This window comes from Mesorhizobium sp. BR1-1-15, assembly GCF_020165475.1.
Classification (GTDB): domain Bacteria; phylum Pseudomonadota; class Alphaproteobacteria; order Rhizobiales; family Rhizobiaceae; genus Mesorhizobium.
In genome coordinates this window covers 1-57,671 of sequence record NZ_JAIUIF010000016.1, presented here as the reverse complement: position 1 = coordinate 57,671, position 57,671 = coordinate 1, and the positions used below count along the sequence as shown (strand labels likewise).

Below are 57,671 nucleotides of genomic sequence, written 5' to 3'. Positions count from 1 at the left end.
GTCGGGAACCTTCGTCGCGCCGATACCGATCTCGCTCATTCCCGAAGCCGTCGTCATCCGTAAGGCGCTGGAAGGCGCCACGGTCGAAAAGGCCGCGCAATGCGCAAACGGCAACGATGTGGGAAAGCTCGACGACATATTGGCGCGGCAGCGGTTCCTTGCCGAACGACAGGACATGAACGGCTTTCACGAGGCCGACGAGGCCTTTCACGAGGCGATTGCCCGAATAGCCAGCTATTCCGGCATCTGGAACTATCTGAAGCCGGTCAAGGTGCAGATCGACCGGGCGCGACGCATGACGCTGCCCGCGCTCGGCCGCATGGACCATGTGATTGGCGAGCATACGGTCATCCGCAACGCTATAGGGGCGCATGACGTGAAGGCTGCCTGCGAGGCCATGCGAATCCACCTGGGCGCTGTCATTCCCGATGTCGAGCAACTGCGCGACGCCTACCCCGACTGGTTTATTTGAGCCGACCAGCCCTGAAATAGTTGGAGAAATGACGAATGCGCGAGGCATGGAGATGGTTTGGGCCGGATGCGGGGGTTCCGCTCGATGCCGTGCGTCAGGCCGGCGCCACCGATATCGTATCGGCGTTGCACGAAGTCCCGATCGGGCGTGCCTGGACGAAGGCGGAGGTGGCGACGCGCAAGGCGATGATCGAGGATACGCCGTCCGACCGCTCGCCGCTTGTCTGGTCGGTCGTTGAAAGCATACCGGTCCCCGACGCTGTCAAGCGTCACGGCGGCGAGGCGAAAGCCGAGATCGAGGCCTGGATCGCCAGCATGGAAGCGGTTGCGGCCAGCGGCATCCATATCATCTGTTTCAATTTCATGCCCCTGGTGGACTGGACCCGCACCGATCTCGATTACGAACTGCCAAGCGGCGCGACCGCGATGCGTTTCGACCAGGACCGGTTTGCAGCCTTCGACCTCCACATCCTGCAGCGCAGGGGAGCCGAAGCCGATTATTCGAACGAGGACCGCGAGCGGGCGAAAGCTGCCTTCGAGGCGATGAGCGAAGAGGAGGCCGCGACCCTCGTCGCCAACATCGCCAGTGCGCTGCCGGGCTCGACCACGGAGCCGTTGACGGTCCCGCAGTTTCGCGACCGGCTGGCGCGTTATGCGGGCATCGATGCCGCCCGGCTGCGCCACCATCTCACCGAATTCCTGGCGGCGATCGCGCCCGCCGCAGAGAGCAGCGGCGTCCGGCTTGCGCTGCATCCGGACGATCCGCCCCGCTCGCTCTTTGGTCTGCCGCGGGTGGCCTCGACCGCCGCCGACTACAACGCGCTCTTCGAGGCAGTTCCGTCGCCGGCCGTCGGCATGTGCTTTTGCACCGGAAGCCTTGGCGTGCGCGCCGACAACGATCTTCCGGCGATGGCGAAGCACTTCGCGTCGCGCATCCCCTTCGCGCATTTGCGGGCGACCAAGCGCGAAGGCGATGGCCGCACCTTCCATGAAGCGGCGCATCTGGACGGCGACGTGGACATGGTTGCGGTACTGCGCGAATTGTTGGCCGAAGACGGCAAACGGGAACCGCACGACACCATCGTCTTCCGCTCCGACCACGGCCACCGCATGCTGGATGATCTCACAAAAACGGTGAATCCGGGCTATCCGGCGATAGGCCGCCTGCGCGGTCTGGCGGAACTGCGCGGCGTGATCCACGCGCTCCAGTCGAAGGGTTGACAGCGCGGCAATGCCTACCGTGATCGGCGCGGCTTCGGTCGGCCTGCGCCGATTCTGCCCTATCCCTGACGTCGATCGGCATTAGGTCGGTTTCCGCCTGTGGAGGACTGCCTCGGGGGACAGTCCGATTATCCGACCTGTTCTAGGCCAATCAATCCTTGACACGACTTCGTGCAAGCGCTTTCATGCAAGCGCTTGCATTAGGGGCGCGCATGCCTGACCGAAGGCGGAACAATTCATCTTCAGCACCGACGCTGAGCGAGGTGGCGGACGCAGCCAACGTCTCTTCGGCTACGGTTTCGCGTGCTTTCAGCCGGCCGGAGCTTCTCAGTCGCGAGACGGTCGCGCGGGTTCACTCGGTCGCCGCAAGACTCGGCTATGTCCCCAACCATGCCGCGCGCGCACTAAGCACCGGCCGGATGGGCAATATCGCGCTGATCGTGCCCGACATCACCAACCCGTTCTTCGCGGCGTTGATGCGTGGGGGGCAGGCGACGGCCCGCGACTGTGGCTATGCGACGTTTATCGGCGATTCTGACGAGACGCCGGAAGTGGAAGACATTCTCCTGACCAAGCTGTCGGCGCAGGTAGAAGGTTTCATCATCGCCTCTTCGCGCCTGCACACGAAACAGATCCTTGAACATGCGCGGAGGCGGCCTTGCGTCCTCGTCAACCGCGACATTCCCGGCATGGTACGGCTTCTGGTCGATAGCGGGCCAAGCTATGGGCAGGCGCTGGAGCATCTGGTTTCGCTGGGCCATAGATCGATCGCCTATGTTTCCGGGCCGGCATTCTCCTGGTCGAACAGCCAGCGCTACGGCACCGTGACCAGGAGGGCCGCCGAGCTTGGGGTTGAGATTGTACGGGTTCCGACCTCGCGGCCAAGCTTCGAGGCCGGCCAGGCCTGCGTCGATGAACTCGTCCTGACGGCCGCGACCGCCGTACTCGCATTCGACGATGTCATGGCGCAAGGCATCATGGCCGGGCTTGCCGCGCGCGGCCTGTCGGTGCCGGGCGACTACAGCGTGATCGGCTGCGACGGCATACTGGCGCCGACCCTTTTCCCGCCCCTGACGTCCATCGCAACCCATTGCGCGGAGGCCGGCAGGCAGGCGGTCGAGCTTCTCGTCGCTATGCTGCAAGGCAAGCCGCTCGCTCACAAGCGCATCAATCTCGTCACCGAATTCGTCATCAGGGCGACAACCCAGGCCCCGTGCTCGCAGCGAGAAACGGCGGGGCTCGATCGACTTACAACCACGGAGTGATCATGCGAATTTACGTGAAACCGGACAAAAAGCTGCTGGGCGCCGCTGCCGCTGAACTGGGGGCGCAGTCGATCCGCGCCGCGATCGAGGCGCGCGGGGCGGCCAATATCGTCGTCGCCACCGGCGCCAGCCAGTTCGAGGTGCTTGCCGCGCTGGTGAAGCGGGATGACATCGACTGGTCGCGCGTCACCGGCTTTCACCTCGATGAATATGTCGCCATGCCGGATACGCATCCGGCCAGTTTTCGGCGCTATCTCAAGGAGCGCTTCACCGCGCTGCTGCCGTCGCTCGGGGCCTTTCATTTCATCGACGGGGACGTGCCGGATCCAGGTGCCGAGGTGGCGCGCATCAGCGCGTTGATTGCCCGGCACCCTATCGATGTGACCTTCGCGGGCATTGGCGAGAACGGCCACCTCGCCTTCAACGATCCGCCCGCGGACTTCGAGACGACCGCACCGTTCCACCTGGTAACGCTGGACGACCGCTGCCGCCGCCAGCAGTTCGGCGAAGGCTGGTTTCCGACGCTGGAAGACGTTCCGCACAGGGCGATCTCCATGACCGTCAACCAGATCATGAAAAGCGGTCTGATCGTGCTGGCGGTGCCGGACCGCCGCAAGGCCGAGGCGGTGCGCGATACGGTCGAAGCGCCGATCTCGCCGATGGTGCCGGCCGGTATCTTGCGCAGGCATGCCGACTGCCACCTGTTTCTCGATCCGCAATCGGCTGCTCTGCTTCGCGAAGTGCCGGACACCGTGGGCGAATAACCGTCCACGCAACCTAGAAAGGGAGGAGACACCAATGACAACCCGACGCAATGCACTTCTAACGATCCTGGGTGCTGGCGTTGCCGCGGCGGCAAGGCCGGTTTTCGTGCTTGCCAAGGAGTTCCCGAAGCCGAAGGAACCGCTGGTCATCAATGTGGTCGACGTTGCCGGCGACCTGCAACTCAGCCAGCGGGCGCTTGAAAAGTTCGCCGAGACCCATCCGGAACTGATCTCGAAGTTCGTTTACACGCAGGCGCCCGCGCCCGAACTTGCCGCCAAGCTCAAGGCCCAGCAGGCGGCAGGCCGGTTGGACATCGATTTCGTGCTCACCGGTAACGACGCCCTTGCCGCGGGCATCGACCAGGGATTGTGGACCCAGATCCTGCCTGACTATGCCGATATGTTTCCCAAGCTCGACGAGCGCTACCTACCGGGCGCCTATGCCATGCAGCAGATGGCGAAGGGCCAAGCCTTCGTCGATAGCTGGTATCCGTCAGGCCCGCTCCTGGAATATGCGCCGGATCGGGTCAAGGACCTTCCTGGGACCGCTGAAGAGTTGCTTGCCTGGTGCAAGGCGCATCCGGGAAAGTTCATGTATGCGCGCCCGGCGAATTCCGGCCCCGGCCGAACCTTCGTCATGGGCCTTCCCTACCTGCTCGGCGACAAGGATCCGCTGGATCCTATCGACGGCTGGGAGAAGACCTGGGCCTATCTCAAGGAACTGAACGACTGCATCGACTATTATCCCTCCGGCACGACCGTCACCATGAAGGAACTGGGTGACGGCACGCGCGACATCATCGCCACGACCACCGGATGGGACATCAATCCGCGCTATCTCGGCATCGTTCCCGAAGACTACAAGATTGCGACCCTGAAGGGCTTCCACTGGGTCAGCGACGCCAACTATGTGGCTATCCCAAAGGGCGTTTCCGACGAAAAGCTCGGCGTTCTCCTGCAACTGATCGCCTTCATCCTTGAGCCCGAGCAGCAGGCATTCATGTACGATCACGGCTACATGTACCCCGGCCCGTCGATCAGGGACGTGCCGATAGAGATGGCGCCGCAGGACAGCCAGGACACGATCAAGCGTTTCGGCCGGCCCGAATATGCCGCGATGATCGCCGACAACCCGATCGAACCGCCGCTCGACGCCAAACCGCTGGTTGCCATGTTCGAGAAGTGGGACAAGGAGATCGGCGGGGCCAAAAACGGCAAATAGGGTATCTCCGCGCACCGCCATTCGACAGCGGTTTGTCCCCGCCGCCATGATGGCTAGGCCGCCTTAAACAATACCCCTGGTGGTCCGGGGAAGCCGCCGGTCCACCCGAGATCGCGGTCGACTGGCCAGGCCTTGGCCGGTCAAGGAATGGATGACTCGTCTGGCTATATGGCGGCCGCGATGCCATCCATCCTGATGCGAATGCGGCATCCGTTGCGGTACGGTGCCACATTCGACGCTCGCCCGCCTGCGCCGCCGACAGCGAGGATGCCTCCAATTGCGCTTGGTGCCGCCATTGGCCGGCACCTTGGAAATCTCGAGGACGAGGGAAGCTTTCATCTGTCCCGAACGTTTATGAGAGTGTTTACCACCTCTCAGGGGCTGGTCCCGACCCGGTCGGGTTCGTAGTCACCGCCCGCGGTACACCAGCCTAAAGCTGTAGGCCGAGGAAAAGATGCCCGCTCAAGCTTTCATCAACCGGATTGCGGCAGCCGTTCCGGAGAATGGCGTTCACCGCTTCTTTCTTCAATTTGCCGGTTCCCAGCTGACGGCAGATCCCCGTCGCCGGGCGATCTTTGATCGCATGGCGGACAGATGCGGAATAGAGCATCGTTATTCGTGCTTTGCGCCCGCCGATGATCCTGAAGGCCCAAGTGTCGATTTGGAGGGTGTTTTCAAACGCGGCGCGTTTCCAGGCACGGCAAAGCGCATGGAGATGTTCGCGGCCACAGCGCCCGCTCTGGCTGAACAGGCCGTGGAGAAGCTCCTTCATGGTCAGGACAGGACCCGTATCACACATTTGATCGTCACCACCTGCACGGGGTTTTCCGCCCCCGGCCTGGATCTGGAAATAATTGCCCGGTGCAACCTGCCGACCTCCATCGAGCGCACAATCCTCGGCTTCATGGGTTGCTATGCAGCGATCAACGCACTCAAGCAGGCACGACACATCATCCGGTCGGAACCCGAGGCCCGGGTTCTGGTGGTCAGCATCGAACTCTGTACGCTTCACCTCAAGGAGACCTCCGACCTTGAAAAGCTGCTCTCGTTCTGCCTGTGGGGCGATGGCTGCTCGGCTGCGTCGGTAAGCGCCAGTCCTTTTGGCATAGGACTGGATAGTTTTCACGCGCTCGTCGATGGCGGCAGCCGCGACCTCATGACCTGGAACATACACGACGACGGTTTCGACATGGTGTTGTCGGGAGAGGTTCCCGCCGCAATCCACCATGCACTCGGCACAGACATAGGCAGCATTCTGGGAAACAGGAGCGTTTCAGACGTCGACCTTTGGGCCGTCCACCCGGGCGGCCGCTCCGTTCTCGACGCAGTGGAGCGCGCGCTGAATCTCCGTTCCGATGCGTTGTCGACCTCCCGCGAGGTCCTTCGTGAAAACGGAAACATGTCCTCTGCTACCGTCATGTTCGTACTCGAGCGAATGCTGCGCGAGGCCACAAAGGAAGACCGTGTGGGTTGTGCCATGGCATTCGGACCTGGCCTGACGACCGAGACGATGATGTTCCACACAGCCGGCGATACCTGAATGGCCAATGATCTCGACCATCGTCGGATCGAGCGGGAACTGCTCGACAATTTGCCTCCCGACGATCCAAGGGCCGTCGGTTCGCGGCGTGATCTCGCCTGGATAAACGCACTGATGTTTCAGAGCGCGATCATGGCCAGCCTGTTGAAGGCAAGCGTGCGCAAAAGCCCGACCAGATTTTTGGAAATTGGTTCCGGCGATGGAGCATTCATGCTTTCCGTCGCAAAGCGCCTCGCCCGGCGCTGGACAGATGTCGACCTGGTCATGCTTGACCAGTTCAACCTCATTTCAGACAGGCGGTTCGCTGATTTCTACGCACTTGGTTGGCGGGTCGAAACCATCATCGATGATGTCTTCGAATGGATCCAAAACCCCCGAGCCGGCGCCTTCGATGTGGTATCGGCCAACTTGTTTCTGCACCATTTTCCGGACGCAGCCCTGAAACGCCTGTTTTTGGCGATTCGCCCTCTGGCGCCAGTGTTTCTCGCCACCGAGCCGAGCCGAAACGCCATTGCCTTAAGAGCCTGCTCGCTTCTGCATGTCATTGGCGCGAACGAGGTGACTTTGCACGATGCGCCGGCAAGCGTCCGCGCCGGTTTTGCGGGTGATGAGCTTTCCAGCCTATGGCCCCCGGATTTCAGGCGCCAGTGTGCAGAACGCAGAATTGGACCGTTTACCCATGCCTTCCTTGCCGTCGACCGCGCTTCGGAAGGTTTGCCATGATGTACGACGCCATCGTCATAGGCGCCGGGCCAAGTGGTTCTTCGGTGGCCTTGGCTTTGAGCGGCCAGGGGCGCGCCGTTGCCATCGTCGAGCGAAGTGAATTCCCGCGCCGCAAAGTTTGCGGGGAATTCATGTCTGCGGTCAATCTGGATCTGTTGGATAGATTGGGAGGAGGCGCCGCGGTTCGCGCCAAAGCCGGTCCGGAGGTCAAGCGGGTTGCACTTTTTGCATCGGGTCCCGGCACGGATGCGGGCATGCCGCGGGCCGCGGGAGATGCATTTGGACGCGCGCTCGGGCGCGACGTTCTGGATGGCATGCTTTTGGATGCGGCTCGCGATGCCGGAGCCGACGTGTTCCAGCCTTGGCGGGCGGCGGAGATCACCACCGATGGTGACAACGCTATGGTTCGGATCGAAAGCAAGCACGATCAGGGAGTTCTCGTTGCGCCGGTCGTTATTGCCGCGCATGGCTCGTGGGAACAAGGAAGGCTTCCGACGAACCTGCCGAAAACCAACGCGCCGCACGATCTTTTCGGATTCAAGGCTCATTTCACCGGCGCTGAGCTCGACCGCGACCTCATGCCCCTGCTGGCATTTCCGGGCGGCTATGGCGGCATGGTCTGGGCCGACCGGAACAGGATGTCGCTGTCGTGCTGCATGCGCCGCGACGTCTTGATCAGGCTACGCGAAAAAGGCAACGTCTCGTCGGCAGCCCAAGCTGTTCATGCCCATATCCTTGCTTCGTGTCCCCGTGTCGCCTCCACGATCGCGAATGCCACGCTCGATGGCGAATGGCTCGCCACAGGTCCCATACGGCCTGGCATTCGTCCACGTTTTGCCGACGACATATTTCGGGTGGGCAACCTCGCCGGTGAGTCCCATCCCATCATCGCTGAAGGCATTTCGATGGCCCTGCAGTCAGGCTGGTTGCTAGCCAACGAACTGGCCAGGTTCGGCCGTTGGGACCGGGCGGCGAGGATTGCTGTTGGCCGCCGCTATTCGAAGGTCTGGAACAGCCAATTTGCCACCCGCATTCGCGTGGCTGCCTTGTTGGCACGCCTTGCCTCCCATCCCATGTCCGCTGCCGCGATGGACACGTTCGTGAGCGGCTTCCCGAACAGCCTGACGCTGGGAGCCAGATTGGCCGGCAAAACGAAACCGCTGCCGATCGGGTGCGACTGAGAGGCTCAAGACTTTGTGCTCCAAGACGCTATAGCGGTCATGCACTCCGTCTTTCGATAGCCCCAGCCTTGCGATTCGACATGATGTCTCAGGCCCGGTCATCGCCGGGCCTGAGCTGAATTCTGCTGGCGGAACTATTTGTTGCAATTTTGGGACGGCGAGGTGGCAGTGCCGCTGGCGGTATTGGTGTCAACGTCATTGCCCGCAGTGTCCTTGCAACGGTCGTTCATGCCGTTTGGTGTTGTCGTGGTCGAGTTCGTCGCATTCGGATCAGTTGTGACGGTCCCCGTGGTGCTGCCGGAGCCGTTGACGCTCGTGCCGCTGTTGTTCATGCCGCCGCCTGCGGTACCGCCGGCATTGCCCGAGCCGCTCGTTTGGGCCAGGGCGGATGTGGCGAGCGCTAAGGACAGGGCGGATGCGACCAAGATCGTTTTCATCATAAGTGCCTCCATTGGTTAAATCGCTTGTTGCGATCACTTTCCCAACGGAGCGCCGTCCTTGTTGTTCCTGTAACGGAAAATCGTGATCGATCTTCATTCTTGTCCGGCTTTGATGCAGAGCGAAGCACATCCAGAACTGTATAAATGACGACTGCCGGTCCGTGGCGCCGGTCCACGCTCAGCCTGATCGACGGTTATGCTTGCTGAGCAGGATCGGCAGGGAAACCGGCCGGAAATTCCACACGTCAACGCCGACATCACGCTGGCGAGTGAGCGGCTTCAGCTTGCCATGCGAATGGCCGTGCAAATTCACCGATCCCTTGCCCATCTGATTCCAGGTCCGAAACGGATAATGGCACAGGACGAGGAGGGTACCGTCCACCACCAGTTCCGCATAGTGCTGGATGCTGGCCCAGCCAGATGCGAGCGTTGCATCGCTTCCGTCATTGTTGCCGATGATCAGGTGCTTGCGCCCGTTGAGCTGCGACAGGATGTTTTCGATGCCGGCCTTCGGGCGGGCAAAATCACCCAGATGCCAGATCTCGTCGTCCGAGCCGACGGTCTCGTTCCAGAGGCTCATCAGCGCCGCGTCATGCGTTGCCAGCGAGCCGAACGGCCGCCGATCAATTCGCAGGATGCGTGGGTCGTTGAAATGAGTATCGCTCGTGAAGAAGATCATCCTGTGCGCGACTTCCCTCGCTGATCGACCCAGCCCGATACGCCGGACTAACGATCCGGTATTCGGCTGTACGCGCTCGTCAGCTTCCTTCCTTACGGCCGTCACCGGCGGCAGACGCTGAGTGTTCAGGCTCCGCAGCCTCAAGACCTTGGATAATCGGCGTAAGCGAGCCATCTTCCTCCGGAACTGGTTGCCGGCCGTTGGCTGCGTTCGCCTTGTCGAGGGCCTGCTGGATGGCGTCCTCTATGTTGCCGATATCTTCTTCGCGAACCTCGCGCCCGTATCCTGCGGCGTCCGCATCCTGCTCGAATTGCTGGGCCAACACCGCGACGCTGACTTGCGTGTCGGTCGCCAGGTTTCCGACATTCTCCTGCAGCCAGGTTCGAAAGAACTCGATCGTCGCGCTCATATTGCCTCCTGAACCGGACAACTGCTGCTGAGAGCGGTTGTTCCATGTTCCTGGCTACACTTTGCGGACTCTTGTGACGTTGACCTTGGGTACCGGGGATCCGATGAACGCGCCGGTTGAGCATGGCCATTGCCGCTGCCATCGGTGCCGCGGCCCTTGCCGTCGGCAACACACGGTATCCGAACGGAGTAGCCCCAAACTGTCAGCTTACAATTTGCAGTCATAGGTTACAGACTTCCCGTGTTCTATAAAGGGAGGTGGGAAGTACCTGGGCCTAACAATACTTTAGTGCGCGGTTGACGGTTCGCCTTCGAATCGCGAAATGCCCAGGTGGTTCACAACTCCCAAAACAATGGGAGGTGTCAGCCAAACAGGATGAAAATCGGGTTTCGGACCCTAGTCCCCTCGGTCCGATCCACCGGTTCAAGGGCAACGTTAACACAGCTCAAAGCCGACAGGAAAAATGCAGTCCCGCAAGTCTCGGCCTCACATCGGGAAACCAGAGCCAGGCACCGACTTCCGCGCAGCACGACGTGTCCTCTCCGGCGATTGAGGAAAAATTGCGAGGTGATTGTCGCGTCTGTCGCCTGTCTTGACGCAGTCCCCCCGTTCATGGACAGAAGCGCTCCCGCAACTGCACCGAGCACAGTCGGCAGTGCCTGGCACAACGCCGACCACCTCTCCCTAGCTGGCCAGGGCGCGATATCGTGCGGCTCGGCCAGCTAGCTTCCCGCAAACCTTCTTTCAAAATAGATGGATCATTCCGGATCAAGGTCCGGAGATTGAATCGCAAAGCCCGGGAGGATCCAACTCTGGCTCTCTACCCACGCGCAGTGATTCATGTTAGATATCCACATATGCTCATATGATCGCCGAAATTGCAGCAACGCTTCCAGTTCCGGCTTTCCGCGCTCATAGGCGGATTGCGGATCGCCGAGCGTGAGCTTGCTGGCCGCTCGCGAGCACAGCTTCGCATGCTGCAATCCCAGCTCAAGAAACTTCACCCGCATCGAGGCTTCCGGATCTTGGATTGCGGAGGCTGCCGCCCTGTCAAGCAAGGCTTCCGCCGGCGCGAAACTCTCCTCTGGATAGACAGCGTGCGCCGCCTTCGCCCAGCTTCGCCAACGAGATGCTCCAAGAGCCTCGAACCCCTCCCGCAGCTGGGCGCGAGCGTTCGAAGTATACGCCTGCCAATAATCAAAATAGCTTTTGACGTCGTCGGCCGCAGGTCCGAAGGCTGAATAATATTCCGACAACAATGACTCCACGGCAGTCTCAGGATGTGTCTGCAGGCGCATCAACAAATAGAGATTTGGACCTTGCGTCGCCCAATGGCCTGTCAGCGAGTCAAAATCGGTTCCGACCATCCCGTTTCGCGCCGCGTTCTGAAACTCGTCGGCGAACTGGCCGGCGAATATGTGCGGCATGCAGTAGCCATCCAGGAAATAGTTGGTGCGCATGAACACCTGGGCAGTCGTTGCCGCCCATCCGCGCCACTGGTCTTTTATCCAGTCCTGCTCTTCGCCGCTGCGTGGATAGTACCAGGCCGATGGGCAAAACCCGATCAGGATATTCGGGTTCAACTTGATTCCCGATGTCGGTGCCGCGAAGTAATTCATATAGGCGTATCCCACCACGACCGCGTTAGGGTCGTCTTTCGCGGCTATCCGCTGAATGGCTTGCCAGGAACGCGCATAGCGGTCCGATACGAAAGGCTTGCTGGCGATCTTCGACTTCGACGGAATGAACTTTCGATAGTCAGGCGGCTCTGGGCCATCCAGCGCTTTGCATATTTCGCACTCGCACTGCCCCGGGATGTCGTTCTCGACCGCATTGACGAAAGTTGGCTGTCCCGCAGAGGCGCTCCGATGCTCACGCCATTGCGAGACGATCTCTTCTCGCAAGCCCGGATTGGAAATGCACATCGAGAAGCGAGCGCCCAGCCTCACCGGGCCCCGTTTGCCTCTGACCAATTGAAACCATTCGGGATGCTCGGTGCCATACCGCTGCCACCAGTCGACGAAAGCGTGACCGTAGTTCGTGGGTACTCTGCGGCCCATTCGGTGGCGACGCAGGAACGTGGCCTGGGCTTTCATATATTCTTTCGCCGCTGCTGCGGTGAAACCCATTTCGGGATGTTCTTCGCTCGTGAAGCCAGCTCCAGCGCGCACGCGACGCTGCATGAACCGGGGCGTAACGACGTAATCAAGCGCGGGGATCACCAAGGACTGTGCCTTTGGGACAAACGTTCCCAGTTCACCTGGCCATAGCCATCGGACACCGAAATAGCGATCAAGGAGCTCGTACACGCCGAAGAGGGTGCCCGCGGATGTGTTTTGGTCGAGTGCACTGCCGGGATGATCGAGGCCGGCGATGCACAGATGGTTGCCGACGGTTCGGATGATACAGGTTTCACGCGCCAATGCGCCGAATGTGATTCCGGCTGCCCGGGCGAACCGGGTGTCGCCCAGAAAAATATGGGCGGCGTTACGCAGGCCAGCCGGCGAGACATGGTTTTCAGTTGTGATGGCAGGTTGGATGCCGGTCGCTTTTTTTATGTGCCAGCCGAGTTCCGTGGCGGCGTAGTGAACAGAGCCACTCGGCTGATCCGAAGTAACGAGCGTTGCCGCAGGTCTGCCGCGGGCGATAAGCGTTACGCCAGCTGAAGATTGAGTGGCCGCTTTGCCAGGGTTGGTAAAGCCAAGCCAGTGTAACAGGCCCAGAACCGTTCCCTGTGCAAACGTCCTTCGCGATAACGGCCCCATGCCAAAGACCTCACTTATGCGCGCGCATCCAAGAATGTAGACCCTTTTTACGAGGACGGGCGTTCACAACAATTTGTATCAAGTAAGCTTTGCATGCTTCAGCCGTCACGTTTCCCTTGCCCGCATGCCGATCCATTGCTCGCCAGTCTGCAGTTCGGGGCCAAGGCGAAGATCAGTGTGTAAGGGTTCTCTTTGTATAGTAGGTACGTGCACACAGAGTCCTATCTCATTTAAAGGGTTCAAAGAATTAATCGAGATATCCGCGATTTTTCTCGAAAAACTATCCATCTCCACGGGACAAGCAATGCCCTCTTTTGGAGGCTTATCATGATCGAACACATTCTTTTGACAGTCTCACTGAGTGCTTCAGTGGCTTCTTCATCTCGTCGTTTTGCCGATTCCGGACAAAGGTCGGGTCGTCCGAGGCCGGCCCGATCGGGTGGCACCTGCGGATCTGGTGAAAAACCGCTGGCAGTCTGGTGGGTGCGGAGAGGACGGCAAAGGCGGCCAAATAGCTCCAGCCTGGGGATATCGCCCAATTCAATACTCCGCTGGCGAAGCCAGCGGAGGCAGTTTTCACCGCTGTGCGACCCATTTGCGCAAACCAATGGTGAAGTCCTCACGATCTGGGAACTCTCATCCGCCATGTTCGTTACTGCTCCACATTATGGAGAGATGGGGGTCGGATGGATTTTTCGAGACGCAGGGACTGGGAAGCTCTAGCCAGTGCCCTCGACATCAACATCTATCAGCGTTCAAAGACAGTGTGGATTGCGGCTGGAAAGTACCGCGGCAAAGACATTGAAGTGAAAGGCCGCTCGCCAAGCATCGCACTCGCATTGTGGAAGGAAGCTGCGGGCTATACCGGCTCGGAGTGGTAGAAAGAGCGGTTCGTCAAGCCGCGCCGCTCAGGTCCAAGCGCCCATGCACAGTACAAGGCGCAAGCATTGTTCAAGGCTTACGGGCCTGGACATGTCTTGCGCCGGCCGTGTGGACAATCGTGACTTCAAGCGCGCCATGAAGCTCCAGACACGACAGCCTTGAACAAGTCGAGCCGTCGCGAATAAGTCGAGCCGTCGCAGCGAGGCGGCGCTGGATATCGATTTGACGGTCGATACCGGTACGCGACATGTGCGCACCGGCATCGGATCAGTGAGGTCTTGCCGGCTTAGCTGTGCCGCCGGTGTTGCCGGTTTCGCCGCTGCCATCACGGGATCGGGATTGGCAAGCGGTACCACTTTTGGATGGATCGGCTGCCGCCAAGGGACAATTGACACAAACGGCACCTGGGGATGGCATTGGGCCATGCAAGGAGCGGGGCATCAGGAGCATTCTCCTGTGACGGTGGGCAATCCTTCAATGAGCGATGCAGAACGTGCTCCGCGCCTCGGCCACGGAAGATAGCCTTCTTCAGGCAATGAGCGGACTCATGGACTCTGACCCCGCCGACCACATTGAGCTAACCGCTGATATTGTTTCGGCCTATGTCAGGAAAAACCGGACGTCGCCTTCCGATCTGGTTGACCTGATCCAGAATGTCGGCCGTGCCTTGCAAAAGCTTGCCGTGGGCGATCACCAGCCCGAACCGAAACCTGTTCCAGCCGTGCCGATCCGCAAGTCGGTGACCCCTGACTTCATCGTCAACCTGGAGGACGGGCGCCGCATGAAATCCTTGAAGCGGTATCTGACATCCATCGGCATGACGCCAGCGCAATATCGCCAGAAATGGGGCTTGCCGCCGGATTATCCGATTGTGGCGCCAAATTTAACTGCGTTGCGCTCGGAGGCAGCCAAGAGGATCAGGCTTGGACAACGGAATGCCAGTGGCCGAACTTCCAGAGGCTAACCGAATGGAGCACAGGGCGAGGCTCCGGCAGTCCTCGCGCCGTTGCTCGTATCGTGACATTTGTTTTCTTCGGATCACAAATTTGACGTGCCCGCCCGATGCCAGCGGGACCAACAGTCAAATGGGGCTGGGGGCAAGGCGCAAATGGCCACGCTCTCACAGGCGTGCAATTGCTGGTCCCGATCGACACCATGCCCGATCGACGCCATGATTGAAGATTGCAACGCGTTTCCGCAAGGCATGCGCCTGGAGGCGGATGTGTGCATCGTGGGAGCGGGTGCCGCCGGCCTGGCGATAGCATCACAACTAGAAGGCACGCGGCATCGCATATGCGTCATCGAAAGCGGTGGCATGACGTACGAGCACTGGCGCCAACGGCTGTCGCGCGGGCTGTCCGTGGGTCAACCTTACGAAGCTCTTGATCTTTGCCGCCTTCGTCAGTTCGGCGGGAGCACAGGCAAGGCTGGTTGGGGCGGATGGTGCAAGATGTTGGACCATGGCGATTTCGAGCACCGGCCCTGGATACCCCTGAGTGGTTGGCCCGTCGCCCATAAATCATTACTACCCCATTATGAGACCGCAGCCCGCCTGCTCGGAATCGACGACCTGCTGACCGATTGGCCGACTTCCGCGGTCATGCCTGAAAACGGGCCGCTCTTTTCGGAACGCTGCTTTCTCAGTCCCACTCCGGATCTCGGAGCAACGCTTCGCAAGAAGCTTCAGGACGCAAAAAACGTCCAGGTCGTGCTGCATGCCACGGCGCTGCGGCTCGACACCGACGACTGCGGAAGGCGGGTTCGCTCCATCGAGGTAGCGAGAACGCCGAACAAACGGTTCCAGATTGCTGCGCGATTTTTCGTGCTGGCCTGCGGCGGTATCGAAAACGCGCGCCTGCTCCTTGTTTCAAACCGACAGGCGCCGAATGGCATAGGAAACCAGTATGACCTGGTTGGCCGCTATTTCATGGAGCATCCCCGGGTAAAATGGGGAAGCTTGCAAGTCAGCCAGCCCGACAACATGATAGACCTCCACGTGCCTTGGACCCGCACGACCGGATTGTCGCCTGAAAACCGCGGCACCAATGATGCATTCGGACTGGCGCTGCGGCCCGAAATACGTGCAAGCGAGCGCCTCCTCGATTCCCGCACATGGATCAAGCCTGGGCCTTGCGTCAATCATATGGATGGTTCCGAAGCTTTGCAGTATCTTACCTTCTGGCTGCGGAGAGGCCGGCTGCATCGCGACCTTATCAAATGCGGCCGAACTATCCTGATGCATCCGGCGGGAGCAATATCGGCAGGTTTCGAACGGATCTGGCACTCACGTCGGCGTGCAAGGCATTTTCATTTTGACACGATACTGGAACAAGAACCGGATCCGGCAAGCCGCGTCACGCTCGATACAAGGCTCGACGAGTTCAGTCTGCCCCGTGTGAAGCTGCAATGGAACGTGGGGCCTCTCGTCCGACGGACGCTTGAGCGTGTCCAGGCGATCATCACTGAAGAGATGAAGCGGCTGGGGCATAGAAGCGCCATTCATCCAGGCCAGGACAAAAACCCGGCGGGGGAGCGAGACATTCCATATCACTGGGTTCGACACCACATGGGCACGACGAGGATGAGCGACGACCCGCGAACCGGCGTGGTCGATAGTTCGTGCCAGGTGCACGGCCTCGCAAATCTGTTCGTCGCCGGCAGCTCGGTCTTCCCGACCGGAGGCAACGACATGCCCACCCTCACCATTGTCGCGCTCGCTATCAGACTGGGCCAGCACTTGCGGCAAAGCCTCGAATAAGCTCGCCTCCACCTTCGCCAAAGCGGTCAATCGACGAGGAAAGGGAGCAGGCTGCGACGTCTCATGCCGCAGGTCCGCCATATGGAATATGCCGGCTCCTGAATGTAATTTTACGCTTTGCCGAGAAAGTGTGCGCGTTTTGAGCGAAGGTCTGACCAACGGCTCACATAGCCACCCCTGTTCAGCTCTTTGTCGTAACGATTCTGGATGACCGCTACTTCCGTAGCTACCCCCTATTGGTAAGCGCATGGACTTCGAAGCCAACTATAATACTGCAATCACGACTTTTTCACTTTGATTGCTTGAGGAAACCGAAATTTTGGCCGCGCTGTGCGTTTTGTCACACCACCACCTCCGGTCCACAAGCTATTACTAAAGTGTTAAGGTATGGGTTTAAAAGCGAAATCTCCGTTGGGGCGAGATTTGCGCGGGGGTGAGTCATGACAAGTTTTTTGCCTGCGAATGATCGGACGGACAAAACTGATCTTGATCAATATCCATCTATTCTCGACGTCAATCGTCTCTCACCGTCCTCGGGAGAGGGAATCGAGATTGCAATCATCGATGGCCGGCCTTTGATGTGTGACTGCTTCAGCAGAAGCCTCGAAATCATCGAGCCATCATTTCATATCCAGCATTACGCGTCGGTCGAAGCGTTCGACATGGCGGATCCCGAAGAAACGCAGAGAGTTTCGACGGTCCTGATGTGTGTGATGTGGTCGAACTCCCAGGCGGACTATCATCTTTCCCAGATAGGCCATCTGAAAGCGACCAGGCCCGAGGTAGGGGTGGTCATCCTATCGGATATCGAGAACTTTGAGGACATTCTCAAAGTGGTCGAAAACGGCGCGCGTGGCTATATTCCTACCAGCGTCAGGTTGCAGGTGGCCGCCAAGGCCATCCACCTTGTCGCGGCGGGCGGAACTTTCGTCCCGCCCAGTGTTCTCTTTCATTCAGGACGCGCCGTCACCGACGGTCAGTCCGCGACCAAGCAGCAGCCGCACGGAGACAACACTTTTACCTCGCGTCAGATGTCTGTCATCGAGGCATTGCGTCGAGGAAAGGCGAACAAGGTCATCGCGTACGAGCTCAACATGTGTGAAAGTACGGTCAAGGTACACATTCGGAATGTCATGAAAAAACTTCGTGCGAGAAACCGTACCGAAGTCGCCTACATACTCAACACAACGCCGTATGAAGGGATTGCCATACGGAATTGAAATATGGGTGCCGCCTCACTCAACGAGTAATGGTTCTTGACGGACCGTTTTAGTAGATGTGATTTGCTTGAGTTTGGGGAGCAGCCGCAACGGAAGCGGCTGCGAACCTTTGCAAGGGGGCGCTACCCAGGATGAAACAACCGCCCGTTCGATATCCAGGCCCGCAGACTGACGGGGAGATCACCTCCGTAGCTGATGCCAACCATATGCACGGGCCGGATTTGAAAAATATCGAGCATTTCAGCAATGTTAAGTCGTCCACGCTGATCGAGATAGACCGCCGCTGTCGTTGGTTGCATCTCAATGAAGGGGACGTCCTGGTCCCGGCCGGCGAAAGTGTCGACCGGCTTTTTTTTCTGCTCGAGGGCGAGCTTCGAGCGCTCGTTTATACCCGCAATGGCAAGATTGTGTCGCTCCCCCCTGCGCATCGTGGCTCGCTTGTTAACGGAATTGCCTTGAGCGGCGACATCCAGATGCCATATTCGGTCGAAGCGGCGGGACCATGCACTATCGCTTCGATCGGCAGTCGTGCCTTTCTGGACATAGTCAAGCAGGATCCTGAAGCCCTGCATGCGGTTGTACAATTGTTGGTGGAACGTCAGCAGGTGCTTGTCGAGCACATCGTTGAGCTTTCGACGCTCAACGTTCGGTCCCGGGTGCATAAGGAGTTGCTGCGCTTATGCGCTGAAGACATCGGAGCCGACGGTTCGGCGAGGATTTCTCCTATCCCGACCCATACGGATCTGGCCCACCGCATTGGCACCCACCGCGAGGCGGTGGCACGCGAGTTGAGCTACCTGCAAAACATCGGACTCGTGCTGCGCCACGCCAAAGAGCTTTACGTGCCTGATGTATCCCGTATCGCCGATCTTGTGGCAAAGTCGGACGACTAAATCGTAGGCGATGCGTCGGGGCACCTTTCGAGAGTGGTCGGGACGTCGGTTGTGTTTGGGCTTGATCTACGCTGGCCCTGAGCGGCAGCCGCGGTGCTCCAAGGCGACTGATAGGCAGCTTCGCCTGCTCATTCGGCTAGTTCAAGACGACCGTGAACTCGCTCTGCGACCGACTTCAGGAATTGGTCGGACGTCGATATCCATCCAAAGAGTATCTGAACGAGCGTGATCGAGGCATCATGATTGCTCCTTGGGGCGTCCCAAGCGATGGGCTCGCTGGTGCAATCCGTCAGCAGTATGCAGCGATAGTCCCTGAAGAAGGCATCCCGAATTGTCGATTCCACACACACGCTGGTCGTGCATCCTGTCACGATGAGGTGTTTGACGCCTGCGGATTTCAGAACAGAATCGAGTTCGGTTTCGTAGAAACCGCTGAATCGCGTTTTATAGAGGACGACATCCCCTGCCTGTGGCTTGAGGCCGTTGACGACCTCTGTTCCCCAGGTGTCGCGGATCAGAATCCGGCTCTCGCTGCCATCCGGGGCTGTCATGTTCGCGCCCACCCCGAAGATCTGGAGATGTCGAATACGGTTGGGGGCGTCCGACGTTCCAAGGTCCGAGAGGTCGCGATGATATCCCATCTTCAGGTAGACGATGGGCATGCTCAATTCGCGAGCGGCAGCTATTACGCTGGCAGTAGGGCCTACAGCCCGTTGAATCCCGGAGATATCGATTCCGGCTCTGTCGAACATTCCACCGTTGGAGCCGAAGTCATTCTGCATGTCCACGACGAGTACGGCAGCGTCAGCGGGATCAATTGAAATAGGTTGAGGCTTGGCGTCGATGACAAATGGATGCATTTCGTCCTCATCCCTGCTTGCAGCCTAACAACAGTGGTTACGACCAGTCTGCTATCTATCCGCCTCAAAAGCCGCAGGCCGCCGCGCAACGGCGATCCTACCCCCTTAGCCATGCCGCACGTTTGGCATTTGACGCCAGCCAAAGCCGCATCGCGCTTGGCTGCGAGGCCGAGCGATAGATCTTCTGATGATAGACAAACTCATAGGGCCACAGCTCAAGCGTTCGGTTCGCGAAATGCGTCAGCACCCAGGTGATCGCCGCCGCCGCCAAAATGAAGGCGCTCATCGATAGGACAACATTGCCGGAAAAAAGATGGGCGCGGGAAAACAGCGAGCGTGTCAGAAGATACGTGTAGGGATGCACCAGATACAGGCTGTAGCTCACCGTTCCGAAGTATCGAAGCAGCCGATTGCCAAGGAGTAGTGCCGTCAAGCTGTTCCGCGACACTGCAAGGCAGAAGTAGAGCCCCGTCGCGACCATGAGCAAGGGAAGCTCGGCATTTTGGAAATCGGACCAGTGATAGTCGTAATGGCCGCGGCTGGCGAGAAAGACGCAAGCTGCCAGCGCCCCGCTCTCGGCAAGCCGATGGCGGCCCCGGTTTACCCATTCAAATCGATCGTAGGCAAGGCGGATCAGCCCGCCGGCAAGAAAATACAAGGCGATCGGGTACCGGGCGATAAAGAGCGCCGCGAGAAGACCGAGCGCAATTGTGCCGAGTCTGGTTGGGCGACGAACCGTCAGGAAAACGAACGCTGCCGTAAACACATAGAACCAGACCTCGAAGGTCAGGCTCCACGCGTTCGGCGTCAATTGCTCGGTATGGGTTGCAAGGTTCAGGAATGTCAGTCCTGCCAGAACCGCTGTGAGATTGTTGGTTTCGGGATAAAAGTTGGTGGTTGCGTTCAGCAAGATGAAAAGCAGGCTTAGCGCGAAAAACAGAGGGTAGAGGCGCAGGAACCGTCGGGCAGCAAACTGAGCGGGACTATAGCGTATCGCACTGGGCAGGATGACGAAGCCACTGATTACGAAGAAAAGGCAGACTCCGAAGGTGCCGAAATTCCAGAAGGGCGTAATGCGGTCGACATAGGCCGAATTGGAGGCGTAGACGTGCTCCGCCGTGCCGCCCAGGAGGTGAGCGAAGAAGACCATAAGAGAAGCAATGCCGCGCAACCCATGCGCGGCTACATTGAACGAATTGTCGCCAGCCGGCTTCGCTGACGCTTCGACGGGAAAATGCTGCGGACCCGATGAGTTCTGAGGATGGAGATGTGCAACGGTCATCTGAGCCTTCAAGTTGGATCCCGCAGACCATTTCACCGTACACCATCCCAGGTCTCGCAATGCTCGGGAATTCGAAGGACACCCCCGCCCAAAAGTAGTGGGCTGCCGCAGAAAAACTCCACCGGATGACTAACAGCCGCATTGCGGGACTGATTTAACCCAGGCCCGATGCTGATTGCGGGCGATCGCTGGACCGCAACCGAAGTACGGCTTGACTGACACCGATCGGAATTGGCGAACCCTCGGCCGCAGCCACGAGAGCCGCCCCGTCGAACCGCCCCGCTATGTCGCTTTCTCGAGCCGGAGATCGCCTTGGGCGACATGCATTAGCGGAGATGGCGGCGGCCCTGCGCGTCGACGATGGTGTTGTCTGCGACATTGGCGCTGATGTGCGCGCCGTTGTGGATCAGGCAGTCGGCGCCGATCTGGACGCCCAGGAGCACCGTTGCGCCCATTCCCACGACGGTCAAGGCTCCGATGCCCACTCCGCCGGCTATGATAGCGCCTGGTGTCAGGTGCGCATTGTCCTGAACGACGCTGTCGTGGCAGACTATAGTCCCCTGATTGACGATGACGTTGTTACCGATCGTACAGCGCGGACCGATGCTCGCGCCGGCCAGAATATGGCAGCCATGTCCAATCCTGGTCGCCTTGGAGACGATCGCGGAAGGATGGATCACAGGCGGCAGAACGAAGCCCATTGCGGTGGCGCGTTCATACATTGCCCGCCTCACCTGGCTTGACTGGGCGCCTCCGATGCCGATGAAAGCATAGCGCGTGCCCTCCGCAAGCAAACGCTCCAGGCAGTCTTCCGTGCCGATCACCGAAATACCGCCGCAGACGTGGTGGCCGGCGGGCAACGCTTGATCGGTGCAGCCCAGGATATCGTATCCGGCACCATCGAGAGCATCGATCAAACAGGCGGCGTGGCCGCCGCCGCCGATGATGACGGCCCGCCTGGAGAAAGCGACGGAACTCGGCTCGCCCGGTTCGGCTCTCTTGGCGGCGGATCGGCGACCGGCAGCAGCGCGCACCTCGGCTTCGCCAATGCGGCCATTGGACGGAATGACGTCCGCAAGGTTGACCCCGAGCTCGGATGCGGCCTTGCGGGCTTTAGCCGTTATCGCGACTTCGCTGGCCCCGACATCGGCCGCGCTGGTCTCCCCGACAACGACATTCGAATTTTCGTCGATGATTTTGCAAAGCGTTGCGCCGACAGGAACGAAGTCACCGACCTTGATGTCCAGCAGGCCGACAGTTCCTGCCTCCGGAGCATCTACCTCGACTGCGGCCTTGGTGGTCTCAAGCACGAAAAGAATGGTGCCTTGTTCGACCCTTTCACCTTGTGCGACCCGAATCTCGATGAGCTGGAGATTGTCCTCGTTGGCGTTAACCCGCGGGGCTTCGACAAGCACGGTCATGTACGCTTAGCCTTTCTGGAACAGCTCGATGCAGGCCGCCTGGATGGCGTTCACACCCGGCAGCAGATCGTCCTCCCAGTCGCGGCTTGAGGGAATGGGGTGATCGGGCCCGGTCAATGCGCTGAAGTGCCTGACCCGGCCGATCAGCGCGCGCGCACACTCCGACGCGAAGCCCCAGCCGGGAGAGCCTTCCTCCACCGCGACCACACGCGTGCAGTTGCCGACCTGGCTTCGGACCTCATCGCCAGGGAAGGGCGACAGCTGTTCGACGGCCACCACGGTGGTCGCGATTTCCTCCTCTTGCGCGAGTTTCTTTGCGGCCGCGACAGCGTGCTCGACGCAACCTCCATATGTCAGGATCACGACATCTGCATCCGCCGGGCGTGGAAGCGCGTCGGGTCCGAGCACGGGCCTGGAATACATCACCTTGTTTTCGATGATCAGGTGAGGGGATCGCGACGCGAAGGCCCGATGCAGAAGCGTACCAGGATCGGCATACTCGTGAGTGGCAAGCACCGTCAGCCCGGGCACGCCGCAAAAATGCTTTTCCAGGCTTTGCGAGTGCGTCGGCCCATAGCCGCGCCGTCCGCCCATGGGAGCGCGGATGATGACGGGGACCTCAACCTGGTCGTTGTACATCCAACGGAACTTGGCGACGTGATTGATGATCTGGTCGGCAGCAAGGGCTATGAAGTCTCCGAACATGAGTTCGACGATCACTGGCCGGCCTTTGATGGCCATGCCTGCCGCCATGCCAACAATGCCGCCTTCGCTGATCGGCGTGGTCCAGACACGGTCCTTATAGGCTGACGAAAGACCCTTGGTGACCTTGAAGGCGCCACCGTAGGGGTCAAGAACATCCTCACCCAAAATCACCAGACGGAGATCGGCTCCCATGAGATCGTGTAGCGCGCGATTGATCGATTCGACGACACGCATGGATCAACCCCGCGCCAAGGCGGCCGCGGCGGCGGATTCGACCGCGCGGTCCACGACATTCAGGCAGTAGGCGTCAATCTCATCGGCGTTGGCAACGCGCTGGCGCATCGGGGGTATGGGATCTCTGGCTCGAGCTTGCTCAAGACGCTCCGCCGGCCTCGTATCATCTCCCTTGCTGTGGGGGCCGATCCGTTCGGTTCGCAAGTAGAGCCAGCAAGGGCGGGATTCGGCGCGTACATAGCCTACGGCTTCTTGGGCGAGCTCATATATCGCGATCGGATCGTTGCCGTCATAGGCGAATGTGCGGACGCCGAACGGCTCGGCCCTGGCGACGATCGAACCGGAGACGGTCAGATGCTTGGGCGTCGTCTGCGCGATCTCGTTGTCCTCGATCACAAAGACCACCGGGGCGGCGAAAACAGACGCAAGGTTCAGGCTCTCGTATACGGCTCCCTCGCCCATCGTGCCGTCGCCGAGGAACACCACTGCGACGGCGCCCTCGTCCTTTCGCGCCAGCGCACTACCAACTGCGACGGGTGCGATGCCTCCTTGGATGCCATTGGAGTGGAAGTTGCGGAAGCACAGGTGCTGGCTGCCGCCGCGTCCGCCGCAAATGCCGGTTACACGCCCCATGATCTCGGCTATCAGGCCCTCGACTTCGCCCGAATAGGCAATGAAATGACCGTGGCAGCGGTGGTTGCTCCAGACAATGTCGCGGTCCCGGTCAAGAGCGTTTATCACGCCAACCGCATTGGCTTCCTGTCCAATGGACGTGTGCGTCGTGCCGAACAGGAGACCTTGGGAAAAAAGATCGAGCAAGCGCTCCTCCACGAGCCGGATGAGCATCATCTGCTGATAAAATCGAACCGCGGCTGGCAGTTCGAATCCGAGCAAACCACGCTCTGTAGGGGCAAGGGTGAGGTTCCGCGCTGCTGACGACGTCACTATCTGCAGCTCTGCCAGAGAAGACGCTAGAACGGTTTCATCCTTCCTGATCGCGCGTTCCTTTGTCATGCTGCCTCGAGCTGGCGCGAAGCCGTAACAAGGATTGACCGCGCCGTCGACGCGGCAGCCATGGTCTCCTCGGTCGTCCAGGACGGGTCGACCAGAAAAGCCATACTCGTTTCACCGAGCTGCCGTGCGATCGGCAGACGTTCGGGCGGCGCTACCCCGGCGTCCGCGAAGGCATGTTCAAGATAGATCTCAGAGCAGCTTCCCGAGAAGCATGGGACGCCGGCCGCATTGATAGCCGCAATCAACTCGTCGCGCGACCATCCGGGGGACAGCATCTCGGGCTTGATATAGAAATAGCATCGGTACCAGGCATGCTTATGCTCCGAACCGAGCTGGGGCGCGTGCAGCATCGGCAATTCAGCAAGCGTCATCATCCAGATGCTGGCATTTCGCTCGCGTTGGCGAGTCCAGTCGGGTAGGCGCTCGAGCTGCCGCAAGCCAAGCACTGCCTGGATTGATGTCATGCGCCAGTTGGTGCCGATGCTGTCATGCAGCCAGCGAAACCCTGTCGCCCTATGGGGGGCAAAGACCAGATCGTAGTTCTTGCCGTGGTCCTTGAGGCTCCAGGCAGCGAGCCACAATTTCTTGTCGTCCATTGCGACAAGCCCACCTTCGCCGCCCGTCGTGATGATCTTGTCCTGGCAGAACGAGAACGCCGCTATGTCGCCGAAGGAGCCAATCGGTCGTCCGTTGTATTCGGCTCCATGCGCCTGGGCGCAATCTTCGATGACTTTTATGCCGCTGCGCTTTGCGAGTTCCATGATCGGCGCCATATCGCACGGCCAGCCGGCAATATGCACGACGATCACTGCCTTCGTTCGAGCCGTTATCTTCGGCGCAATCGTCTCGGCGGAAAGGTTGCCCGAACTCGGGTCGACATCCGCGAAAACGGGCGTGGCACCGGCAAACATGACGCAGGCGGCGGAGGCGACGAAACTGCGGGGCGTGACGATCACCTCGTCGCCGGCGCCGATGTGGAGAATCTTCATCGCAAGATCCAGCGCGAGCGAGCCGTTGGCCAGCGCCACCGCGTGACGTCGGCCGAGGCTGCGCGCATAGGCGCGTTCGAAGGTCTTCACATGGTCGCCGGTCCAGGCGTTCACCTGGCCGGATCGCAAAACCTCTACCACATCGGTTATTTGTTCTTCGTCGTAGATTGGCCAGCGTTTCATCGCAGAATACTCCAGCTAGGATTCAAATGACGTTTCGCAGAAGGACAAAGGCCTCGGCCGCCCTCAGATGGGCGGCGGTGCCCCTGACGATCGCAAGCGCCCGCAAGGTTTCGATCGAACGCTCATGCGGGAAATCTCTGATCTGTGAGGCGAACATCGACGCAGCTTCGAGCTTGCGGTCCAGCGTCGATGCGATATCTATGAAGACGTTCGGCACGAAGCTCGGCGTCACATAGGGGGCATTCCAGTTCGTTTCGGAGACGGTCTCGTAAGCCATGATCGTCCGCGGATATTGAGATTGGGTCGGGCGAGCCGCTACCAGCGATGACAGGAAGATCAGCTGGTGGTCCATGTGCACATCACCGACGAAAGGGATGAGCAACGTATCCGGCACGACATCCCGCAACAGGGTCAGCAGCGCCCTGTTGAGCGTCGCGTGCGGCGTCTCGGCGATCTGCGCTGCCGGCAGATCAAGCCAATGCGTCTGTTGCACGCCCAAACAGGCATGCGCCGCCTTGGCCTCGCTGCGAACCCGTTCCGTCATCTCCTCTGTGAAGGCGGGCGGGCTGCCTCGCGTAACCACTGCGACATGAACTTCTGCGCCTTGCGCAGCCATCCGGGCTATCGTGCCGCCACACCCCAGGACCTCATCATCAGGATGCGGTGCGATCACCAGAAGTCGACCGAGTGCTGGGTTCATGGCCGGACCGTCCCGGCGGGCATAGCCTTCAAAGCATGGTCGACATGGCGGCGGTCGACACGTTCGCCCAACAGTGCCACTTGGACAGTCAGAACCAGTATGTGTAGATCGAGCCACAGGCTGCGGTTGCGCACATACCAGAGGTCGAGCGCTAGCTTTTCGCTGTTGGTGAGGCGGGTATTGCCGTTCACCTGTGCCCATCCGGACAGGCCGGGGCGGACCGTGCCGCGAATACGCCCCAGCTCGCCGAATTCGGCGATGGTGGCCGGGAGCAACGGACGGGGCCCCATGAAGGCCATGTCCCCCCTGGCGATCGAGAGAAGCTGCGGCAGCTCATCGATGCGGACGGAGCGCATCAGCCGCGTGGCCGGCGTCTCACGCAAGGCGTCGGGGAGCAGCATGCCATTTCCGTCTCGCCCTTCGTGCATCGTACGAAACTTGCAGATCACGAACGGGCGACCTTCCAGCCCGCTGCGAGACTGGCGGAAAAACAATGGACGGCCGACACTAACCCAGACAATGGCAGCAGCCACGAGCCATAGCGGCAGGCTGAGAACCAAAAGGATCACCGCTGCGATACGGCTTGGTATGGCCCGGCCAAGCGGAACGCGCGCAGTCCAGCCGCCGGAACGTGCTGTTGGGGTGCTGAGGCCGATCATTGCGACGGTCCGACCTGGACGGAAGAGGTCGTCGCCAAGGCAGTGGCTGAACGGCTTGTCGTGTCCTGGGCGCTATCCAGGCGGTTTATTGACACAAGGATCGTATCTCCGGCCGCAACCGGATCGTCGAGGGTCGCCACCTTTGTGGCGGTCTGGCCATTTACCTTGCGGCGGATCTGGTAGGTGAACGTGATGGAGTTGTTGCTGCGTGTCTGCTCCGCGGCCAGCGAGCTCAACAGCAGGATCTGTTCCTCGGTCGATTCTCGAACCGCGATCAGGCGTTCGATTTCAGAGTTGTGGGCCTGGAGATCCGTCAGCGCCGTGTGTGTCCAGGTCTGGGTGGCGTCATCCAGGTCGCGCTGCAACTGGCTCAATTCGCGGCGCACCGTCGATGCCTGATTGTAGATTTCAAGCAGATGGGATTGCTGCGTGGTCGCTTCGCGCTCGGCGTTCGAGAGGTCTGTGATTGTGACGAGACCTTTCTTGTTAAGGCCCCTGATGCGATCGAGATCCGCCTGTGCCGAAGCGATCACTGTCTTTTGTATGTCCGAAAGCTGTTGAACATTGGCGAGGGCAACATTCACTTCTTCGATCCCCGCCGAGAGCTGCTTGCGACGTGTCGTCAGCGCATGTTGATCTGCTTCAAGGATGCGCTGCTCGGTAGGAAGCAGCGTCGCGAGCAAGTTGGCGTTCATGAGGCCTTTGATCTTGGCAGGCAGATCCAGTTCCGAGATCTTGTCGCTGTTTGCCAATTGGGCCTTGATGCGCGCAGCGGCGACCGCCTCCTTGGCGATCTCCACCACGCTTTCATCAAGAGCTCCGCGCAACCGGGCGCGTGTTACGACGCGATCCTCCGCCGTGGCTCCCCCGGTCGACTGGCCGCCCGCAAGCGCCACCGCCTGCTCCACATTCAGTGCCGGCTGGTAAGGAAACGAGCCCGGCGCCTTTACATCCCCAAGGACGAAGATCGGGCGGAAGCTCACCACCGCAAGAGCTATATGCGGGTCATTGAAGAGTTCACGCTCGATGAATGCCTTACGGATACGACTCAAGGCGTCGGGCACCGTCAGGCCGCCGACTTCAAAGCTGCCGATCAGCGGAATGTTGATCGCGCCATCGCTGGCGACCGTGAGTTGTTCGGCGGGAAGCGCGTCGTCGATGAAGTCAAACGACACCACATCGCCGACCGAAACCTTGTAGTCATCGTCCGCCGCGGCCCAGGCATCAAGCTGGGAAATCAGAATCGCCGCAACCGCAAGGATCGCAATACTGGCGAATCCCAGTGCTTTCGCAAGGAATGTACTGGTCCACGCGCCTGTCGATCGCCTGCTCCGCGCCGCATTGCAATAAGATGCCATGGAAGCCCACCATAGAATTTTCCTGCAAAGACCCTAGCGACACCTGCGCGAGGACAATGAGTCATACCTTTGGTGGAGCGGTGACAACCTTCGGTCTGGTTCCCACCTAATTTGGCTAACTGGATGTCGACTGCAACCAACGTATGGTGCGGCTGGATACTGCCGGACGATTGAATGCTTCCTCAGGGCGGAGCGTTGCAGACAGCTGGGAAGCCTGCGTGCACACAAGTGTTCTTCACACCATTACCAGTCTCGACGTCGGCGGCGCTCAGGTCATGCTTGCCCGTTTTCTTGGCCAGGTCGACCAAAATCGCTTCTCGACTTCAGTTCTGTCCCTGCTTTCACCCGGTCCGGTGGCTGCAAACGTAGAATATACAAGATCGGGGCTCGTTTCGCTCGGCATGACGGAACGGCCGCGACCGCGCGATGTCGTTCGGCTGACGCGGTCGATAAGACGGGCGGCCCCCGATCTTCTTCACGGATGGATGTATCACGGCAACGTCGCGGCAACGCTCGGCTCGATGCTAGGGCTCAATTTCTCGCCGGTCATCTGGAGCATCCATCACACGGTTCGAGATCTCGCCGACGAGAAACCGTTGACGCGTCAATTGATACGGCTCTCGGCCCGCCTGTCGAGGCGCACCAGCGCGATCTCATATTGCTCGCGCGTCGCCGCCGATGATCACGAGCGCCTGGGCTTTGATCCGCGCCGAAGGGTGGTTATCCCGAACGGGACGGATTGCGATCAATTTTCCCCCTCGGCCGACGCCGGTGCGAAGCTGCGCCGCCTGTTCGGCTTGCCGCCCGGACGGCTGATGATCGGCCATGTGGCACGCTTCCATCCCATGAAGGACCAGGTTAGCCTGGTCCGCGCCATCAGCCGGCTCCTGGAACAGGGATACGACGTTCAGGGCATATTTATCGGGGAGGGACATGCCGACGGCCCGGTGCGGCGCACCGCCCGTGAGCTCGGCATAGACGACCGCATTACCACGCCGGGCATCCGCGCGGACATCGCCGACCTCATGCCGGGCTTCGATGTCTACGCGCTTTGCTCGGCTTGGGGCGAGGCATTTTCCCTTGCCGTAGGCGAGGCGATGGCCAGCGGCGTGCCGGCGGTGGTTACCGCGGTCGGCGACTCCGGCTGGCTGGTCGGCGACAGCGGCGTGGTCGTTCCACCGGGAGACAGTGAAGCACTGGCCGCCGGATTGATCAGGCTTGTCAGCCTTGAACCGGCCGAGCGCCGCGCCTTGGGTCAACAAGCGCGTCGTCGCGTCATGGAGAACTTCTCGCTTTCCCTTTACGTCGGCCGGCACCTGGAACTCTACGAAGCAGCTCTAGGGCGTCGTCGCCATATCCGATAGGAGCGGCTGGTGGTTGCTGTGCACATGAATGGTCGAGATTCTCCTCGCGCCCCTGTGGACTATGCGATGCGCCGCAAGCGCATCGTCGTCATTGCGAGCCTGACGCGTTCGCTTGTCAACTTTCGTCTCGAATTGTTGAAGGCCATGGTCGCTGCGGGGCATGATGTCATTGCGCTCGCCCCCGATGAAGATGAGCGGGCGATCGCCGGGCTCAAGGCAATTGGCGTGACCTTCCGACAGATTCCGATGGCCAGGACGGGTACCAGTCCGCTGGCCGATTTGCGAACGCTCAAGGCGCTTTACAAGCTCATCCGCGGCTTGGCGCCCGAAATCGTCCTGGCGTATACGATGAAGCCGATCATCTATGGTGGATTGGCTGCCCGCCTTGCCCGTGTACCGCGCCGGTTTGCGCTCTTTACAGGCTTCGGCTTCATATTCAGCGGCAGCATGACGGGACTGCGCGCAACCATCTTGCGCCGGTTGAGTATTGGTCTCTACCGCTCGGCTCTGGTCGGCTGCGAAGCAGTTTTCGCTTACAATGACGCCGACGCTTCCGACATCCGGCGCCATGGGATGGTTTCTGCGACGACGCCAGTGATCATGATCCCAGGTTCAGGAGTGGACCTGACACTGTTTGCCGCAAGCCCCCCACCTTCAGGGCCTCCCGTCTTCCTTCTGATCGCTCGCTTGCTTCGCGAAAAGGGAATTGCCGAGTTTGCTGCCGCCGCGCGTATCCTGAAGACCAAGTATCGCGCTGCACGCTTTCAGATTCTCGGGCCCTTCGATCCCAGTCCCCTCTCCATCTCGAAAGCCGAAATGGACCAGTGGACCAAGGAAGGCGCCGTTGAATATCTCGGCGAAACACACGACGTCGGTCCCTATTTGACCGCGTCCACCGTGTTCGTGTTGCCGTCCTATTACAGGGAGGGCATTCCCCGCAGCGCGCTGGAAGCCTTGTCGACCGGTCGGCCGATAATCACGACCAACGCCCCTGGCTGTCAAGAAACGGTGATCGAGGGCGAGAACGGTTTCCGGGTCGAGCCGCGAGACGTGGAAGCTCTCGCCTCGGCGCAGCGGGCTTTTCTCGAGGATGAGGAACTCGCTGCAAAAATGGGCGCCAACTCAAGAAAGCTCGCGGAAGACCGGTTCGATGTTCACAAGGTGAACCAAACCCTGCTCGAGGCGATGGGGATATAGTCGGCCGCGCCTGATCGGCCGCGCGGCCGATGGCGGTCAAGCGGGAAAATAACGACGAATCTGCTGCCGTTTCAAATAGGCTTTCCGCAGGGCACCACGGGCCTGTCGGAAGGGGTCGACGCGGTTGAACACCCAGCCGATCGATGGACCGCCGGCGAACCGCAGGCGCTCGACAACCTGGGAGAGAGCCTCTTGCGTGGTGTTGTCGCACGCGGCCACGACCACGACGGTATCCACCGAGGCGGCAATCCTGATTGCGTCTTCGACGACGAGCACAGGCGGCGCGTCGATGATCACCACGTCGTATTCGAGCCGGAACGCCTCCAGCAATTTCGCGAATTGGCTGGAATTGAGGAATTCAGGCAAGGTCTGGTCGTCGGCAGATGGCGCCAGCACATCCAGTCGCGGAACTTCAGGAAGCGTCTGAACGATCTCTGCCAGGGTGCAACCACCATGTAGGTAGTCGTTGAGTGTCTTGTCGGCGGGCCCAAACTGCATGGCGCTATGGATGCTGCGGGTTCGCAAATCCAGATCAATCAGCGCTGTCAGGGCGCCGTCCATTCCAGCTGCCACGGCGAGGCCCATGGCCGTCGTTGTCTTGCCTTCCTGTGGTAGTCCTGAGCTGACCAGGATCACCTGTTTGCTCCGGCCACCGTTCATCCGGGTGCAGGCCATGTACAGCGACCGGAAGGCATCGGAGAAGGCCGACCGTGGTTGCGACAACAAGGTTTCAAGAGGAGGCGTGGCGCGTTGCAGGAATTTCTTGGGCAGTTGCGGAATCGACGCCAGCAGTGGCGCACGGATAAGCTTCGATACCCGTTGTGACTCGCGTATTCTCACATCCATGCTTTCAAGCGTCAGCACAAGGATCAGGGCTAGGATCAGCGACGCGGCGAAACCGCCTGCCGTCATCAGACGAAGTTTGGGAAAGGAAGGGCTCGTCGGAATCTCGGCAGCGGAAACCGTCCGCACGCCGGGCTCGACCGCCTCGGAAAACGGATCGAGGCTGCCAAGCCTGCCTGATACGAGGTCGTAGAGCTTCTGCTCGGTCGACAATTGGTTGTTCAGTTCCCGAAGCTTCGCTTCCGCCAGGCTCCTTTGCCGTAGTTGCTCGTTGGACTCCTCCAAAGTCTTGGCGAGTTGGTTGACCCTGCCTTCGTTGACGCGGACGTCGTTTTCCAAGATTGCGATCGTACGCAGCATCTCCTGAGAGATCATCGCGCGGACGGCCGCTACTTTTGCATCCGCCTCCTGGACCAGGGGATGATTGCGCCCGTAGTTGCTGGCCAGTTGCGCGCGATCCCTCATCGCCGTCGCTTCGTCGTTGCGCAGGGATGTCAGGAAGTCCGATGAGAGCAGGGGATCGACGTTGGCGCCCGCGTCGCCGGTCTTGGCCGCCAGCCTGACCTGGGCGAGGCGCGCCTGCGCTTGCGTGTATTCACCTCTGGCGGTGCTGAGCTGCTCGTTGCTTTGCTGGATCGAGGCGCGCAGCAGATCATCGCGTGGATCGCTGGATACGCCGTGTTCTCGCGCATATTGGGCGATCTGGCCTTCTATGGCGGCTATCCGTGACGCAAGCTCCGTCGATTGCTGCCTCAGAAAGCTAACGGCGTCCTTGATGTCCTGCCGCTTGTTGTCCCGGGACCATTCCACGAACAGTTTGGCCGTCGCATTGGCTATCAGGGCCGCCCTCGACGCGTCGTCATTGAAAAAGGAGATCGTCATCGCCGAGCTCTCTCCGGACCGGTCAACCGAAACGCTCGACAGATACGATGAAATCGCCCGATCTTGCTGAACCCCCTTCGATGGCAGCGACGCGGGATCCTGCGGGTCGGCGCCGGCGACAAGGCTCCATAGCGCTCGCGGTATCGAGACGATCAAGCCGACGGCCTGTGACAGCAGTCCAGGGCCCGAATCCGAAGGGGAAGCTCGGCTCGCGGCTGGTTTCAGATAGGTGTTGAAGTCCGGGTCCTTGATGAGGTCCAGTCTGTCGACGACCAGGCTGGCAAAGACACGAGAGGTGATCAGATCCGCCTCGGTGTCCATTCGCGACTTGTCGGGCTGTTGATTAGGCTGCGCTTGTGCGGTGTCGAGAGGATTGGGATCGTCGGATTCGACAACGATCATCGAGCGAGCGGTGTACGTCTTGGGAAGTTCCACGGCCGTGATGAGCGCGAGAGCGGTGCCGGTAGTCACGACCGCAAGGATCAAGGGGAGGCGCCTTCGGAAAAGCGTGTAGAGCTCGCGCGGGCCGAAAGTGCGTTCCTTCGACGGCTCGATCGGCTCTTGAAGAAATGGTTCCAGACGGCTCCACACGCTGTTGTCGTCTATCAAGCTCACAGATCCCGCCCCTTTTTTTGTCTTCGACTGGTCCAAGCCGGCCCTGCCACATCGGACCTGGAGGCTACCCAACATCGAATTCGCGACTTACCGCGACGACAGTTTTAACATGGTTGCGCGGCCGCAATCGCGCTCAAGAGGCTTAGCCGCAAAGGCGACATCATCCAAAAGGATAGCGTAACCGGCCCGGGCCCTATCTTGGCAGATAGGCTGAACTGCAGGCCCAATGAGGGCTGGCGAAAAGGACTCTCAAGCAGATTCAGGAGTGAGGATGAACTACGCCAGGGCTCCTCGCCATTATTGGACAAGGCCCGGCCCCAAACCGGCCGTCACATCGTTGCCAGAGGTAGCCGGGAGACTCGGGCTCTGGTTCGCCGTGGCGTCCGTCTTTCTCACGCCCTTCAATATTCTTCGGTTTGATGCATTCTATTTTACCATCAGCGACGGCTTCGCTCTCGCGGCCGTATTCGCAGCCATACTCGGGAAATCCTTTTCGATCTCTCCCTTGGGCGCGGGGACTTTTCTATGGAATATCGGCATCGCCCTACTATGCGGGATGCTGCTGCTAAGCAGTCTGATCCACGGAGATCCGCAGCGAGGCTTCATCATCTCGGCGCAATATCTGTACGCTTACTTTCTCCTGGCCTTCATGATCGTGTCGAGGCCCTGGGCGGAAATCGTTCTCTTGATGAAATCATTTCTTTGCTCGATCGCCGTGATGTGTCTGCAGGGGATAGTGATAATCGACATCCTCAAGCAACGCGGCACCGTCTTTGTCAGCGGCAATGGTCGTTTCCAGGGTTGGGTGGAACGCGAGAATGAGTGCGCAACGCTGATAGCGCTCTCTGTCCCGCTAATGTTGTGGCTGGTGGCGTCAGGTTGCATAAGGCCTCGCTGGCTTTGGGTCGGACTGCCGCTTTTTGGTTATGGCATTATTTTGACAGGATCCAATACCGGCCTGATCGGCCTTGTCTTTGCGGTCACCATCTTCGTAGTCGCGACGGGCTCGTGGCGCCGCATCATTTCTTTAGCGGTGACCTCGCTCGCCGCATTCTTCATTGCCGTTACCTGGGGCCGCGACTTCTTGCCCGAGGTCTTCCAACACCGCGTGCTGAATGCGCTGCAGAATGGTGACCTCGATGAGGCTGGCACGTTTGCAGACCGTATGCGGCTCATCCATGAGGCCATTGGCAAAGCGGACAATAATTCACTGCTTGGTATCGGTGCCGACCAGTATCGGCAGGTCAGCGAATTGCACGCCCCGGTCCACAACACCTACCTCCTCATATGGGTCGAGGCAGGGCTGCCCGGATTCATCGGTTTTCTGCTCCTGCTCGTGGCAGGCATCACCATCGCCATCCTTGCCGCTCGGAGTCGTGAAGGCAAGGTATCCGCCATTTGCACGGCGACGACAGTTCTCCTCTTCGCGGCGCTGGCAAATGCGCTACCACATCTTTACAGTCGTTTCTTTCTCGTGCCTCTGCTGCTTGGAATGGCGCCCAGTGTTGCGATTTTGCGCGACGGCCCAGCTTCAAGAACGGTCACGCGCTTTCTTCGCGGTACTCGCTCCAAGTACGGTCGTTCGCGGCCTTTCCTACGCAGGCCGATCTAAGGGGCCCACCAGCCGAGCTTTCCAGCTCCTACAAAGGCTAAAATCGGCGCACCCGGAAGATCTGGTCAGGGTCTCCCCATGGCAAGAGCGAGCGATATATAGAAGCTATTTCGCCGGCTCTGATGCTTGCGCGGAGATGAAACGAGCGAGGGCGAACACGCCCTCGACGAAGTCTTCTCCCTCGATAAACCGGCCCTCAACCCAGCGTCCCTGGGTATCCTGACTGTCGACGAGCTGACGCACCTTTGAATTCAGTTCGCCAGCACTCAACTCATCCGCGGCACTGATCCACAGTCGTTGACGTGAAACTCTCTGCCCCCGCGTTGCACTCTCGAGCCGAGCGAACACCGGCTCGATCTCTGCACCGGTTTTCATGCCGTAGTGTTTCAGGAGGTCCATGTCGTCGAACGTCACTTGGCCGCGCTCATCGATGTAAAGCGGCCGGTTGGTGTTGAGTTCGTAGAAACGTGCCCAACTGCCGTCGGACAGGCGCGCCGCCTGTAGCCAGGTGGCTGCAGTCGTCGCCGCGTGCAGCAACCGCGCATCCCTGTTTTGCTCGTTCAACTCGATCAGGTAATCGATGTTGCCGGCGGTTTCGCGCGAGACGACCGCTGGCGGCTCAAACCTGCGTCCCCAAACCGGCTGCATGGAACGATCGTAACCCTGAGCCCAGCCCTGTTGTGGCGCGGGCAACTGGGCTGCAAGGAGAAAATCACCGACCTTCTCCGCCGTCTTGAGATATGCGGGATCGTGATATGTGCGGTAGGCGTTGAGAAAGAGACGACCCATATCGCGGGGAAGATTGTCATTGATGATGAAATAGGGCGGACGATCAGGCTTCTGCCACTCGTGAGACCAACTGGCCGGAATACTCGCCTTGGCCGCAGCCTTTACATCCGCCCCAGGCGCGGCTCCCTTGAAGAATACCGGGAAGGCCCCATTCGGGTATTGCACCCGCATCAATCGATGAAGCGCCCTGTCGATGCAGGAACGGACGTCCGGATCCGAACCGCCGCTCGCCAGGTCGAACCACATCAGAAAATTCAGCACGCTCTGTGTGTTGTTGTCATCGAGGACAGTCTCGTTGCGTTGCGGATTGTCCTTGATATCGCGACAGGTATTCCCGCCCAACTTCAGTGCGCGGTAGCACCATGTCGCCGCCTTTTGCGGGTCGGTCTCGATCTTGTAAAACCATCCGCCGGACTCCAGCTGAGTCTTGACCAGAGCGGTTGCCACGACCTGGGCAGACTGAAGCCATTGCTTGTCGCCGGTAACCTCGAAAATGCGCAGGAACGCAGCGCCGACAGCCGGCGTACCAGGCGGCTGCACCCAGCCAACGCTCGCGGGCACGGTACCGCCCTCGCCCACCCTCTTTTGGCCGTCGAGGGAATATTTCCATACATAAGTTCCCGCTACACCGAGATGATCGCGGAAATAGGCCCCGGCAGCCTCGACCGCCTTCCGTGCCTCGGCCACTGTCGGCTGAGGTTGAGGCGCCCCGGCCAGTGCAGTGCCGCACGACAGCGCGACAAACAGAGCCGAGGCAATATGCCTTAGCACGGCAGCGCTCCCGCTGGGCCTCAAGCGGCCGCCTCGTGTGGACGCGTGGTTGCCTTGGCTGAACCGAGGATCACATGAGGCACGAATGGCGCCGTCACCGCCGCCGCAGGCTTGGCTTCCTCTCTGCGGTAACTGGGAAGCATATCCGCAACAAGATTTAACACTCCCTCAGTGTCGCCGGCCCTCGCCAAGCGACGCAATTGCGAAAATCCCTTGCGAAGCGTGTCAAGCGGCATCGCGTTGGGCACGGCGCCCAAGACTCCGGAAATCGGAACGTCGACACGTCTTTCGCTTTCGTCGAAGAGTTCCTCGAACAGCTTTTCTCCCGGCCGGCAGCCGACAATCTTGATCTTGATGTCCTCATCCGGCCGAAATCCCGCGAGCTTGATCATGCGGCGCGCCATGTCGATGATCTTGATTGGCGCACCCATGTCGAGAACGAAGATTTCGCCCTGTCCGAGTTTTTTCTCCAGACCATGGGCCGATGCCTGCAAGGTCAGTTCAACCGCCTCGCGTATTGTCATGAAGAAGCGCTTCATCTCCATGTCGGTCACGGTCAGCGGACCGCCGTGGGCGAGTTGGCGCTTGAACAGCGGGATCAGCGACCCGCTTGAACCCAGAACATTGCCGAAACGAACGGTCATGAAGCGGACGGGGGTATCGCCGGCGGTGAAGGCGAGGTCCAGGGACTGGCAGTAGAGTTCCGCAAGGCGCTTGGTAGCGCCCATGACACTGGTCGTGTTCACAACCTTGTCGGTGGATATCTGGACCATTGCCTTGGCGCCGCAAAGGCGGGTCGCTTCTGCCACGTTCATAGTACCGATGACGTTGGTAAGAATGCCCTCACAGGGATTCAACTCGACCATCGGCACATGTTTGAGCGCCGCCGCGTGGAAGACCAGGTCAACGCGATGGCGTCGGAAAATCTCGCCCAGGCGAACAGGGTCGCGTACGTCGCAGATATATGGCTTCCGGCGCACATTAGGGAATTTCTCCGCCAATTCCAGATCGATGGCGTACAGATTGTACTCGCTGTTATCGATCAGGACCACTTCGGTGGGGCCGAGCGCGGCAATCTGCTGCGTGAGCTCTCCGCCGATCGAGCCTCCGGCGCCGGTGACGACGATGCGCCTGTTTTCGATCATTCGGGACAACGCATCTTTATCAAGAACCGCCTGCGGCCTCTCCAGAAGGTCGGTAAGTTCGATGGGGCGCAAGTCGAAGCGACTCTGATATTTAGGATTGCGCAGTTCCAGGACCGGGGCGGGGCGAGAGACAGCGATGCCCAGACGGTCGGCCCGGTCGATCAGCGCTTCAAGCATCGGGTCGACGAGGCCAGGCACCCTTTCGGTGAAAATCACGTGGCGGGGCTTGATGCCGCGACCTTCCAGATCGCCGATGACCATGTCGAAGTCTTCGATGCTGCCCAGAACCGGCACGCCGCGCAGGAAATAGCCCTCTGTCGTTGCGCCATTATCGAGCACGCCGACCGGCCAATGGCGTGCATTCGGATCCCGCTGCAGCGCGCGAATATAAAGATCGGCCGCATCGCCTGCACCGATCAGCAGCACAGGGACCACGTCGCGTCCGTTTTTCGCTCTGTTCGCAGTCGGACCAAAGCGGCTTAGCTCAACGAGCTTGGAGCGGATGCGAACTGAAATAAGCAGCGGCACGAGCAACAGAAACTGGATCACTATCACCGAGCGCGGGATCGAATCGAGCCGTGTAGCCACAAACATCAGGAACACGAAGGCCAGCGATGTGACGAATGCCGCGCGAACGATACCGAGCATGTCGCCGACAGAAGCATATCGCCAGTTGCGGGTGTAGAGGCAAGTCACCGGGAAGACCACGGCGCATGTAAGCAGGAAGCAAGGGAGTGCGAAGAGCAACGAAGCGTGGCTTTCCGGACCGGTGAATTCTCCATCAAGGCCCAATCGCATGAATGAAGCAAACGACAGTGCCGCCAGCGCCAGGGCCAGATCGATGATGTAGAGATGAAGGTTCTTGCCAACGGCCTTGGCGCGCCCGGTCACCCGCCGGCGCAAGTAAGACAGCACATGAACAATCGTCCGCGGTTTGCTGACGAGACGGCCGAGAGCGATCGCAGTGGCCAGCAAAAGGGATTGGCCTCCCAGTGGACTGATTGCCTCAAACGGCTGATCTGACTGGCTCATTCTAGACCTCGACAAAGCTTAGCCGCCGCGCCCCAAGAGAGCGCGTCAAGAGATGCGGCTGTTTGAACTCGCAGGCACAAATCCGTGCCTGCCAGTCCCTTGCTCAATCAAGAACAGGTTGGCCTGCAATCGTTCGGATTCGAGGCTACGATCTTATCGCTGCTATGGGGCGCTTTACCCGCTTTCTAAGCAACACATGCTTTTGTGCATGGGGGGCTATCGGAACTGCAAGCGGACTTTGCCGCGTTAATCCAAAGAGGTACTCCCATCAGTCCGGGCCAGCCAGCTAGCTAGGTCTCGCTGCACCGACGCAATGGCTTACAATGGCGGAGATTAAAATGGTCGCTTGAGTTTCGGTCCGGCGGTCCCGTCTTCGGGCACTTCATTGTTGACGCCGCCAATGCGCCAAACTCACGCTAGCAGAGGAAGCTTTCTATGCTCGGACAGTTGAAGAACAATCTTCGCGACGCTACCTTTTTCCTTGGCGAAGCCGTCGTTCCAAAGAAAATACGCTACTCGGGTCCCCTGGGAGCGTTGCGCCGCCAGATGATCTTTTGGTCGCGAGACTCCTTTGTGCTTTCATACCCGAAATGCGGTAGAACGTGGCTGCGCACCATGGTTGGCCGCGTCATCGACAAACACTACGGCCTTAACCTGCAGAATCCGATGGAAATCCAGCATTTCTGGAAGATCTCATCGAATATTCCCTGCATCGGCTTTTCTCACGACGACAGCCCAAACCTTAAGCGTCCCAGCGAAATCCAGGTCGATAAGTCAAAATATTCAGGAAAAAAGATCCTATTTCTGGTTCGGGATCCGAGAGACGTGCTTGTTTCATATTATTTCGACGCAACGCACCGAATGAAGGTGTTTGACGGAACGATCAGTGAGTTTCTTGCCCAGGATGTCGGCAGCATTGATTCCATCATAGCGTTCTACAACGCTTGGGCGCACAACCGCGATAAGGTGAAGGCATTTCAAATGCTGTCCTACGAACATATGCGCCAAGCTCCAAAATCGGCGCTTCGCACGGCGCTAGATTTTCTGGGCATTCAGGGCGTGCCGGAGATGATCCTCGATGAGGCGACAACCTTTGGCTCTTTCGAGAATTTGCGAAAGATCGAAATGGCAGACGCTTTCGGTCACGAAAGAATGCGCCCGACGGACCAGTCGAACCCCGACAGTTTTAAGGTGCGCCGGGGTAAAATTGGCGGTTATGTCGACTATTTCAACAGAGACGAGATCGCTTACATGGATGAGAGAATTTCCAGCTCTTTGGACCCGTATTTCGAAATATACCACCGCAAGGCATAGCGTCGAGCTCTACTGCAAGGGGAAGCCTTGTCGCTTCCGTGCTGGGACGTCGCATAAGACTTCCCGGTCGAAAAAGTCCACGGCTCTTCCTTCGCCTGTCATCGGTCATTTCCCCACCGTGCTTTGATGGCGTCCATGATCAAAACGTTGAGCTTGGACGCCCCGGTCTCGCTGAGATGGTTATCGTCCCGATAAAAAATCTGAGAGCCTCGATTGGCGAAACAGCGCTGTTGATCGCAGAAGGCCTTCTCCGGATACACACGCACGAGATTTGGATCGGATCCGACATTATCGTATAATGCGTATGTCCGTTGCGTTCGCCGGCGGAAATCCCCATAGGAAACCGAAATCGGGTCCGCCTGCATATAAGCTGCAGGATCGTTCTGGCGTCTGGCCCGCATGAGAAGCACCTGCGGGACGTTCCAACCCATCTCCGGGACAGGATAGACTAAGACAACTTTCACCCCGCGCTCCAGAAGTGTGTTTATGGTGCGGGAAATGGCCGTGGCGACTGCAGCCGGATCGGCGGGCCCGGTTTCACCCAGCTTGGCCAAATGCGGGTGATCGTCGCCCGGCTCGATTCCCCCCTCGCCATTGTTGTAACGGCTCTGCTCCACGAGAATGGGGAGACGCCACAAGAGCACGGCTATCGGTCGCTTCAGCCTGCCTACGTAGTCGAGCCTCTTGTCATTGTAGTCGCCTGGACAACCCGGTTGGTCCACGTCAACCCTTTGCAGACCGAGGAGAAATACGCAGCCGCCTCGATTGAGCGGTGTGAACGAGGCGATATCTCGGTAGTCATCGAGGCTGTCTCGCATCGGACCAAGCAGAGTGCGAGCGTGAGAGTCACCTAAACTAACAAGAGCATAGCCCTCGGGATTCGAGCCATGAAAGGTACAAGGGCCCTGTTCAGGCGCAAAGTTGAGACAGCTCTTCCCGTTCTGAAAGATCTGAGCCTCGCGAATATCGGATGCAGCGGCAATCGGGGCCAGGCCGTCCGCAAAACGGCTTGGCATGCCATTTTGGACATACCAGTAGTATCCGCCGCCGCTGAGTAACACGGCCCCCAGTGAGGCAATCAGCCATATAACGCGCTTGCTGGTTCGCTTTCTGCTGCGAGTCGGCATCTCAACGAAGCGGTAAGTCGCAGTGGCAAGTATGACAGACATCAAAATCCAACAAAATACCATCGTTCCATCGACAGAATTGGTCACACTCAATCTGCCGAAAGCAAATATCGGCTGGTGCCAAAGGTAGAGGGAATATGATATCAGGCCGACAAATACAAATGGCTGGGAGGAAAGCGCTCGTGTAATGGGATCGCCGTGCCCTGTATACCAGATAAGCAATGCCGTTCCTGCAACCGGGATCAACGTTACAAGTCCTGGGTGATGCCACTGCGGCCTCATCAGCGGCACCGAGCAGATCAGGAGCGCCAAACCGACCGCAGGCGCGACTCGCGAAGAGCGCATCGACACAAGCCGGCCGCCAGTCAATTCACGTCTTGCCAGAAACACCCCCAACCCTAGTTCCCAGATTCGGGTTGGCAGTAGAAAAAAAGATGCGTCCGGGAAATGCCGCGTCATCCACTCCGCAAGAATGAACGAAACGACGAGCCCAATGCACAGGATGGCTGTTAAAAATTTCCGAGAAAATTTCCACACCAGTAGAAGAAAGCAAGGGAAGATCACGTAGAACTGTTCTTCGACCCCCAAGCTCCAGGTGTGAATTAATGGACGAAAAAGATTGTCGGCTGCGTCATAGCTCGCAACATGCCAGAAATATAGATTGGAGGCTGAAAACACGGTTGCCAAAAGGCTCGCCGAATAGTCTCTAAAGGCACTCGGCAGCATATATAGCCAAGCGAAGGGGATCGTTACTGCTAAGACGGTATACAGCGCAGGTAGGATCCGTCTCGCGCGACGCTCGTAAAAATTGGCGAACGAGAAAGTCCCATCCATGACTTCCCGCTGTACAATCGAGCCAATCAGATAGCCGCTAATAACAAAAAAGACATCAACGCCAATAAAACCGCCCGCAAAGGGGTCAAGGCCCGCGACGCGAAGCCCTGAATGGTAGAGGATCACCAGAACGACTGCGATCGCCCTCAGGCCGTCAATTTCGCGGCGATATCCAACTTGACCGGCCGGGGTCGTGGCCACGATCCCACTCTGGGCAGCTCCCGTGTCTTGGTTCGCATTGCGAGCAGGATGATGGGCTTCGTACGGCAGACCTCGATCAATGCCGGGGGAACCATATGTCAATGGCGCAGCTGACTTTTCGTGAAACTCACTCATGTCAAAGGAGGCCCTTCCCTTGGATGCGTCTATCAGGATGCCGGCGTGCTGACGCTCGGATCGGCCTGAAGCTGCTGCTGCAGCCAGGTCGTTGTGCTTTTTGCGGCTCCGATGACAAGGAAATCGATGTGCTCTACCCGCATTGCGAAAATCCTTTAACCGCCGATTTCGCTGGTTAGGTCGGTCGCCAAGCCGGCTTTGCGGGAGCAAAGCGCCCTGTCATAGATCTTCATGACATTTTCGACATGGCGGTGCGTGCTGTAGGAGAAGAAGGCGTGGTCGCGGGCTGCATCGCTGATCCGGGCCCAGAGCGGCGGATTGGACAGCAACCGCGATAGCGGCTCCATGAAGGCCCCGGCGTCTTCCGGTGTGACCAGAAATCCGGTCCGCCCGTTCTCGATAGCTTCCGGATTGCCGCCATGATCGGTTGCAACCACCGGCGTCCCAAGAAACATCGCCTCGATAAGGGTTCGGCCGAAGGGCTCTCCCATGGCGGGAACCACCAGAACATCCGTTGCCGCGAGGAAAGGTTCGATCGGGTTGCGAAAACCCATGAAGCGCACCGTTTGGCCGAGCCCGCGCTCGGCGCAGCGCACGCGGGCGGCCGCTTCAAGATCTTGCGAGCCCGCGGGTGAATTCCCGAACACGCAGCCGACGACCGGGATTTGCGGATGCTCCCGCACGAAACGATCAAGGATATCGATGAAGAGGAGCGGCCGCTTTCGTTCGATCAGCCCGCCGATGAAGCTCAGGACGCGTGTTCCTGGTGCAAGGCCTAGCTCGTCCAGAAGTGCGGCCTTGGCCGCGATCCTGTCAGGCACAGTCGACGGATGGTCGAAGGGACTATGGATGACGCTGAGCCGTCCCTTGAGGGATCTGATCGGATGCCGCGGTCGCGAAAATCGCGACACCGTCACCATGCGATGCGCGATGAGCGGCGCAAGCACGTTAGCGCCCTTGGCGTCGGGGTCGCCGCGATGATGCCAAACCAGCCGAGCACCTGCCAGCCTCGCCGCAATGCCCCAATTCACATGCGTCCTGCCGTCATTGGTGTGAACGATATCGAACTTCTGCTCCTTGATGAAACGCCGCATGCGCGGAAGCGTACTGGTCAGATAGGTCATGACATCGCCGGGGATTATTCCCTTTCCAGGCGAAGTCGTCGGCAGCGGAAAACCCGTGAAGGGCTGGCCCTCCATTTGCAGAAAGGCCGCCAGAGGCCCGGCCGTTTCCTGAAGCACCAGAATCGGAACGACCTTCGATGTATCGAGGTTCTGGATGAGCTTGAGCGCCGAGATGTGGCTTCCACCGACATCATCACCGATAAATGGAAAGCAAACCCGTATCGGCCCTTGGCTAGCTCCTCCAACCATCGCCTGTTACCCGGTCGCGGTTCCGAGGTAGCTGCCTCGTTCGAGGTAGCTGACGATCACTTCCGCGGCCTCCTCGGCGCTCAGATCCGGCGTAACCGTGATCTGTGGCGCTTCCGGGCGCTCATAGGGACTGCCGATGCCCGTGAAATTCTGGATCAACCCATTTCGGGCGCGTCGATAAAGGCCCTTCGGGTCGCGGCTTTCAGCGATCTCCAGTGGTGTGTCGATGAAGATCTCGATAAACTGCCCTGGGCCGAAGAGGTCGCGCGCCATCCGCCGCTCCGCCTGGAATGGCGAAATGAATGAAGTGAGCGCTATCAGCCCCGCGTCGACCATCAGCTTGGCGGCCTCGGCGACGCGACGAATGTTCTCCACGCGATCCGCGTCGGTAAAGCCGAGATCTCGATTCAAGCCATGGCGAACATTGTCGCCGTCCAGAAGGTAGGTGTGCCTGCCGATCGCATGGAGGCGCTTCTCCACGAGATTCGCGATCGTCGACTTTCCGGAGCCCGACAGGCCTGTGAACCACAGCACCACGGGCTTTTGACCTTTGGCGATCGCCCGCGCATTCATGTCGACATCCAGTGCTTGCCAATGGACGTTGTTCGCCCTGCGCAGACTGAAGTCGATCATTCCGGCACCGACCGTGTGGTTGTTGATCCGGTCGATGACGATGAACGCGCCGGTTTCGTGCACGTTGGAGAACGGGTCGAAGGCGAGCGGTGCCTGTGTCGTCAAGTTGACGAAGCCGACGTCGTTCTTCTCGAGGGTTTTTGCTGCCAGTTTTGCAAAATTATTGATGTCAACCCGGTGTTTTATCTGCGTAACGCTCGCACCCACCACGCTGGTGGCGAGCTTGATCAGATACGGGCGGCCGGGGATCAATGGATCCTCGTGCATCCAGAGCAGATGGGCCGCAAACTGGTCTGACACTTCCGGGCGCTCCGCCGCCCCCGCCAGGACGTCGCCGCGAGAAACGTCGATCTCGTCTTCGAGCGTCAGCGTGACAGCCTCGCCGGCCGCTGCCTCCGACAGGTCTCCGTCCTGGGTGACGATGCGCTTGACCAGGCTCGTCACGCCGGATCGTGCCACGACCACACGGTCTCCCGGCCGGATCACGCCGGCGGCGATGGTGCCGGCAAACCCGCGAAAGTCGAGGTTCGGGCGATTGACCCATTGCACCGGCATCCGGAAAGGCGCGCTACGGCGGTCTCGTTCCACCTCGACGGTTTCCAGATGCTCGATGAGCGTCGGGCCCCGATACCAGGGCAGGTTCTCGCCTTTCGAAAGAACATTGTCGCCATAACGCGCCGACAGCGGGATGGCATCCAGAGACGCGAAGCCAAGCGGTTCCGCGAAGCTTCGATAGGTCGCCTCGATCTCGTCGAATACCGTTTGCGAATAATCGACCAGGTCGATTTTGTTGACCGCAAGGACGACATGCCGGATTCCGAGCAGCGAAACGATGAAGGAATGTCGGCGTGTCTGGGTCAGAATGCCCTGCCGCGCATCGACAAGAATGATCGCCAGGTCGGCATTGGATGCGCCAGTAGCCATGTTGCGGGTGTATTGCTCATGGCCGGGCGTGTCGGCGACTATGAATTTGCGCCGTTCCGTGGCGAAGAAACGATAGGCCACGTCGATCGTAATGCCCTGTTCGCGCTCGCTGGCCAGACCGTCGACCAGAAGGGCGAAGTCGAGATCGCCGCCGGTTGTGCCGTGGCGTTGGGAATCGCGGGTAAGTGTGGCAAGCTGGTCTTCCATCAGCAGCTTCGTGTCGTAGAGCAGCCTGCCGATCAGCGTCGACTTGCCGTCGTCCACGCTGCCGCATGTCAAAAATCGCAGCAGGCTCTTCTTCTCGTGGACAGCAAGATATTGCGAAGTGATCTCGTCTATCGAAGAAGATTCGAGTTCCGCGGTTTGAGCAAAACCCAGCATCAGAAGTACCCCTCGCGCTTTTTCTTTTCCATCGAGGTTGCCTCGTCATGGTCGATCAGCCGACCTGATCGCTCGGAGGTCCTCACGACAAGCATTTCCTGGAGCACTTCGGGAACAGACGCGGCAGTGCTTTCAGTGGCCGCGGTGAGGGGATAGCAGCCAAGCGTGCGGAAGCGTACCGAGCGCATTTCGGGGGATTCGCCTGGGCGGAGCGGCAGACGATCGTCGTCCACCATGATCAACTGTCCGTCGCGCTCCACCACGGGGCGTTTGGCCGCGAAATACAGCGAGACGATGGGGATGTTCTCCCTCATGATGTACTGCCATATGTCGGTTTCGGTCCAGTTCGAGAGAGGAAAGACCCGGACGGACTCCCCTGGTTTCAGCCGGCCGTTGTAGAGGTTCCATAGTTCCGGGCGCTGGTTCTTTGGATCCCAGCCATGGCTATCGCTGCGCAGCGAAAACACCCGTTCTTTCGCGCGGCTCTTTTCCTCGTCGCGCCGCGCGCCGCCGAAAGCGGCGTCGAAGCCGAGCGAGGTCAGTGCCGATTTCAGCGCCTCCGTCTTCATGATCTGCGTGTAGGTCGACGAGCCATGTGTAAATGGCGTGATCCCTTCGGCCAGGCCGGCCTCGTTGCGACGCACCAGCAGCTTCAGGCCAAGCCGCGCGACAGTCTCGTCGCGGAAACGGATCATTTCTTTGAATTTCCACGTCGTGTCGATGTGGAGAAGGGGGAACGGCAGTTGCGACGGATAGAAGGCCTTCATCGCGAGATGGAGCATTACGGCCGAGTCCTTGCCCACCGAATACAACATCACCGGGTTGCGCAGTTCGGCGACGACCTCGCGAATGATATGGATTGATTCAGCCTCGAGTCGTTGCAGATGTGTGAGCCACGAAGGAGAGGAAGGCGAGCGCCGCTGCGCTGCAGGCAAAGTGACCAGGGCTTGAGGTGCCTGGGCTTGAGGCGCAAGAGCTTGAGGTGCAAGAGACATCTAGATCGCCTTTGAAGGGGCAAGACTTGCTTGGTTGAGAGCGTCCGCCGGCGGGGTTTGCCGGTCGGGATGATGGGCGGTCTTGAGCGCCTGTCGCAACGAAAGCGCCAGGCCGAAGGCCCACAGAATGCCCAGGACGATATGGGCAATATTGCCCCCCATCGCGCCGATCCGCGGGATGAGCAGGAGGGCCGTCACGTGGAAGGCGGCTGTGGCAACGACAACAATGCGCAACACCTCACGTTGCCGGCCCATGGCAAGCAGCGCCGAGCGGGCGGCTGAGCCCGAAAGCACGAACGTGACCGCCACCATCTGCACGATGACGAGGCTGGCTGCGCCTATGAACTCCGGTCCCGCGGTCCAGGCGAGCAGCGGCCGGATGAGCACCGCCACGACCAGGACGCAAATGACGCCAAAGCAGAGCAGCATGGCTTCGGTCTGAAAGATCACCCGCTTGAATTCCTCGATGCTGCCTTTTGCCCAAAGGCGGGCGACATCGGGATAGAGAACGTTTTGCACCTGCGGGCCTACTTGCTGGCCGACGCGGCCTATACGCTTGGCGATCTGGTACAAGCCAGCCGAGGCCGGGTCGGCTAGCCATCCCACCAGCAGCGTATCGAGTTCTTGCGCGCTCGCGCGCAAAGTGAGTGAGATGTTCGACGACCACGCGAAATTCCAGATGCCAGGGAAGCGGCGTGTGATGCCGGCCAAAGGCGCGCCCAGGACATTGTGGACACCCTGCCTGTGTAGCGCGCGCATGGTCAGCGTCAGGAGCGCCAGGGAGCCGAGGATCTGCGTTCCGGCCCAAACCGCCGTGAAGTAAGCGAGATCGCCGTTGAGCAGCACGCCGAGCAGACACAGCAATACGCGCAGAACGGCGTTGAGCAGCTGCCCATAGGCGAGGAGGCGAAAGTTGCCGGCCATGCGTTGGACAGCCACGGGGACGCCGGAAATCTGAAATAGCAGAACGCTGGAGTAGAGAACAAGAAGATGCACAATTTGCGTCGACCAACCGAAAACCGGCGCAATGAGAAGGGCCGCGCCAATGGCGACGACCCAGGCGCTGACAGCGGCGCCGACATCGATAAGCAGGCCGAACTTCATGAGGACGCGCAAATTCTCGTGGCCCTCGGATGCGTTCATGCCGGCTGCGTATTTGATAATTGGCTGCCACGACTGGAAGCTGACAACGCGCTCGACGACCCTTGTGAACGCGATGATCAATGCAAGCTCACCATAGTTCGTCACGCCAAGCGCTCGTGCTGAAAGCGTAAAGGCTACAAGCGCCAGCAATGAGCCAAGAAAATTGCCGGTCAGAAGGTGTGCGATATTGGCCAGGCGCGTGCGGCCCGCACTCTTGCGCCTGGCAGCTTGCAGCACCCGTCGAGCCAGTCTTCCGATCATCGCAACCGTAGCCAAAGTCGCCCCGCTCATTCTTGATCGGCAGTACGCGTCCCTTGGTCGTTCTCCGGGATTGTTTCTGCCGATGCATCCATCATCGGCAGAAACCAGAAAGCCGCCACGACCAAGTTTGGTCCTGTCGCAACCCCAATAAGCTAGGACCTGATCGCCGCTACGACCGATGGCCTACCCCATTAGCGGTAGCAGCTTCATGGCCGTTTTATCGCTAAATATATGCGGAACAAAAAAGTAGAACTATAAGACATACCGAACTAATAAAGAGAAAATTGCCTAGATATTTGGCTTTGTAAATTTAAATAAAAGCAAACGGCTCCATATCCTATTAATCTCCTCGGGATGAAGCACGACATATATGGTGCGCCTCTTTCGCTGTTGGTCGAGGATTGATCTAAGGTTGGATCCGGTAAGAGATATGCCGAAATCCGACGGGCCCGAATAGGCTTGGCCGAGCATGCGATCCAGCATCAACTCTCCCAAGGCCGGAGTGTAACGCGCAGAGCTCCAGTACCACCGCATCGTCTGATGACGATCGCCCGGATCCGGAATGTCTTCCATTGTAACGGAGTTATAGCCGCTAAAATCCCACAGTTTCACTTCAGACGTGGCTGTCTTGGATGCGTTGACCTGACTTACGGTATACGTCAGATCCACACGCCAGCGGTCGTAAACCGGGAGTAGCCCCATGGCCCTGAGTGCTTCCATCTGACGAGCATGTATCGGCGAAATGAAGAGCGTGACGTCTACTCCAGCGGCGGTGAGACGATCCAGCAGGTCATGCAACAGGCCGATTCTGGTGATGTCATAATCGAAGCTGCCGGGAGACGAAAACTCCGCCATCAACCGATTCAGCCTCTGGTCGGACACCTGTCTGTAGCTGTAATTATGTGCCAACATGATCTGGTGAAAACCGTCTTCCTTGTCGGTCTCCCGAAATCCAATGCTGTTGGCGTGCACCGTCCGCAAAGCGTCGATAAAGCTTTCGGGGGAGAACAGGGACCGCGCATAAACGATAGGCATTGGAACTCCGGCAAAGCCGGACTCCGGAAAATCTTGGGTTTCCGTTCGGTCCGCCTCAAACATGGAGAAATCGAGATTGACGATCATCCGGCGGGGTGCGCCGTGAGCCAGGGCGAACATGCCAATGTCATAGAGTTCGACCATGCTCGCATGCGGAACCGCGGCATTGTAGGCCTTCAGCCTAGCTAGGCTCGGTCCGGCGGGATCAAGCCCGACGCGCGCCCGCGAGCCGCCGAGGATCAAAGTGTCGTAGTCGGTGAGCCATAGACGTAGTGAGCGCTCGGCTGTCGTACCGATCGAAAGGCGATGTGTCTTTTCGGCATTGAAATCAGGAATCTCCAGATGATGGTTGATCCCATATGGATCGACAACAAAAACGAAAGCGGCAGTCCCAAGTTCTAGCAGAATACCGATGGCTGCAACCCTTGCGGCCAACCGTGGCAGGCGCGATCCAGACGTCCTCAACGGCCCGCCCGACTGCAAAACCTGCGAGCCCATGAACTCGGGCATGGTGGCGTGTCCCGCGGCGCTGATCCCCTCTCGGGTGAAGATCTTGTAAAAGGTCAGGCAGAGAATTTTCAGGTCAAGTGCGAAGGTCCGGTGATCGACATACCAGACGTCCAGGACGAAGCGGTTCTCCCAATCAAGTGCGTTGCGGCCGTTCACCTGCGCCAAACCTGTGATGCCGGGAATGACTTGGTGACGACGCGCCTGCTCAGGGCTATAGCGGGGGAGATACTCCATCAAGAGGGGACGAGGCCCGACGAGGCTCATCTCACCCCGCAATACATTGATCAATTCGGGCAGCTCATCAAGGCTGCTTGCGCGCAGAAAGCTGCCAAAGCCAGTCAGCCTGTCAGCATCGGGAAGCAGCCGGCCATGACGATCCCGACGATCGGTCATCGTTCTGAGCTTGATTATCTTGAATGGTTTCCCGTGCAGGCCGGGACGTTCCTGGCGGAAAAAAACAGGCCGCCCAAGAAGCAGCGCGACTGCTATTGAAAGCACCGCGATGAAGGGCGACATCAGCAGCAGAAGGCAGGCGGCACCGAGCAGGTCGAACGTGCGTTTCATGAGCGATGCTCCTTTCATCGGCATGCCTGCCGCAGCTCGCTGATACGTCCTCTGGCCAACCGCAAGGCTTCGTAGTGGTCAAAAGCCAGGCCACGCCACGGGACACAATCTCGAAGTCTACATGTGCCTTGTGTCTTGAGACCGATCCCAATCAGGGACGATGTGCGGGCATTGCCTTCCACGCGCGACAGGTCGCCGCTTTTAGTTACATTGGCTGTAAAGTGCGCCTATCAAAGATCATTCTCCGGATGAACATCAGGATATGTGCGCCAGATTTGAAAACGCTCGAGGTGTTCTTGTCCGGCATCGGATATTTTTCATTCGTAGATCGCGCACCTGAATAACTGAGTTCGTGATCGATTGCCTTCATTTTCAGAATTTCGTCAAAGCGGAGTCCCATTTCTCCGCAATCTGCTGCATTGAGAACCGATCGATCGTTTTCCGGGCCGATCTACCCATTTTGTGGCGAAGAGCATTGTTTCGCATCAGGCATGCCATCGCGGATGCCAACTCGGCAACATCGTCGACTGGTACCAGCAGACCCGAAACGCCTGGTTCGATGATTTCGGATGGACCGAAATCGCAGTCCGTTGCGACGACGGGCAGGCCTGCCGCCATCGCCTCGATCAGCACGTTGGGAAAGCCTTCGTAGCGTGACGGCAGGACAAAGAGGGAGGCGTCGCGCGCCCATTCGCCCGGACGCTCGGTAATGCCGGCAAGCTTTACCCTGTCCTCCAAATCCAACGCATCGATCTGACGTTGAAGAAGAACCCGATCAGGTCCCTCGCCGAAGATTGTCAACGCCCATGCCGGAAACTCGGTAGTGATTTTAGCAAACGCCTTTATCAGCGTGTCGAAGCCTTTCTGTTCCACCAGGCGTCCGACGGCGACCAGGCGAAACATCTCATTGCCATGGTCTTTGTAGGCATCGGTCGCCTCGCACGGATTTCCGATGACCTCGCAAGGATTTCCGATAACGTGGGCTTTTTTTCTGAGCGTATCCGGAAGCGTCTTGACAATCGCATCAGTCTGCATGACGAGCCGATCCGCCTGCCGAAGTATGATGCCAGAAACGAGCCGCCAAGCGGCATGTTTTTTCTGCGCTTTGGGATTGTTTCTTTCCGAGATAATAACCCGGATGCCAAGATTTTTCGCCGCCAGCAGGCAAAGAATATTAATCTTTGTTAGAAATGAAACGATCAGAGTGGGCTGAAGCTGCTTGAATTCCGCGCGCAACACGACCACGCGCCGCAAGCTGCGGACAAATCCGAGTTTCGAAAGCCGCGAAGCTCCATCCTCTACAAGTCTGTGGACGGTGACCTTCGGGTGCAGGGCAAAATAGCTCTTGTCTTGCTCTCCCACGAAAGCAAATAGATGGACTTCATCTCCGCGCCTGCATCGATCTGCGGCAAGCAGACTGACGACGCGCTCCGTCCCTCCTGCACCCAGGCCCGCCTGCACAATCGCAAGTCGCATTTACTCCCCTCTTAACGTCAGGACGTCGATGGATTATTTCCATACTTCTCGGCGATCTCCGCCAAGTTGCTGCATGGATTGGTGGAAAGGGATTCGACGACAGGAAGATCTCTCTTGATCGTCTCGCCTTGGCCGTGTTCATCCATGAATTGGCGGCGAAGTTCATACCAGCCGCATGCGAGCCGCGTTCCGCCACGGGCAAGCAGTTCGATCGCGGCTGGAGTTAGCCAGTCGATGCAGGTCTGCTCAATGAGTTCGGCTTGCGCATCACTAAGATGATCGGAAAAGCCGCCGACCTTGCCGGGACGCGCATGCTGGCTTTCGCCATCGTGGGCCGCTAGGCCGCCCGCCATCTCATGCTCACGCATTACATCGAAACGCGAGGCGTCGATAGAATCCTGAAGCGCGCGCACGGACGGTGTGTGGCCGAGAAATCTCAGGATACGCGTGCAGGCACCCATAGGGTCTTCCGTCAGTTCCCCATAGCCCAATACTGCACTTACGTGATGCTTTAGACCTCTACCCCAATCATTCAGATATACTATCAGAGCCGGCAGGCCTTGTTCGCGATCGGCAATGAACGCGTCCATGGTGCCTTCGAAGCAGCGTTTGTGACGTGTGGCATCGAAATAAGCTGACACGATTACGTCGCGCGGATCTCGAGTCATGAAGATGATGGGTCGGTTGAGAAAAAGCGAGCGTCTATAGGTGAGGTGCGAAACCAGGACGAGCGGCACACGATGGCGCTCATCTGTGTAACGAAAAGCCGGGATGCCCCTCGTCGGATCGAGATCGAAATCCGGAAGAACCTCGAACATTGGCGAAAGATGGACATTTTCGCCGTTGGCGTGGCGACGAAAGTATTCCGAAAGGATATGTCTAAGCTGGGTTGCTCCGGATTCGGGATAGGAGACAAGAAACGCGTCTGCGCCCGACGCAGCCCAGGTCATCCTGATCCGGGCGTCGATCTTATGCAATGTCAGACGGGTGGTCGTCAGCATGGTGACAGGTCTTCAGTCCTTGGGGATCGTAGCGCAGCATGTATGACGTCGCAGTCGAAGGACGCGATGGGCGGGCTGCCGGCCATGGCCTTGAGTGGTACCGCGCAATCTTCGTAGCGGGACGAAAGCACAAATGCGTCGGCGTCCAGAAAGCAGGATCGCCATGCGTAGCAGATCAGATCCGCCCTTCCCGACTGTAGTGGCGCTGCGATCCAGAAATGCCAAGCCGGCGAAGCTGTCCATCGCGTATTCCAATCCCGCTGTCGCAACCCCTAAATACCCAGCTTTCTTTGAAGGGACGAGTTGCACATAGGGATGCATCGCCGGCTGCCGTTTACCTCTAAAGGAGGACTTGGGCGCAGAAACGAAGCAGACAATAGAAGAGATCTGTGTCCATCTATCGCTCACGCCGGTGAGTTGGAGCCTTGAATTCATGCGCATAGCCTTTGTCGGTGCGGTGGAGGGATCTCGGGTCGCATTCGATGCCCTTGTCGAAGCTGGCATGACGCCTTCGCTGCTTGTCACCCTTGCGGGCGAAGCTTCCAAACGCCATTCCGATTTCGTCGATCTGGCGGGGCCGGCACGTCTGGCCGGGGCCGCGGTCCACCTGACCAAGGACATCAATGCGCCCGACACGATCGACAGGCTCGAAGCCGAGCGGCCCGATTTGACGATGGTGGTCGGCTGGTCGCAAATCTGCCGCGGCGAATTTCGCTCGGTCGCCCGATATGGCTCGATCGGCTTTCACCCGGCGCCGTTACCGCGTTTTCGGGGCAGGGCGGTGATCCCCTGGACGATCATTGCGAATGAAAAGGAGACGGGCTCGACTTTCTTCCGGCTCGACGAGGGTGTCGACAGTGGCCCTATCGTCCTCCAGAAGCTTTTTGCCGTGGCACCGGACGAGACCGCGCGCTCGCTTTACGACAAGCACAAGCAGGCACTGTTCGAGATGACGCCGCTTGTCGTTTCGGCGATAAGTCGTGACAAGGCCGTGGGCGTCGCGCAGGACGAATCCCTTGCCAGCTATTGCGCAAAGCGCACGGCCGATGACGGAATAATCGACTGGAGCGATGCTGCCGAGAATGTCCTTCGTTTCGTCCGCGCCATCGGCGATCCCTATCCGGGCGCCTTCACTTTCACTGCCGGTGCCAAGATCGTGATCGACAAGGCGCGCATGTTTGCCCCGCCTGGGCGCCATATCGGGCTGACCGGCCAGGTCCAAACTCATACCGACAGCGGCTTTACAGTGCTTTGTGGAGACGGAGCCGCCATTGAGGTGACATCCTGGCATGGCGAAAGGCCCAGGATACATGCCAAGCTGGCCTCGGCATGACCAACCTGTGTCGCGCCAAGGACCTAGGCGCGTGCACGGAGCACAGGTCTGCGCGCTTCAGGCGGCGATTGTCGGCCGCGATGGCCGTTCTTCCAGATACCAGCGTACGAAGGCGGTCACCCCGTCCTCGACGCTGGTGCAAGGGCGAAAGCCCGTAAGGGTCTCCAGCAGGCGGGGGTCGGCATAGGTTGCCCGCATGTCGCCAGCCTGCATCGGCAACATCTTGCGGATGGCGCGTTTGCCCAGGCAGTTCTCGATCGTCTTGATGAAAGGCAGCAGCCCGACAGGCTCGCCGCCGCCTATGTTGACGACACGCCACGGCGCGACGGGTGACAGCGTGTCGACGACGCCGGGAGCGGACGCCGCGCGACCTGTCGCAGGCGTGCATTCGACGAGTCGGACGATGGCTTCGACGAGATCATCGATATAAGTGAAATCGCGCTTCATCAGGCCTTCGCCATACACTTCGATCGGACGGCCGTTCTCGATCGCGTCGACAAATTTGAAGAGCGCCATGTCGGGCCGGCCCCAGGGGCCATATACGGTGAAGAAGCGGAAACATGTGGTCGGCGTTCCGAAGATATGTGAATAGGAGTGCGCCATCGCCTCCATCGCCTTCTTCGTGGCCGCATAGAAGGTTAACGGCCAATCAGCCTTGTCGGTTTCGACGAATGGCATCTTGTCGTTCGCTCCATAGGCCGAGCTCGTGGACGCAAGGAGCAAATGCCGGGGCTTGAGATCACGCGCAAGCTCAAGGACGTTGAACGAGCCGACGAGATTGCTGTCCGTGTAACTTCGCGGATTGTCGATTGAGTAGCGGACACCGGCCTGCGCGGCCAGATGCACGATCACATCGGGCCGGGCGGAGTCCGCGGCGCGGCGAAGGGCATCCAGGTCTTCCAGTTGGCCGATATGGGCGCGAAAGGCGTCGTATCTTTCAAGCAGGGCGTGTCGGGACTGCTTCAGGACGATGTCATAGTATGGCGTCATGCCGTCGAAGCCGGTGACGCGATGACCGTCGTCGAGCAGCCGACGCGCCAGGTGAAAACCGATGAATCCTGCGGTGCCGGTGACCAGATACCTCATTCCGCGGCCGCGGCGAAAACTGCCTTGTCTCCGACCGCTCCCTCACCGATATTCACGTACTCGAAGCCGTGCTTGGAGATGTCTGCCCGCCGGTAAATGTTGCGCAGGTCGACCACCACCCGTTTCGACATCGTGCGGGACAGTCGTTCAAAATCCAGGGCGCGGAACTGATTCCACTCGGTCACGATGACCAGCGCGTCGGCGCCCTCGGCGCATTCATAGGCGCCTTCGGCATAGCTTACGCTTGTGCCGAGCACGATTTTCGCCTGTTCCATGCCTTCGGGGTCATACACTCGGACATGTGCTCCAAAATCGATCAAGGCCTGGATGATCGAGAGGGAAGGCGCTTCACGGATGTCATCGGTGTTGGGTTTGAAGGTAAGACCCAGCAAGGCCACTGTCTTTGCGCGGACATCTCCGCCGCAGGCAAATACGATCTTGCGCGCCATGGTGCGTTTTCGCTGGTCGTTCACGGCAACCGTCGTTTCGATCAGGCGCAATGGCGCGCCGCTGTCCTGCGCCGTCTTGACCAAAGCCAGCGTGTCTTTTGGAAAACAGGATCCTCCATAGCCCGGGCCGGCGTGCAGGAACTTTGAGCCGATGCGATTGTCGAGCCCGATGCCCCGCGCTACCTCGCGCACGTTCGCGCCCACGCTCTCGCAGAGATCCGCGATCTCGTTGATGAACGTGATCTTGAGCGCCAGGAAGGCGTTGGCCGCATATTTGATCAGCTCGGACGTGCGGCGGCCGGTAAACAGGATGGGTGCCTGGTTGAGATAGAGCGGCCGATACACCTCCGCCATCACCTCCCGGCCACGCTCGTCCGACGGGAGGCCGATAACGATCCGGTCTGGTCGTTTGAAGTCGTCGATCGCGGCTCCTTCGCGCAGGAATTCCGGGTTGGAGACGACGGCCACATCGGCCAGGGGATTGCATTGGCGAATGATCCGTTCGACCTCATCCCCCGTGCCCACCGGCACCGTGGATTTGATTGCCACCACGGTGAACCCGTGAACAGCGGCCGCGATTTCCCGGGCCGCTTCGTAGACATAGGACAGATCGGCATGGCCGTCGCCTCGCCTCGAAGGCGTCCCGACCGCAATGAACACCACGTCCGCATCGGCGACTGCCGCTGTAAGCATGCTGGTGAAGGTGAGCTGGCCGCTCGCGGAATTCTTGTCGACGAGGTCGTCGAGACCTGGCTCATAGATCGGCATTCTTCCGGCCTGGAGATCGGCAATCTTGGCCTCCGCCTTATCGACGCAGACGACTTGATGGCCGAAATCAGCCAGGCAAGCGCCCGATACAAGACCCACGTAACCCGAACCAACAATCGCGATGCGCATGTAACCGCCACTCTGATGATGACAACTGACGCGATTAAGCCAGCAGCGGCCAAGAAAATGGAGTGCGCAATCGGATAAGACATTACCACTTCCGAGACCTGGTATGGGCCCGGACGGTCGTCTGGCGCGGTTTGACAACGCTAAGTGCTGATGGCCATTGCAAATGGACGAGACGAGATGATCTGGCGCGTAGCCACGCTCGGCTGCAAGCCGGCTGACGGCGCTTTATTGGCGCGTCGATTGCTTGAGTTCATTTTCCGTCAAAAATTCCGGTCGGCTGCCGTTTGGTCTTCTTGCCATGTTCCTAGAGGTAGCTCGGTTCTCGCTTCAACTTGCCGTCCGGGAGCCGAGTCAGGAAATTGCCCTCGAACAGCCTCGCCTGAGCTTGATAGATCTTCGTCCGGTGAGACGGCGCGCTGGAGTGTTCTGCCGTGACGAACAAGGCTAGGCAGAGCACGCCGAGGCCGGCAGGGCGTTTTTCCGGTCCATGCAATGGAATTGTTGCGGGTTGCGCGCGGTCGCATTTGCCGGCGAACATTCAAAGAATGTAGCTGTGCGCCTCGCTTTCCGTCGCACTGTCAGCCGCGGAGACAGGCTTGGCGAAGAGGAAGGCACCATCTCGCGAGAACAGATCCGCCGGCATCATCTGGAACTCGCGCTGCGAATGCGGGACATCCAATTCACGATCGACAATATGCCAGAGGCTGTTGAAGAACGATCCGTCGGCTTGCCTCATGCTTTCCCCCCGAAGCGGCTTTCTCGATGAGAAAACCGTTGCTGGATTGGCCCACATGTCGGCAATGGCGATATCGTAATAGCCGGGATGCGCGGCATTGGGTTTGATAATCGCGAAGGGCGTGTTCTTTTCCGGCCAGCCTACGCGGCCCACGGTTAGGCACTCTTCCGGCTCGGGCAATCTTGCCTCCACAAGATAGGCCAGTGCCGCATCGATGCCGCCGATTTCCGAAACGACGCACGATGTCAGTCCCGCGCGGGCAAGCTGCATCAGCTTTCGAGCCTCTTGTTCATCCATATCGGCCCATCTCAGGAAAGCCATCCATTGCTGGTGCAGGCAGTCGTCCTTGGCCTGGCAAAGAAGTCGTCCTGCCTCCAAAGCGGATTCGACCCTCCTCCTGTCCGCCTCCGCGAAGGCTTCCCGCGCAGGGCGAATTCGGCCGGCAATTTCCATCAGGTCATTTGAGATGTTTTTCATATCCTCCTCCCCAGGCGGATTTCTAATCTGATTTATGCGCTCCATGATGCGTTGGTTTTGTATTGCGTAGAAGGCCATCACGGGAACGCGTGAGATATCTTAGTGGCGTGGCCAACCTATTCTTTTGAGCAAGGGTCCCACTTCCGACTGTCGGCTGATCCGCGCGGGATTGTGTTCGCTACTACTTGCTGCCATAGCTTCGCTTTCGTCATTGTCGGCGTCGCCTGGTCCACACGACGACGTCTGCAAATTCTGCCGTCCGATCCGCCGAACGCCGTCTGCCGGGCGGTATGCGCGCGGTGGATGCTCGGGACCCAACGCTGGTCGCGACATGCAAACTTCTGGCTTAATTTTTCGACGATTGAAGAATGCGCGTACCCTATCATTTCGGTGATGGTGCTCATCCAACCAGACCTGGAGACCTGCGCAGTAAGGAGTAGTCAGAAGAGCTGGAGAAAGCCCGAATGACGGCGAAGGAAGAAAATCCACACGCCTTTGGGCGAATGGAAGTAGGCGCCGTATCTTTCAACGAACTTGCACGCCCAAGGCTCTTGAAGTCATAGCGAAGGGCAATCTGGCTTGAAGAGTGGGGCGATCCGGAACTCCATGACAGCAGTGGCCATCACAGCACCCGCTCGGGCGGGTTGGCGGTTTCGACAGCCGAGCGTCATTCCGGGTTTCGGATTGACGCTCGGCTT

At 59.2% G+C, this 57,671-nt stretch carries 45 protein-coding genes and 1 pseudogene (1 of these 46 running past the window's edge); 19 read left to right on the top strand and 27 right to left on the bottom strand.

Going from position 1 to position 57,671, the window contains the following annotated elements:
• The 8 genes from LB541_RS23190 to LB541_RS23155 form a co-directional block, all read left to right on the top strand.
• Positions 1-472, top strand: the 3' portion of a protein-coding gene (locus tag LB541_RS23190) for a GntR family transcriptional regulator (RefSeq protein WP_411969812.1). 272 nt of this gene lie to the left of the window's left edge; only the last 472 of its 744 coding nucleotides appear in the window; the start codon falls outside the window, past its left edge; it ends in the stop codon at positions 470-472.
• Positions 473-507: 35 nt separating this feature from the next.
• A complete protein-coding gene (gene uxuA, locus LB541_RS23185; RefSeq protein ID WP_224619698.1) occupies positions 508-1,692 on the top strand; it encodes a mannonate dehydratase in 1,185 nt (394 codons plus the stop codon).
• Positions 1,693-1,904: 212 nt separating this feature from the next.
• The gene (locus LB541_RS23180) at positions 1,905-2,957 is read left to right on the top strand and encodes a LacI family DNA-binding transcriptional regulator (protein WP_140581308.1); all 1,053 of its coding nucleotides are present in this window, start codon (positions 1,905-1,907) and stop codon (positions 2,955-2,957) included.
• A gap of 2 nt (positions 2,958-2,959) precedes the next feature.
• On the top strand, positions 2,960-3,721 hold the full coding sequence (locus tag LB541_RS23175) for a glucosamine-6-phosphate deaminase (RefSeq protein WP_140633040.1): 762 nt from the start codon (positions 2,960-2,962) through the stop codon (positions 3,719-3,721).
• Between the two features lie 34 nt (positions 3,722-3,755).
• Positions 3,756-4,943 (top strand): extracellular solute-binding protein, encoded by a 1,188-nt coding sequence (locus LB541_RS23170; protein ID WP_224619695.1) that lies wholly within the window; start codon positions 3,756-3,758, stop codon positions 4,941-4,943.
• A gap of 454 nt (positions 4,944-5,397) precedes the next feature.
• On the top strand, positions 5,398-6,483 hold the full coding sequence (locus LB541_RS23165) for a type III polyketide synthase (RefSeq protein WP_140558011.1): 1,086 nt from the start codon (positions 5,398-5,400) through the stop codon (positions 6,481-6,483).
• Positions 6,484-7,206, top strand: coding sequence for a class I SAM-dependent methyltransferase (locus LB541_RS23160; RefSeq protein ID WP_140558010.1), 723 nt, complete (start codon positions 6,484-6,486; stop codon positions 7,204-7,206).
• On the top strand, positions 7,203-8,387 hold the full coding sequence (locus LB541_RS23155; RefSeq protein WP_224619693.1) for an NAD(P)/FAD-dependent oxidoreductase: 1,185 nt from the start codon (positions 7,203-7,205) through the stop codon (positions 8,385-8,387). Before LB541_RS23160 ends, LB541_RS23155 begins: the two co-directional genes overlap by 4 nt.
• 134 nt (positions 8,388-8,521) lie before the next feature.
• Here LB541_RS23155 and LB541_RS23150 read toward each other — a convergent pair whose 3' ends face one another.
• The 4 genes from LB541_RS23150 to LB541_RS23135 form a co-directional block, all read right to left on the bottom strand.
• The gene (locus tag LB541_RS23150) at positions 8,522-8,827 is read right to left on the bottom strand and encodes a hypothetical protein (protein ID WP_140498458.1); all 306 of its coding nucleotides are present in this window, start codon (positions 8,825-8,827) and stop codon (positions 8,522-8,524) included.
• A gap of 178 nt (positions 8,828-9,005) precedes the next feature.
• Positions 9,006-9,506 carry a metallophosphoesterase family protein gene (locus LB541_RS23145; protein WP_140498549.1) on the bottom strand — a complete coding sequence of 167 codons (501 nt, stop codon included), beginning with the start codon at positions 9,504-9,506 and terminating at the stop codon, positions 9,006-9,008.
• 79 nt (positions 9,507-9,585) lie between these two features.
• Complete coding sequence (locus tag LB541_RS23140) at positions 9,586-9,915, bottom strand: DUF768 domain-containing protein (RefSeq protein WP_140658147.1); 330 nt, start codon at positions 9,913-9,915, stop codon at positions 9,586-9,588.
• Between the two features lie 758 nt (positions 9,916-10,673).
• Complete coding sequence (locus tag LB541_RS23135) at positions 10,674-12,680, bottom strand: DUF4838 domain-containing protein (protein WP_140625471.1); 2,007 nt, start codon at positions 12,678-12,680, stop codon at positions 10,674-10,676.
• A gap of 686 nt (positions 12,681-13,366) precedes the next feature.
• Here LB541_RS23135 and LB541_RS23130 point away from each other — a divergent pair.
• From LB541_RS23130 to LB541_RS23110, 5 genes are all read left to right on the top strand, one after another.
• Positions 13,367-13,561, top strand: coding sequence for a hypothetical protein (locus LB541_RS23130; RefSeq protein WP_140498455.1), 195 nt, complete (start codon positions 13,367-13,369; stop codon positions 13,559-13,561).
• A gap of 485 nt (positions 13,562-14,046) precedes the next feature.
• A complete protein-coding gene (locus LB541_RS23125) occupies positions 14,047-14,526 on the top strand; it encodes a MucR family transcriptional regulator (protein WP_318012505.1) in 480 nt (159 codons plus the stop codon).
• Positions 14,527-14,670: 144 nt separating this feature from the next.
• A complete protein-coding gene (locus tag LB541_RS23120) occupies positions 14,671-16,320 on the top strand; it encodes an FAD-dependent oxidoreductase (RefSeq protein WP_140525315.1) in 1,650 nt (549 codons plus the stop codon).
• A 440-nt stretch (positions 16,321-16,760) separates the two neighbouring features.
• Positions 16,761-17,540, top strand: coding sequence for a response regulator transcription factor (locus LB541_RS23115; protein WP_224619692.1), 780 nt, complete (start codon positions 16,761-16,763; stop codon positions 17,538-17,540).
• Positions 17,541-17,671: 131 nt separating this feature from the next.
• Positions 17,672-18,433, top strand: a complete 762-nt coding sequence (locus LB541_RS23110; protein ID WP_140498452.1) for a Crp/Fnr family transcriptional regulator — start codon at positions 17,672-17,674, stop codon at positions 18,431-18,433.
• A 128-nt stretch (positions 18,434-18,561) separates the two neighbouring features.
• Here LB541_RS23110 and LB541_RS23105 read toward each other — a convergent pair whose 3' ends face one another.
• From LB541_RS23105 to LB541_RS23065, 9 genes are all read right to left on the bottom strand, one after another.
• On the bottom strand, positions 18,562-19,293 hold the full coding sequence (locus LB541_RS23105; protein WP_140561291.1) for a cysteine hydrolase family protein: 732 nt from the start codon (positions 19,291-19,293) through the stop codon (positions 18,562-18,564).
• A 97-nt stretch (positions 19,294-19,390) separates the two neighbouring features.
• Positions 19,391-20,575 (bottom strand): acyltransferase family protein, encoded by a 1,185-nt coding sequence (locus LB541_RS23100; RefSeq protein ID WP_140498450.1) that lies wholly within the window; start codon positions 20,573-20,575, stop codon positions 19,391-19,393.
• A gap of 326 nt (positions 20,576-20,901) precedes the next feature.
• Positions 20,902-21,996: a NeuD/PglB/VioB family sugar acetyltransferase gene (locus tag LB541_RS23095; protein ID WP_140498449.1), complete on the bottom strand. Its 1,095-nt coding sequence runs from the start codon at positions 21,994-21,996 to the stop codon at positions 20,902-20,904.
• Between the two features lie 6 nt (positions 21,997-22,002).
• Positions 22,003-22,935, bottom strand: coding sequence for an alpha-ketoacid dehydrogenase subunit beta (locus LB541_RS23090; RefSeq protein ID WP_140498448.1), 933 nt, complete (start codon positions 22,933-22,935; stop codon positions 22,003-22,005).
• A gap of 3 nt (positions 22,936-22,938) precedes the next feature.
• Positions 22,939-23,949 (bottom strand): thiamine pyrophosphate-dependent dehydrogenase E1 component subunit alpha, encoded by a 1,011-nt coding sequence (locus LB541_RS23085; RefSeq protein WP_140658153.1) that lies wholly within the window; start codon positions 23,947-23,949, stop codon positions 22,939-22,941.
• Positions 23,946-25,121, bottom strand: coding sequence for a DegT/DnrJ/EryC1/StrS family aminotransferase (locus LB541_RS23080; RefSeq protein ID WP_140498446.1), 1,176 nt, complete (start codon positions 25,119-25,121; stop codon positions 23,946-23,948). The genes LB541_RS23085 and LB541_RS23080 overlap by 4 nt, the downstream gene beginning before the upstream one ends.
• 22 nt (positions 25,122-25,143) lie before the next feature.
• Entirely contained in the window at positions 25,144-25,821 is a 678-nt protein-coding gene (locus tag LB541_RS23075) for a PIG-L deacetylase family protein (RefSeq protein ID WP_140498445.1), read from the bottom strand.
• The gene (locus LB541_RS23070) at positions 25,818-26,480 is read right to left on the bottom strand and encodes a sugar transferase (RefSeq protein WP_140513509.1); all 663 of its coding nucleotides are present in this window, start codon (positions 26,478-26,480) and stop codon (positions 25,818-25,820) included. The genes LB541_RS23075 and LB541_RS23070 overlap by 4 nt, the downstream gene beginning before the upstream one ends.
• Positions 26,477-27,838: a polysaccharide biosynthesis/export family protein gene (locus LB541_RS23065; protein WP_224619691.1), complete on the bottom strand. Its 1,362-nt coding sequence runs from the start codon at positions 27,836-27,838 to the stop codon at positions 26,477-26,479. The genes LB541_RS23070 and LB541_RS23065 overlap by 4 nt, the downstream gene beginning before the upstream one ends.
• A gap of 143 nt (positions 27,839-27,981) precedes the next feature.
• On the opposite strand from LB541_RS23065, the gene LB541_RS23060 reads away from it, so the two are divergent.
• Both LB541_RS23060 and LB541_RS23055 read left to right on the top strand, forming a co-directional pair.
• Positions 27,982-29,202 carry a glycosyltransferase gene (locus tag LB541_RS23060; RefSeq protein ID WP_140525318.1) on the top strand — a complete coding sequence of 407 codons (1,221 nt, stop codon included), beginning with the start codon at positions 27,982-27,984 and terminating at the stop codon, positions 29,200-29,202.
• A gap of 66 nt (positions 29,203-29,268) precedes the next feature.
• Positions 29,269-30,399 carry a glycosyltransferase family 4 protein gene (locus LB541_RS23055; protein ID WP_140498441.1) on the top strand — a complete coding sequence of 377 codons (1,131 nt, stop codon included), beginning with the start codon at positions 29,269-29,271 and terminating at the stop codon, positions 30,397-30,399.
• A 36-nt stretch (positions 30,400-30,435) separates the two neighbouring features.
• Here the strand turns inward: LB541_RS23055 and LB541_RS23050 are convergent, their stop codons facing one another.
• The gene (locus tag LB541_RS23050) at positions 30,436-32,775 is read right to left on the bottom strand and encodes a GumC family protein (RefSeq protein WP_224619690.1); all 2,340 of its coding nucleotides are present in this window, start codon (positions 32,773-32,775) and stop codon (positions 30,436-30,438) included.
• A 235-nt stretch (positions 32,776-33,010) separates the two neighbouring features.
• On the opposite strand from LB541_RS23050, the gene LB541_RS23045 reads away from it, so the two are divergent.
• Positions 33,011-34,351, top strand: a complete 1,341-nt coding sequence (locus LB541_RS23045) for an O-antigen ligase family protein (protein WP_181165376.1) — start codon at positions 33,011-33,013, stop codon at positions 34,349-34,351.
• Between the two features lie 105 nt (positions 34,352-34,456).
• Here LB541_RS23045 and LB541_RS23040 read toward each other — a convergent pair whose 3' ends face one another.
• On the bottom strand, positions 34,457-35,911 hold the full coding sequence (locus LB541_RS23040; RefSeq protein ID WP_140818782.1) for a hypothetical protein: 1,455 nt from the start codon (positions 35,909-35,911) through the stop codon (positions 34,457-34,459).
• 20 nt (positions 35,912-35,931) lie between these two features.
• Positions 35,932-38,088: a nucleoside-diphosphate sugar epimerase/dehydratase gene (locus LB541_RS23035; protein ID WP_140633013.1), complete on the bottom strand. Its 2,157-nt coding sequence runs from the start codon at positions 38,086-38,088 to the stop codon at positions 35,932-35,934.
• Positions 38,089-38,523: 435 nt separating this feature from the next.
• On the opposite strand from LB541_RS23035, the gene LB541_RS23030 reads away from it, so the two are divergent.
• Complete coding sequence (locus LB541_RS23030) at positions 38,524-39,402, top strand: sulfotransferase domain-containing protein (protein ID WP_140513519.1); 879 nt, start codon at positions 38,524-38,526, stop codon at positions 39,400-39,402.
• A gap of 98 nt (positions 39,403-39,500) precedes the next feature.
• Here LB541_RS23030 and LB541_RS23025 read toward each other — a convergent pair whose 3' ends face one another.
• From LB541_RS23025 to LB541_RS22985, 8 genes are all read right to left on the bottom strand, one after another.
• The gene (locus tag LB541_RS23025) at positions 39,501-41,699 is read right to left on the bottom strand and encodes an acyltransferase family protein (RefSeq protein WP_140567298.1); all 2,199 of its coding nucleotides are present in this window, start codon (positions 41,697-41,699) and stop codon (positions 39,501-39,503) included.
• 155 nt (positions 41,700-41,854) lie between these two features.
• A complete protein-coding gene (locus tag LB541_RS23015; protein ID WP_140498434.1) occupies positions 41,855-43,072 on the bottom strand; it encodes a glycosyltransferase family 4 protein in 1,218 nt (405 codons plus the stop codon).
• Positions 43,073-43,078: 6 nt separating this feature from the next.
• A complete protein-coding gene (gene cysN, locus LB541_RS23010) occupies positions 43,079-45,010 on the bottom strand; it encodes a sulfate adenylyltransferase subunit CysN (RefSeq protein ID WP_224619689.1) in 1,932 nt (643 codons plus the stop codon).
• Positions 45,010-46,005 (bottom strand): sulfate adenylyltransferase subunit CysD, encoded by a 996-nt coding sequence (cysD, locus tag LB541_RS23005; RefSeq protein WP_224619688.1) that lies wholly within the window; start codon positions 46,003-46,005, stop codon positions 45,010-45,012. Before cysD ends, cysN begins: the two co-directional genes overlap by 1 nt.
• Complete coding sequence (locus tag LB541_RS23000) at positions 46,006-47,409, bottom strand: lipopolysaccharide biosynthesis protein (RefSeq protein WP_224519136.1); 1,404 nt, start codon at positions 47,407-47,409, stop codon at positions 46,006-46,008.
• Between the two features lie 288 nt (positions 47,410-47,697).
• Positions 47,698-49,518, bottom strand: a complete 1,821-nt coding sequence (locus LB541_RS28655) for a sugar transferase (protein WP_140498431.1) — start codon at positions 49,516-49,518, stop codon at positions 47,698-47,700.
• A 372-nt stretch (positions 49,519-49,890) separates the two neighbouring features.
• Positions 49,891-50,994, bottom strand: a complete 1,104-nt coding sequence (locus tag LB541_RS22990; RefSeq protein WP_140567303.1) for a glycosyltransferase family 4 protein — start codon at positions 50,992-50,994, stop codon at positions 49,891-49,893.
• A gap of 17 nt (positions 50,995-51,011) precedes the next feature.
• Positions 51,012-51,995, bottom strand: coding sequence for a sulfotransferase domain-containing protein (locus LB541_RS22985; protein WP_140513529.1), 984 nt, complete (start codon positions 51,993-51,995; stop codon positions 51,012-51,014).
• A 433-nt stretch (positions 51,996-52,428) separates the two neighbouring features.
• Here LB541_RS22985 and LB541_RS22980 point away from each other — a divergent pair, with 433 nt between their 5' ends.
• The gene (locus tag LB541_RS22980) at positions 52,429-53,328 is read left to right on the top strand and encodes a formyltransferase family protein (protein WP_140498428.1); all 900 of its coding nucleotides are present in this window, start codon (positions 52,429-52,431) and stop codon (positions 53,326-53,328) included.
• Positions 53,329-53,385: 57 nt separating this feature from the next.
• Here LB541_RS22980 and LB541_RS22975 read toward each other — a convergent pair whose 3' ends face one another.
• The 3 genes from LB541_RS22975 to LB541_RS22965 form a co-directional block, all read right to left on the bottom strand.
• Entirely contained in the window at positions 53,386-54,414 is a 1,029-nt protein-coding gene (locus LB541_RS22975; RefSeq protein WP_140581285.1) for an NAD-dependent epimerase/dehydratase family protein, read from the bottom strand.
• Entirely contained in the window at positions 54,411-55,760 is a 1,350-nt protein-coding gene (locus LB541_RS22970; protein ID WP_224619687.1) for a UDP-glucose dehydrogenase family protein, read from the bottom strand. The genes LB541_RS22975 and LB541_RS22970 overlap by 4 nt, the downstream gene beginning before the upstream one ends.
• 538 nt (positions 55,761-56,298) lie before the next feature.
• Positions 56,299-56,973 (bottom strand): hypothetical protein, encoded by a 675-nt coding sequence (locus LB541_RS22965; protein ID WP_140498426.1) that lies wholly within the window; start codon positions 56,971-56,973, stop codon positions 56,299-56,301.
• 606 nt (positions 56,974-57,579) lie between these two features.
• Here LB541_RS22965 and LB541_RS28650 point away from each other — a divergent pair.
• Positions 57,580-57,671 (top strand): annotated as a pseudogene (locus tag LB541_RS28650) (molybdate ABC transporter permease subunit); the annotation flags it as partial.

Bases quoted from the DNA above. Each gene is read 5' to 3' on its own strand.
- uxuA (WP_224619698.1), top strand. From the start codon at position 508: ATGCGCGAGGCATGGAGATGGTTTGGGCCGGATGCGGGGGTTCCGCTC.
- LB541_RS23180 (WP_140581308.1), top strand. From the start codon at position 1,905: ATGCCTGACCGAAGGCGGAACAATTCATCTTCAGCACCGACGCTGAGC.
- LB541_RS23175 (WP_140633040.1), top strand. From the start codon at position 2,960: ATGCGAATTTACGTGAAACCGGACAAAAAGCTGCTGGGCGCCGCTGCC.
- LB541_RS23170 (WP_224619695.1), top strand. From the start codon at position 3,756: ATGACAACCCGACGCAATGCACTTCTAACGATCCTGGGTGCTGGCGTT.
- LB541_RS23165 (WP_140558011.1), top strand. From the start codon at position 5,398: ATGCCCGCTCAAGCTTTCATCAACCGGATTGCGGCAGCCGTTCCGGAG.
- LB541_RS23160 (WP_140558010.1), top strand. From the start codon at position 6,484: ATGGCCAATGATCTCGACCATCGTCGGATCGAGCGGGAACTGCTCGAC.
- LB541_RS23155 (WP_224619693.1), top strand. From the start codon at position 7,203: ATGATGTACGACGCCATCGTCATAGGCGCCGGGCCAAGTGGTTCTTCG.
- LB541_RS23150 (WP_140498458.1), bottom strand. From the start codon at position 8,827: ATGATGAAAACGATCTTGGTCGCATCCGCCCTGTCCTTAGCGCTCGCC.
- LB541_RS23145 (WP_140498549.1), bottom strand. From the start codon at position 9,506: ATGATCTTCTTCACGAGCGATACTCATTTCAACGACCCACGCATCCTG.
- LB541_RS23140 (WP_140658147.1), bottom strand. From the start codon at position 9,915: ATGAGCGCGACGATCGAGTTCTTTCGAACCTGGCTGCAGGAGAATGTC.
- LB541_RS23135 (WP_140625471.1), bottom strand. From the start codon at position 12,680: ATGGGGCCGTTATCGCGAAGGACGTTTGCACAGGGAACGGTTCTGGGC.
- LB541_RS23130 (WP_140498455.1), top strand. From the start codon at position 13,367: ATGGATTTTTCGAGACGCAGGGACTGGGAAGCTCTAGCCAGTGCCCTC.
- LB541_RS23125 (WP_318012505.1), top strand. From the start codon at position 14,047: ATGCAGAACGTGCTCCGCGCCTCGGCCACGGAAGATAGCCTTCTTCAG.
- LB541_RS23120 (WP_140525315.1), top strand. From the start codon at position 14,671: ATGGCCACGCTCTCACAGGCGTGCAATTGCTGGTCCCGATCGACACCA.
- LB541_RS23115 (WP_224619692.1), top strand. From the start codon at position 16,761: ATGACAAGTTTTTTGCCTGCGAATGATCGGACGGACAAAACTGATCTT.
- LB541_RS23110 (WP_140498452.1), top strand. From the start codon at position 17,672: ATGAAACAACCGCCCGTTCGATATCCAGGCCCGCAGACTGACGGGGAG.
- LB541_RS23105 (WP_140561291.1), bottom strand. From the start codon at position 19,293: ATGCATCCATTTGTCATCGACGCCAAGCCTCAACCTATTTCAATTGAT.
- LB541_RS23100 (WP_140498450.1), bottom strand. From the start codon at position 20,575: ATGACCGTTGCACATCTCCATCCTCAGAACTCATCGGGTCCGCAGCAT.
- LB541_RS23095 (WP_140498449.1), bottom strand. From the start codon at position 21,996: ATGACCGTGCTTGTCGAAGCCCCGCGGGTTAACGCCAACGAGGACAAT.
- LB541_RS23090 (WP_140498448.1), bottom strand. From the start codon at position 22,935: ATGCGTGTCGTCGAATCGATCAATCGCGCGCTACACGATCTCATGGGA.
- LB541_RS23085 (WP_140658153.1), bottom strand. From the start codon at position 23,949: ATGACAAAGGAACGCGCGATCAGGAAGGATGAAACCGTTCTAGCGTCT.
- LB541_RS23080 (WP_140498446.1), bottom strand. From the start codon at position 25,121: ATGAAACGCTGGCCAATCTACGACGAAGAACAAATAACCGATGTGGTA.
- LB541_RS23075 (WP_140498445.1), bottom strand. From the start codon at position 25,821: ATGAACCCAGCACTCGGTCGACTTCTGGTGATCGCACCGCATCCTGAT.
- LB541_RS23070 (WP_140513509.1), bottom strand. From the start codon at position 26,480: ATGATCGGCCTCAGCACCCCAACAGCACGTTCCGGCGGCTGGACTGCG.
- LB541_RS23065 (WP_224619691.1), bottom strand. From the start codon at position 27,838: ATGGCATCTTATTGCAATGCGGCGCGGAGCAGGCGATCGACAGGCGCG.
- LB541_RS23060 (WP_140525318.1), top strand. From the start codon at position 27,982: ATGGTGCGGCTGGATACTGCCGGACGATTGAATGCTTCCTCAGGGCGG.
- LB541_RS23055 (WP_140498441.1), top strand. From the start codon at position 29,269: ATGCGCCGCAAGCGCATCGTCGTCATTGCGAGCCTGACGCGTTCGCTT.
- LB541_RS23045 (WP_181165376.1), top strand. From the start codon at position 33,011: ATGAACTACGCCAGGGCTCCTCGCCATTATTGGACAAGGCCCGGCCCC.
- LB541_RS23035 (WP_140633013.1), bottom strand. From the start codon at position 38,088: ATGAGCCAGTCAGATCAGCCGTTTGAGGCAATCAGTCCACTGGGAGGC.
- LB541_RS23030 (WP_140513519.1), top strand. From the start codon at position 38,524: ATGCTCGGACAGTTGAAGAACAATCTTCGCGACGCTACCTTTTTCCTT.
- LB541_RS23025 (WP_140567298.1), bottom strand. From the start codon at position 41,699: ATGAGTGAGTTTCACGAAAAGTCAGCTGCGCCATTGACATATGGTTCC.
- LB541_RS23015 (WP_140498434.1), bottom strand. From the start codon at position 43,072: ATGGTTGGAGGAGCTAGCCAAGGGCCGATACGGGTTTGCTTTCCATTT.
- cysN (WP_224619689.1), bottom strand. From the start codon at position 45,010: ATGCTGGGTTTTGCTCAAACCGCGGAACTCGAATCTTCTTCGATAGAC.
- cysD (WP_224619688.1), bottom strand. From the start codon at position 46,005: ATGTCTCTTGCACCTCAAGCTCTTGCGCCTCAAGCCCAGGCACCTCAA.
- LB541_RS23000 (WP_224519136.1), bottom strand. From the start codon at position 47,409: ATGATCGGAAGACTGGCTCGACGGGTGCTGCAAGCTGCCAGGCGCAAG.
- LB541_RS28655 (WP_140498431.1), bottom strand. From the start codon at position 49,518: ATGAAACGCACGTTCGACCTGCTCGGTGCCGCCTGCCTTCTGCTGCTG.
- LB541_RS22990 (WP_140567303.1), bottom strand. From the start codon at position 50,994: ATGCGACTTGCGATTGTGCAGGCGGGCCTGGGTGCAGGAGGGACGGAG.
- LB541_RS22985 (WP_140513529.1), bottom strand. From the start codon at position 51,995: ATGCTGACGACCACCCGTCTGACATTGCATAAGATCGACGCCCGGATC.
- LB541_RS22980 (WP_140498428.1), top strand. From the start codon at position 52,429: ATGCGCATAGCCTTTGTCGGTGCGGTGGAGGGATCTCGGGTCGCATTC.
- LB541_RS22975 (WP_140581285.1), bottom strand. From the start codon at position 54,414: ATGAGGTATCTGGTCACCGGCACCGCAGGATTCATCGGTTTTCACCTG.
- LB541_RS22970 (WP_224619687.1), bottom strand. From the start codon at position 55,760: ATGCGCATCGCGATTGTTGGTTCGGGTTACGTGGGTCTTGTATCGGGC.
- LB541_RS22965 (WP_140498426.1), bottom strand. From the start codon at position 56,973: ATGAAAAACATCTCAAATGACCTGATGGAAATTGCCGGCCGAATTCGC.